Here is a 57,671-nt window from a genome sequence, read left to right as displayed (position 1 = left end):
TTGACGATGTCACCGAGCTTGCAAAAGCCGGCGCGCAGATCCGCCAGTGGATTATCGACACTCCTTTCCAGCCGGAGCTGGAAAATGCCGTCCGCGATGCCTACGCGCAGCTGTCAGCGGACGATGCCCATGCCTCTTTTGCTGTGCGATCTTCCGCAACCGCAGAAGATATGCCAGATGCGTCATTTGCCGGTCAGCAGGAAACCTTCCTCAACGTCCAGGGATTTGATGCCGTGCTGGTTGCCATCAAACACGTATTTGCTTCGCTGTTTAACGACCGCGCGATCTCTTATCGTGTCCACCAGGGTTATGACCATCGTGGCGTAGCGCTCTCTGCGGGTGTGCAGCGGATGGTGCGTTCTGACCTCGCGTCTTCCGGCGTCATGTTCTCCATCGATACCGAATCCGGTTTCGATCAGGTGGTGTTTATCACCTCTGCATGGGGCCTTGGCGAGATGGTCGTGCAGGGGGCCGTTAACCCGGATGAATTCTACGTGCATAAACCGACGCTGGCGGCTAACCGTCCGGCTATCGTTCGTCGCACCATGGGTTCGAAAAAAATCCGCATGATCTACGCGCCGACCCAGGAACACGGTAAGCAGGTAACGATCGAAGATGTGCCGCAGGAACAACGCGACATTTTCTCCCTGACTAACGAAGAAGTGCAGGAACTGGCCAAGCAGGCGGTGCAGATCGAGAAGCACTACGGTCGTCCGATGGATATCGAATGGGCGAAAGACGGTCATACCGGCAAGCTGTTCATTGTGCAGGCGCGCCCGGAAACCGTGCGTTCTCGTGGCCAGGTGATGGAGCGTTATACGCTGCATGCGCAGGGTAAAATTATTGCTGAAGGTCGTGCTATCGGTCACCGCATTGGCGCGGGTTCGGTCAAAGTCATCCAGGACATCAGCGAAATGAACCGTATCGAACCAGGCGACGTACTGGTTACCGACATGACCGACCCGGACTGGGAACCGATCATGAAGAAAGCAGCGGCGATTGTCACCAACCGTGGCGGTCGTACCTGTCACGCGGCAATCATTGCCCGTGAGCTGGGGATCCCAGCCGTGGTGGGCTGTGGCGATGCGACCGAGCGCATGAAAGATGGTGAGAAGGTTACTGTCTCTTGTGCCGAAGGCGACACCGGTTATGTTTACGCTGACATGCTCGATTTTAGCGTGAAGAGTTCCAGCGTGGAGACCATGCCGGATCTGCCGTTGAAGGTGATGATGAACGTCGGTAACCCGGACCGCGCTTTCGACTTCGCCTGCCTGCCAAACGAAGGTGTTGGTCTGGCGCGTCTGGAATTTATCATCAACCGTATGATTGGCGTCCACCCGCGTGCACTGCTGGAGTTTGATGACCAGACGCCTGAGCTGCAAAATGAAATCCGCGCCATGATGAAAGGTTTCGATTCTCCGCGTGAATTCTACGTTGGTCGTCTGACGGAAGGGATCGCGACGCTGGGAGCGGCGTTTTATCCTAAACGCGTCATCGTGCGTATGTCTGACTTTAAGTCCAACGAATATGCCAACCTGGTCGGCGGTGAGCGTTATGAACCGCATGAAGAGAACCCGATGCTGGGCTTCCGTGGGGCGGGCCGTTATGTTGCCGATAGCTTCCGCGACTGCTTCGCGCTGGAATGCGATGCAGTAAAACGTGTCCGTAACGACATGGGCCTGACTAACGTTGAAGTGATGGTACCGTTTGTACGTACCGTTGCCCAGGCGAAAGCGGTGGTGGAAGAGCTGGCACGCCAGGGGCTGAAACGCGGTGAGAACGGACTGAAGATCATCATGATGTGTGAGATCCCGTCTAACGCCTTGCTGGCCGAGCAGTTCCTCGAGTACTTCGACGGCTTCTCCATCGGCTCAAACGACATGACGCAGTTGGCGCTGGGTCTGGATCGTGACTCTGGTGTGGTTTCTGAACTGTTTGATGAGCGTAACGACGCGGTGAAAGCGCTGCTGTCAATGGCGATTCGTGCAGCCAAGAAACAGGGCAAATACGTGGGTATTTGCGGTCAGGGCCCATCTGACCATGAAGACTTTGCGGCCTGGCTGATGGAAGAGGGGATCGACAGCCTGTCGCTGAACCCGGACACTGTCGTACAGACCTGGCTAAGTCTGGCTGAACTGAACAAGTAACATCATGCCTTATCCGGCCTATTCAACGTAGGCCGGATAAGATACGCTAGCGTCGCCATCCGGCACTTTATCCTGCAACACTCTCCACGCTCAAACGCTGAATAATATCCTGACGCAGTTGGTATTTTTGTACTTTACCGGACGCTGTGCGTGGTAATTTCTCCACGATCACAATGTGCTCAGGGTATTTGTACTTTGCCACCCGCTTGCGACTAAAAAAGGCTACCACTGACTCCAGTGACAGCGAATGATGCGGCGGTTTTAGCACCACATAAGCACATGACCTTTCACCTAAGCGTTCGTCCGGCATCGCGACAACGCAGGCATCGTGAATGCGGGGGTGCTGCAATAAAATATCCTCAACTTCGCGGCTGCTGATGTTTTCTCCACCGCGGACAATGATATCTTTTTTCCGTCCGGTGATTTTGATGTACCCCGCATCGTCCATTCGGCATAAGTCGCCGCTGTAATACCAGCCGTCTTGATCCAGCGCACGGGCGGTGAGTTCGGGTTCATCGAGATAGCCCATAAACACATTGGGACCGCGTGAGGCTTCTTCGCCTTCTACACCCGCAGGCAACGTATTGCGTGCTTCATCGACCACTTTAATTTCGACGCCTGCAGCAGCATATCCGTCGGTATCCATCATGCGAGAAAGCGAATCATCGAGATTGACCAGCGCATGCGGGGAACTCTCTGTCGAGCCATAAATGCTTAATAATTTTATGCCGAGCTGCTGGCAGTCACGGGCAATCTTCTGTGGAATGGTTGCGCCCCCACATAAGAAAAAGCGTAGCGATGAGAGATCGCTTGGCCGTTTATCCATGCTACACAACATGTCGTAGACGAAGGGCGTTGCGCCGAGCACACAGGTACAGCGTTGTTGTTCCAGCAGTTCAAGACAGGCGGCTGGGGTGAAAATATCTAACAATACGCTGCGTGCGCCGATTAAAAACGGTGCGGTAACGCCATGCAGAAAACCGGTAGCGTGTCCCAGTGGTGCTGGCATTAAAAACACATCCTGCCAGGTGAGATTAAGACGGGCACAGTAGGCGCGCTCGCTGGCAAGGATGTTGTTGTGGGTCAGCATTACGCCTTTTGGCATTCCCTCGGTACCGGAGGTAAACAACACCGCCGCCAGTTCATCGGCGTGAACATTAATCGTTTGGGTTAATGGCGGAGCTAAAAGCAGTTGGCTGAGCGCTAGCGAGGTCGTTGCCGGAGCCAGTTTATCCACGGCAACGATCTGTTGCAGATGTGGCAACTGGTTTTGTAAGGTCAGGATCAGATCGACCGGTCGGGTCTGTTTAAACAGCGTCGGTGCGAAAAAAATCTTCGCTTTGCACTTATTCAGCACCCATACCAGCTCTGCTTCACGCCACGCTGGCAGCAGCGGTACGGAAACGGCCCCGGTTTTCAGGCAGGCCAGGTAGATAATCGTAAACTCGCACCAGCCCGGTAGCTGGAAGGCAATGCGATCGCCAGGTTGAATACCGCAGGCTAAAAACCAGGTTGCCAGACTGCTGGCCGCGCTGTCGAGTGCGGCATAGGTGTATGAAGCGCCATGGTTATCAACCACCGCGATTTTATCTGGCATGGCTCTGGCAGTTTGGTTCCAGTAATCGCCAAGCGAAGCATCTCCCCATAAACCCTGTTGCCGCCAGACTTCGCGACGTTCGGCGTTAAACGTTAGTGTGATACTCATGAAGTTATTCCCTGGATGATTTCGGCATACATCTGACCGGATGGCCGGCGTGGCCGAACCGGTGTACTACAGGCAAAATCCGTTAGCCGTAGCGAAAATCAATGCCAAATGTTCCGACCGGATATTCCCATTGGTCGAGGATCGTGTCGCCGCACAGTACTCGACACGTTCCGCACTCCAGGCAACCAGCAGAATCAAAATGAATGTTTCCACTCTCGTCCTGCTTATACAGCCCGGCGGGGCAGGCTTTCAGCAGCTTGCGAAATTCATTAAGGTCTGGATGTTCGGCCAGGATGATGTGCGGGTGGCCTTCATCGACATTGAATTTATTGACGCCCAGTTTGACGTCAACGTTAACAGTATTGTCCTGACTCATAGTGCAGTTGCCCCCTTGATACCGTCTTTCAGTAAGTTCATCAGTCCGATTTGTTTGGCATGGGACATAATCATCTTGCGAACCGGTTGATTTGGACGTCCGTCAACGGTGAACATATCGCTCATGATGTCGGCCACCATACGCGGATACTGGGTGAACAGACGTGGGTTTTCCATCAACGCCGGGATCTTGCGAAAATGCTGTAAATCACGCATCACACAGCCTTGTTCAAGCGCGCGTTTGTAGGCCATCAGGCTGCTGGCAGAGAAATCCTGTCGTTCTTTTGCTGCAATGGCTGTTTGGGCAGCGGCTTCTGCGGAAGCGATGGCCAAATCCATACCTCGCACCGTGAAACCCAGGTTCAAACAGAAACCGGCGGCATCACCGACGATCATCACACCGTCATCGACCAGCTTTGGAACCATTGCCAGACCGCCTTCCGGCACCATATGCGCGGAATATTCCAGTAATTCACCACCGGCAATCAATGGTCGAATAGTTGGATGTTGCTTAAAGTCTTCCAGCATTTGTGGAATACTTTTTGTGGCATGGGCAATATCCCCCAGACCACACACCAGCCCCAGAGAGATGGAGTCCTGGTTGGTATACAAAAAACCTCCTCCCATCAATCCATCAGACGGTGAGCCTGCAAACAGCCAGGCCGCGCCCTCATTACCTGAAAGGTTGAAGCGATCTGCAATGACCGCTGGAGGTAAGCCGATCAGCTCTTTTACGCCAACGGCATAGTGATGTGCAGAAGAGGGAGGAACCATCCCCAGGGACCGCCCCAACATAGAGTTGACGCCATCGGCCAGGATGACAATATTGGCTTCCAGTATATCGTCACCGGCCTGGACTCCGGTGACCTTATTACCTTCGCGGATCAGAGCATCGACGCGCACACCGGGGATGAACTGCACGCCAGCTTGTTCCGCTTTTTCCATTAGCCATGGGTCGAGTCTGTTGCGCAAAACGGTATACGAATCCTGCGTTGGTGCGTCAGCTTTTTCACGATGGAAATCGAGAGTGACGGCGCTTTCTTCGGTCAGAAAGGAGATTTTTTCGCGGGTGACTTTACGCTCGAGCGGCGCCTCCTGCGCGAACCCTGGCATGATGCGCTCAAGGCTATGCGCGTAGAGTCTTCCGCCGGTCATATTTTTACTGCCTGCACTGTTTCCGCGCTCAATGACCAGCACGTCCAGTCCGGACTGAGCCATAACGTAGCCTGCAACCGTACCCGCCACGCCAGCACCGACCACAATGGCATCAAATTTTTCATCTGACATGCTTTATGCTCCCTTCCCGCTGTAAGGGCAGCGGGAGATGTGCGTTAAATGGGGGGATTAGCGGCTGAGATGTTCGATAAGGGCCGGAACAACTTTGTAGATGTCGCCTACCAGGCCGTAATCGGCATAATTGAAAATAGGGGCTTTCTTGTCTTTGTTGATAGCAACAATGACTTTCGCGCCGTTACCGCCAACCATATGCTGAATTTGTCCTGAAATGCCCAACGTCAGATAAAGGTCTGACTTCAGTAACACACCAGAAACGCCAATGTAGCGTTCGCGCTCCATCCAGTTTTCGCCTTCGGCGATCGGGCGTGAACAGCCCACTTCTGCCCCCAGTACCGATGCCAACTGGTGCACCATCTCCAGATCGTGTTGCGCAACCAGGCCGCGACCCACGCCAACTACACGTTTGGCTTTACTGAGGTCCACGCTGCTCACGGATTTAGCGCGACGTTCCTGGCACATAATTTCATGAAGCGGTGCGATGTAAGCTACTGGGACAACAGGGCAGTTGTACGAGGCGTTTTCCGCTACAGGTTCAAGCAGGCCAGGGGCAAGAGTGATAATTGCCAGCGCACTTTTGATCTTTTCTTTGCCGAATGCCAGCCCACCATACATTCGGTGCTCTGCGAACACTGTGCCATCCTCAAGAGTCACCGATATTGCGTCGTTCACCATCGCGGCATTGAGTTGGATGCTTAACCGTGCCCCAAGTGATTTCGCGCGCTTTGTGGCTGGCATCAACAGCATTCCGGCGTGTTCTTGCATCAGCGCCGCGATGGTTTCGGCGTAATTTTCTACACGCTGTAAACCGGAGGGGGCTTCGAGCACGATTATCTCATCGGCACCCAGAGGTTTAACCTGATTAGCCTGTTCGCTGCCTTGTACAATAAGATGGACATGCTCACCCCACTTACGCGCGCCGGTCATTAATTCTGCGTAGCGTTCTACGTTATCGCTGAACACCCATACGTTAGCTAATTTACTCATGACAATTTCTCTCCGTTGAGCTTAGTTCAGGGCTTTTTTCACGTGTTCAGCCAGTTCGGCAATGGCTTCAGCCGAGTCATTTTCCAGAATGATGTGCTTACGTTCTGTTTGTGGCGGTACGGTGAGGCTTACCAGTTCCGCTAACGGTGACGCAGGCGTCCAGCCAATATCGCTGGCTTGCCATGGTGTGACGGGCTTTTTACCCGCGCCGAGAATGGCTTTCATTGAGGGAATACGCGGCGTGTTGATATCCGAGGTTACGCAGAGTACGGCGGGGAGCGGCAGGTCAATCACTTCAACCTCGTCTTCCAGCACGCGCTCAACCACAATGCGGTCGCCGTTACGTTGGATGTTGCTGACGGCGTTAATCACCGGGAGTTGCAACAGTTCGCCAACCAGTAAGCCAACCTGTTGGGCATAGATATCCCCCGATCCTTCTCCGAACAGCATCAGGTCGAAATTCATATTTTTGGCCGCGCAGGCCAGCGCCTGAGCGGTGTCGCGGGGCAATGAATGCTCCAATTGCGGATCCTGCACCATGAACAAACTGTCCGGTCCACGTGACAGCACGTCTTTACGCACTTTGGAATTTTGCAGTAGCGATCCGCCCACGGTTAAAGCGACGATTTCATCACCCTCCGCACTCAGTTGCGCCGCGGCCTCAATCGCATTCAGATCAAACTGGCTGATTTTGGCATCGGCCCGGTCAAAGTTAATCGAATGCTGTGGGGTAACAACAATGTCCTGTTCTTCAGGCACCAACTTAAAGCAGGTTATTATTTTCATGGCATCTCCAGTCATCCACAGTAGGGAAAATTAACTGAAAATAGTTTGCGGCAGAGAGGGGACAGTTTTCGACGGGGCAATCTGTTTTCATTCCCAACAATCTTGCAAAAAAAAGTGCTGCGGGAATGCTTGTTTTATAAACGAGAGCTCGGCCTTGTGTACTGAAGAGAAAAAAGAGCAAACAAACCAGGGAAGGATAATTGCGAAATGCATCATGTTTTTTATCGTTTTTACGCTTAATTTGTTTCTGATATGTAAATTGTTAATGTTGAATTAATAACATTTATTCTTTTCGTTTTTTATCAAACGGAAATAAACGTGGAAAACAACGCAATGAGGCAGGAGGTATCATCTTGCAGTCGACGCAAATAATTTTGTTTCGCCAGCAAGGAATAACGTTGTATAACGTTATTATCGTTTTCACTTTTCGATATTCATTATTCACAAAATTACTGCCTTTAGGTGGAGGTTGTCATGTATCAACGCTGCTTTGATAATGCCATTGAGACCCTTTTTGAGCAGGGGAAAACGCCGAGATTTTCCCGATTCGTCATTAGCGATGATCCTAACTGGGAGTCCGGACATCATGTTCATGATAATGAAACTGAGCTTATCTATGTTAAAAAGGGGGTTGCAAGATTAATCATCGACTCTTCGCTATATGTTGCGCATGCCGGGGACATTGTGGTGATTGAGCAAGGGCGATTGCATGCGGTTGCATCTGATAGCAGCGCACCTGCTACCACTTACACCTGCGCACTCTACGGTTTCCGGTTTAACAGTTGGCAGGACAATCAGCTATTGCAGATGCACTCGTGTCCGGTCATTAGCGTCAGCCAGGGTAAAGAGGTTATTAAGAGTATTTTTAATGAGCTGGGGGTGATGCTCCCGCAGAGCAAGAACAACCTGACGTCTTCCGCTTATGACGCATTCGCGTATGCATTAACCGTGTTATATTACGAAAACTTTAAAAATGCTTACCGCTCTGAACAGGGATATATTAAAAAAGATGTCTTAATTAAAGATGTATTGGTCTATTTAAATAACAACTTCCGCGAAAAAATTACTCTCGAACAGTTATCTAAAAAATTCCGCGCCAGCGTGAGCTATATCTGCCATGAATTTACCCGCGAGTATCGTATATCACCCATCAATTATGTTATTCAACGGCGAATGACAGAAGCGAAATTTTCCCTGACCAATACGGAGGCCTCGTTGGCGGAAATTTCGTGGCGGGTAGGGTATGAAAACGTCGATCATTTTGCCAAACTTTTTCAGCGGCATGTGGGGTGTACGCCCAGCGATTATCGTAAGCAGTTTAAAAATAACCTTGCTGAGCAGGAATGCTTGATGCCTGAAGTTTGATTCTCCCGCACCGTCCCGGATAGCGTATCTGCGCTATCCGGTCAGTTATACCGCTTACTTATTCTGATAATCCTTTAGGATTTGGCGACCCGCGACGTAAATCATGATTTCATCGGTACCACCGCCAATGCGCTCACAGCGGACATCGCGCCAGAATCGGGATACGCGTGCTTCATCGGTGTAACCCAGTCCGCCCATGATCTGAATTGCGTCGTCAATCACTTCCATTGCCGTACGTGCACAATACAGTTTTGCCAGTGCCGCACTGGTTCGCAGCGACTGTTCCTGATCGGCCTGCCAGGCGACCTTCAGCACCATATTGCGCATGTTTTCAATTTTGATTGCCATCAGCGCCAGTTTTTCCTGGATCATCTGGTTATGACCGATCGGCTTACCAAATGCGATGCGCTGGTTAGCGTAGCGGGCGGCATCTTCGAAGGCGCATTCGGCAAAACCCGTGCTGCGCGCGGCGTTGATCAGGCGTTCCATTTCGAAGTTGTACATTATGTTGAGGAAGCCCATGCCTTCTTCGCCGACCATATCGCTTTCGTCCACTTCAACGTCATCAAGATAGACTTCGCAGGTGCTTAACATGTGCCAGCCGATTTTATGCAGCGGGTTAACCTTAATGCCCGGTTTCTTAGAATCCACCCACCACAACGTAAAGGCTTTCTTCGGATCTTTCGGCTCCGGGTCGCGAGCCAGTACCAGCATGTACGGATACTCTTTAGCGCCAGTGATAAACGTTTTTTGCCCGTTGAGATACACCTTGCCATTTTTGCGGGTGTAGCTGGTGGTGGCACTATTATTATCGGAGCCTGCTCCCGGCTCGGTTAATGCCAGCGCATACGCCGGATCGCCCGTTTCCATGGTGCTTTCTGCTGTTTTACGCAGCTGCTCGGCGGAGCCAAAACGTCGCATGCTGTGGATGCACTGACCGTTAGTGATCAAAAAAGCGGGCGCGCCACATTTTGACACTTCCATCAGCGCCAGCATCTGGGTGACGTAATCAGCCGGGATGCCGCCAAACTCTTCCGGAACGCCCAGCATCGAAATGCCGTTGTCCGCAAGGGCTCGCATAAATTCCTTCGGATAAGTCGCCGTCTGATCGCAGGTACGGAAATACTCCTCCGGGAAATTACTGGTAATCAGCTCACGAATGCTGGCAAGCAACAGTTCTTGTTCTTCAGTTAATGAAAAGTCCATCAGGGTACTCCTTTTAATTGGCTGCGTCGGGTAATACAAAGCCCATCGAGGCATCGATAAATAATCTTTCGTCCATCAATTTCAGGTCTGGGGAAATAATCGGTGTGAAATCCATTTTGTCCAGGATGTCTTCCTGTAAAGAGACTCCCGGTGCAATTTCGATTAAATGAAGACCATCTGCTTTTAACGTAAATACAGCGCGTTCAGTGATGTAACGCACATCAAGTCCACGTTCGAGGGCAATTTTTCCGCTGAAAGTCACTTCAGGTAATTCATTAACGAATTTTTTCACCCGACCTTCCTGCACGATATTTAACTTACCGTCCGCAACTTCCGTTTTCAGACTTCCGGCAGTTAACGTGCCGCAGAAAATAATTTTTTTGGAAGTGGCGCTAATATCGATAAAACCGCCGGTACCCATGATTTTGCCATTGAATTTGTGTACGCCGACGTTGCCGTGGCGATCCACTTCGGCAAAACTTAAATAGCACACATCCAGCCCGCCACCGTGATAGAAGTCAAACTGGGACGTCATATCCAGAATGGCGCGAGTGTTGACGTTGGCACCGAAAGCAATGCCTTGAGAGGTGATGCCGCCAATCGGACCCGTTTCGACTGTCAGAATAAAATCGTCAGCACAGCCTTCTTCGCGCGCGACGAGACCAATGCCATCGGCAATACCTACGCCAACGTTGCCGACCGCACCTTTGCGCATTTCAAACAGGGCGCGTCGGGCCACCAGTTTACGCTGATTGAGCGGCAGGGACGTTTGTTGGCTGTCATCGAGCACAAAATCGCCAGAGATAAAGCGGTTAACCGGCGCACCACCGTACAGTTGCGTTTGGTCGGGGTCGATGACCACAATATCGACCAGATAGCCGGGAATACGTACCGACTTCGGATGCAAAGTGGCTTTCTTCACCATTTTTTGCACCTGCATCATAACGATGCCGCCGTTATTGTGTACGGCCTGGGCAATCACCAGCGCATCAAGATACATAACTTCATCTTCAAAGGTGGCATAGCCTTCGCTGTCACAGGTGGTGGCGCGAATAAAGGCGATGTTTGGCGCAATGGCTTTGTAATACAGGTACTCTTTGTTATCAATTTCCACCAATTTGATCAGATCTTCGGTGGTCACTTCATTCAGCTTACCGCCCTGTTGGCGAGGGTCAACAAATGTACCGATGCCGATATCACTGAGGATCCCAGGCTGGTGGGCTGCCGATGCACGCAGGGTTTGGGTTAATACGCCCTGAGGATAGTTATAGGCGGCAATTTTATTTTGTTCCGCCAGGTCGGAGATTCGTGGTGATTGTCCCCAGTGTCCGCATAATGCCCATTTGACTAAGCCTTCCTGTGCCAGCGGGCTAATTCCCCGGTCGGCACGGTCACCCAGACCCGTAGGGCTAATCAACGCTAGATTCCGTGGTGACTGAGAATTTTTATATTTTTCAGCCAGCGCGTTAATTAATGTTGTTGCTTCGAGAATACCGCCACCTGCACCTAATACACAAAGAGTTGCTTCATCAGGAATATAATTAACTGCATCTGCTGCGGATAATACGGGTACCCGACCATCTATACGATTTGGTCTTGAAAATTTCATGTGAACTCCAGATTATATGCGTGCGACTACCTGTCGCTATATTCGACAATAATATTGTGAGTTATTTAATAATGTTTAATCATCGGCCAGATATCCGTGGTTAGACGAATATCTGGGGTAGGGCATTACTGATATTAATATGGATATATCTGTAATTAAGCCTGATGCAATATTGTCAATACAGTACGCAGGTCGGTGACCGAAATTTGTCCTGGGGCGGAGGCTTTTTTTACTGCCCCAAAGGTTGCCGCTGAACCGAAAACTTCACCAGACAGACGTGAAATCAACCCTGTTTTAGCCATCGACATGGTGATTATCGGGCGATCGGCATAGCGTTCTTGCATTTCCAGCGTGGCGCTAAGCAGCGTCAGAACATCCGCTTTATTTTGCGGCATCAAGGCAATTTTGGGGATGTCTGCGCCTAGTTCCTGCATTTTACGCAGGCGCTGGACAATCTCTTCTGCAGCTGGTGTCTTATGAAAATCGTGATTGGACATAATCACAAAGACATTTTTCGCGTGCGCATGCTCGACGGTCGCTTTGACCAGTTCGTCTCCGGTAAACAGTTCCAGATCGATCATATCCACCAGACCGCTGTCTACCGCCGCGCGGTTAAGTGCAATATAGTTTTCGACAGACAGTGCCTGTTCACCGCCTTCTTTGGCGCTGCGGAAGGTGAAAAGTAGCGGTTTGTCCGCTATCACATCGCGGATGGCGCGAGCCGCTTCCAGCACGGCATCTGTGGAAGAGACATCGCCGAAATGGTCAACGCGCCATTCCAGAATGTCGAAATCCGCTTCGCGATAGGCCAGCGCTTCGCTTTTTACCGTTGCGATGTCTATACCCATCAGCGACACAATGATCTTCGGCGCACCATCGCCAATAACGAGATTTCTTACGGTTACGGTTTTCATTGATTACCCTTTAACTATTCTACAAATGCTTGCCCGTCAGGCGGCAAAACCCATAACCTGTTTCACATACTCCAGCGGGAAATCTTTCCCGGTCCAGAGCTTGAACTGTTCAGCCCCTTGCCATAACAACATGCCGTAACCATCAATTGTTTTGCAACCAGCACTTTGTGCCTGCTGCAATAATTTGGTCATATGCGGGTTGTAGACGCATTCGGTTACCAGCAGTTCCGGACGTAGCAGGGAAGCGTCGGTCACGAGAGATTCATTTTCCAGCGGCTTCATGCCGACTTTTGTTCCGTTGGTTAAAATATCCGCGCTGGCAAGTGCGTCAGCAAAAGCCTGACGATCGGCGAGATCGATAACAGTGACCACGCAGTCGGTGTTTTCATTGACGCGTTTGGCAAACTCCTGCGCTTTGGCAAAAAACTCATCCTGGCGGTTAAAGAGTTTAATTTCTTTGATGCCTTCAATCGCTGCCTGTGCACCAATGGCTGTCGACGCACCGCCTGCGCCCAACAGTACCATGGTTTTACCTTTGATATCGAAACCACTTTCCTTAATTGCACGAATATGACCCGTGCCATCGGTATTGTAACCACGCAGGTAACCATCATCATTGACGATAGTATTAATTGCACCGACCAGTTTGGCGGCAGGTGTTAATTCATCAACATATTCACATGCTAGCTGCTTGTTGGGCATTGAGACCCCGGTACCACGCATCTTTAAGGCCTTCAGCCCGGCAATTGCATTAGCAAACGTTGAGTTATCGACTTCAAATGCCATATAAGTGAATGGCAATCCCGCTTTTTCTAATGCCTTATTTTGCATTTCAGGCGACAGACTGTGTCTGATAGGGTAGGCCATCAATCCAATTAGTTCATATTTAGCAGTTACGTCCATTTGATACTCCTTCTAAACAATTTATTGAAAATAACGTTCGCCCAACCGCACATCATTTTTGGGGATATCAAATACGCGGTAGTAACGAATAAAGACGATGATGGCGGTGATGAAAGCCAGCAGAGCAAATGCAAAGTCCAGCAAAATGATGTACTGCAGACCAATGTTAGAGAGGTATCCGGTGATTAATGGGATAATAAAGTTGGCTACGCCACCCATCATCATATAAATACTGGTGACTTTGGCTTTGCTCTTGGGAAAGAATTCAGACATCACCGAGACACCGAGCTGTAAAATACCGCCAGCGGCAGAGAATCCAATGAGAAATGAACCGACGTTACACACCAGCGGAGAGGGATATAAGTAGATGACGGCTGCGGTGATGGTTGCCAGCCCGGCGTTAAACACATTTGCCCAAATAGGCCGAACCCATTTTTTTAACAGAGCGGCAAAAATAAATACGCAGACTAATGATCCCATACTGTAGTAAGAGATTGTCTTCAGTGCGTCAGATTCTGCCATGCCGGCAAAGGCCATCGCATATTTGGGCATCCAGACTACGATGACGTAAAAAGTCGAAAAGGCAGCAACACCAAACATGACGGATGCCACACCTTCCAGCCAGACCAACGGTTTACTGTTCATCTGTGGCAGATCTTTCGCGATGCCAGCATCCACCATCTGGCCAGGGAAGCGACTTCTTAGCAGCATCAAGGTAATGACGACAAACAACGCACCCGGGATAATGACCGCATAACCGTACCAGATATGGTTGAGCAGCATGGTGCTGACGACGATGGGGTAGATCATCTGCCCAAACGAGACCATAGCTTTCACCAGGATAACGGCTGAGCCAGAGGCTTTAGGGAAGCATTCCATTAACGCCGGGTACCCGCCGGTATCCAGTGCCGAGTTTGCCACGCCAACGCAAACGGCCAGAATAAAGGCAATCATCAGATTAGGGCTGGCGGGAATACCGAAGAAGAACAGTATATAAAGAATAGCGCCTAACAGAATGATAGCCCGACGACCAAATTTATCTGAGAGCACGCCAAAGAATAAGATACTCACCAGTCGTCCCAGACCAATGCCTGAAATTAAATAGGCAATTCCTGCATTGTCGGTGGAAAACTTTTCTGCAAGAGAGGTCATATTTTGCGCCAGTGTAATGACGCTAATGCCGTGTAGGAAATAACTTAAATAAATACAGATTATCGCCAAAAGAAATGGCGTATTAAAGGTCTTGCTTTGAGACATTTTCACAACTCCTTGCGGATTTTAAAATTGTTCTGTGCTCGTCGATATTGTTTAAATTGCGGCGACCTTGTAATTAATATACTGGGCGGCAGCCACAGAACCTACATAGCATGGCGTTTAAGTTACCAGGTATATTGCATAACACACTGTGAAATCGAACTCTGCCGGCCGGTGTTTTGCTGATGTTTTAAAACTGAAGTCAATTATTTTGCAGAAGAGGGGAACAATATTGCATCCACGCTTATTTTACGGCTTGTATCATCTTTAGCTGATGTTTTGACGTGATGTGGCTGCGATAACCAATAAACAACGCCAGCAGGAATCCAACAGCGGCTATGCCAGTATCAAACCACATGATGTGAGCAATACTGGTTTCAGAGAGTTTTGCTGTTATCAATGGAATGGTGAAGGTCGCAATGCTGCCCGCGCTGTAGTAAATACCGGTCGCTTTGCCCTTCGCATGCGGAAAGCGTGCGGCCATCAGCGTTAAACCGATTTGCACAACGCCCCCTGCGGAAGAAAAACCGATGACAAACGCAAAGATAATGACAACGATAGGTGTCGGATGCAGACAAATCATCAGCAGTGCGGCAAATGAGATAAACGTATACAGCATCAGCATCGATGTCGCGCGTTCTGCTTTTCGCGCCAGCGGGGCGGTGATCAGCACGCACAGTAGAGAGCCGCAGGTATAAATGCTTAACAGTTTGATAGATAACGTATAGGGCATTCCGGCGACAAACTGTCCGTATTGCGCCAGCCACTGGCTTACCAGGTAAAATGTCGCCATTGCGATGTAGCCGTACAGGGTGTAACTGGCAAGGTCGAGCAGGGAGCAACGATGTTCAGGTTGTCCGGTTTCCCGTTCAGCCGGTTGAGCCCGGATGACGGTATGAGGCCCGGGATGTGGCGGAAACCGACAGCGAAATAAAAACACACCGTTGAGTATCATTACGGCTGCCGCCAGCAGGAAGGACCAGCCAAACCAGATTTCGGCCCATACCAGCAGACTGATAATCATTGGCAGCAGGAACTGACCGCTGGAGACGAAGGCTTTTATCAAAATATTGGCCGTGCTGGGTGAACGGGGGAATGCCTCCATCAGGCTGGGATAGGTTCCGGCATCGAGAAAACTGTTTGCCATTCCCGCTAAAAAACCAAAAGCATAGGCAAGAAAAATACTGTGAGTATTTATGATGCCAATAAAGAAAATCAGGTAGCAGGTCATACCAAGGATAATAAATGGTCTGCGACCATAGCGATCGGAAAGCATCCCTGCCACTAATAAAACGCTTAAGCGGCCGATACCGAGTGAGGAAATAACAATCGAGACGCCCGCGGTATTGGTTTGCCACTGTTGTTCCAGTGAAGACATATTGAGGCTCATCAGAATGACCCCCATGCCGTGCACCAGGTAATTTAGGTACAGCCCTATCGCAGTGGAGAAATAGGTGTTTTTCATAATGTGTTACTCAGCGAAGAGGCTAAATAGATATGGCGTTGCGATCTCTTAACACATACGCTCGAGATCGTGAGCATAGAGTTCAACAGCTGCCGACTGATAGATTTTCCAGTCGAGAAAACCATCGTGGTGATAAACCGCCTGAAAAGCGTTCAGATCGGGGAAAAAACGCATGGTGTTATTACCAATGCGGTTATTTATTTTGTCGATAATTGCATTAATTCTTAACTTCCTCTTGGCTTTCATTTCTGAACAAATGCGGACAATGTCGTCTGGAATTTCTCTTTCACCCTTTTCCCATTGTTGCCAGGCGACAACATTGTCATCGTGCGCGATATACCTGGCGCTTTCTTCCACCGTCATAGCAAAAATATGGCGGATCGCCTGTAGCTCTAATGCGTTCATTATTTGGTCGCTTCATAAAAGACGGTGGAATAGTAATAACATTGCTGTGGATATTTCGGCTTGAAGAGAGTCACAGTATTTTGTGCAATATTATTTGGTCCTTGACGCGGAAGATAATGTGTTGGTGCGTTAAGGTTGGTGGAGTGGCGCGCGAAGGACAAAAAAAAGCCCATCGTGGGAGATGGGCAAAGACTACACACAGCAATTCGTTGTTTCACTCAGGGGATTTCCATGCTTATAAATCAATGTGTTGATCTAAAGCCATGGGCTAATAGTAGGCATACTGATTTTTTACGTCGATCAGATTCATCTCAATAGTTTAAAAACTGTAAAGAATTTGCGACACAAATGAGTATTGAAAGAGGGACGAAGTTGGTTCTAATCCCGTAAGAGGGAGATTGATTAGTATTGTTAAACAATCAGGCGGCGTTGCCGCCTGATGTTGGATTACTTATTGCGTTCGATTTCAGCAATTTCTTCGAGGATTTCATCCGGATTGGTACCTGGCGCAGGGGCTTCGTTTACCCAGGCGGAGAACAGACGCCAGGAAACGGCCAGTACTACTGGACCGATAAACAGACCAATCATGCCGAAGGCAATCAATCCGCCGATGACTCCGGAGAGAATCAGGAGCAGTGGCAAATCGGCACCCATGCGAATCAGCATCGGTCGAATCACGTTATCCAGTGTTCCGACCACGCCGCTCCACACCAGCAGCACGGTGCCCCAGGTTGAATCCCCCGTCCAGTATAGCCAGATAATGGCCGGAATCAGTACCGGTAGCGGCCCCAGTTGCACCAGACATGACAGGATCATCAATACCGCCAGCAGTGTGGCATACGGCACACCGGTTACCGCCAGACCAATACCCCCGAGCACTGCCTGTACCAGAGCGGTGACCACAACGCCTAATGCGACGGCGCGAATGGCTTGTGCTGCCAGCAGAATGGCAGCATCTCCACGTTTTGAGGCAAGACGGCAGGCGAAGTGACGAATACCTAATGCGACTTGTTCACCGCGCCAGTACAACAGGGCACTGAACAGCAGCATCAGGCCACAGTGCATCATAAAGCGGCCGATATGCGCGGCCTGACCGACGAACCAGGTGGTGGTGGTGCCGATATAAGGACGAACCTTGGCCATAATCGCCGAACCGCCCATATCCAGTAAGCTGTGCCATGCGCCATACATTTTGGCACCCACCAGTGGAATGCTGTTCAACCATGCCAGATCCGGTAGTGTCATATCACCTGCGGTTACGGCATGGATCAGCGGCCCACTGCCATCGACGATGCTGTTAACCAGCAGCGCGATGGGGATGATGAACAACAGCACCAGCAACAGCGTCATCACCAGTACGGCAAGTGAACGGCGTCCCCAGAGCAATTTTTGTAAGCGTAGCAGGATAGGCCAGGTTGCAATGACAATCGTGCCTGCCCAGGCAAAACCGAGGATAAAGGGCTGAACAATCCAGAGACAGGCCACAATCAGGATGGCTAAAAACAGCACCGATAGCAGCACTTGTGCAATATCCCTGGGCTGACGGAAATTTACCATAAATACTTTTCACCTTTGTCTTTGCGCCAGAACGTTGACGCGACGTGAATACTTAAATGACACCCTGTAATGATGAGCAATTTCAGCGGTTTTGAACAGGCGGATTCTGCCTGTAAATCTGCTGAGCGTATTAGAAAAAAATGTGATACAACAAACAAAGCAACACGCAAACGATTAAATTCACAACACAGACCGCAGGAAAGGGTCACTATAATGATTCCACAAATTTCTCAGGCACCAGGTGTCGTTCAACTGGTGCTCAACTTTTTGCAGGCGCTGGAGCAGCAAGGATTTACGGGCGATACGGCAACGAGCTATGCCGATCGTCTGACAATGTCGACGGATAATAGTATTTATCAGCTGCTACCTGATGCTGTCGTTTTCCCTCGTTCAACCGCAGATGTGGCGCTAATCGCCCGTCTGGCGGCAGAACCGCTTTTCTCGTCGTTGATTTTTACCCCGCGCGGCGGCGGCACCGGGACCAACGGTCAGGCGCTGAACCAGGGCATTATTGTTGATATGTCCCGCTATATGAGCCGCATTATTGAAATCAACCCGCAAGAAGGTTGGGTGCGGGTAGAAGCTGGGGTGATAAAAGATCAGCTCAACCAGTTTCTGAAGCCTTACGGCTATTTCTTTGCCCCGGAATTATCCACCAGTAACCGGGCAACGCTCGGCGGGATGATCAACACCGATGCGTCCGGGCAAGGATCGTTGGTTTACGGTAAAACTTCCGATCATGTGTTGGGCATCCGTGCGGTGCTGATGGGCGGTGATATTCTTGATACTCAGCCAATGCCGATCGAGCTTGCCGAAATGCTGGGGAAAAGCAATACCACCATTGGCCGCATCTATAAGACCGTTTATGAACGTTGTCGCGATAACCGACAGCTGATCATGGATAAATTCCCGAAACTTAATCGCTTCCTGACCGGGTACGATCTACGGCACGTCTTTAACGATGAGATGACCGAATTTGATTTAACCCGCATTCTCACCGGCTCTGAAGGTACGCTCGCGTTTATCACCGAAGCCCGTCTGGATATCACCCCGCTACCAAAAGTTAGACAGCTGGTTAACGTCAAGTACGACTCTTTCGACTCGGCGTTGCGTAATGCCCCGGTGATGGTGGAAGCACGCGCATTGTCGGTAGAAACTGTTGACTCCAAAGTACTCAATCTGGCGCGGGAAGATATCGTCTGGCACTCGGTAAGTGAATTGATTACCGATGTACCTGATAAAGAGATGCTGGGTCTGAACATTGTAGAGTTTGCCGGTGACGACGAAGTATTGATTAATTCGCAGGTCAGCGCACTGTGTGAACGTCTGGATGGCTTAATCGCTCGTCAGGAAGCGGGTGTCATTGGCTGGCAGCTGTGTACCGAACTGGCGGGAGTCGAACGAATTTACGCCATGCGCAAAAAGGCAGTCGGTCTGCTGGGCAATGCAAAAGGTTCCGCGAAGCCAATTCCGTTTGCCGAGGATACCTGCGTTCCGCCGGAGCATCTGGCGGACTATATTGCCGAGTTCCGCGCGCTACTCGACAGCCACGCTCTGAGTTACGGCATGTTTGGTCATGTAGACGCAGGCGTGCTGCATGTCAGACCGGCGTTGGATATGTGTGACCCGCAGCAGGAAGTGCTGATGAAACGCATTTCTGATGATGTTGTGGCGCTGACGGCGAAATATGGCGGTTTGCTGTGGGGCGAGCATGGGAAAGGTTTTCGTGCAGAATATAGCCCGGCGTTCTTCGGCGAGGAGCTGTATCGCGAACTGCGCAAAGTGAAATCGGTGTTTGATCCGCAAAACCGGCTGAATCCTGGGAAAATCTGTCCACCGGAAGACGTAGATGCGCCGATGATGAAAGTGGACGCGGTGAAACGCGGAACGTATGACCGTCAGATCCCTCTGGCCGTACGCCAGGAGTGGCGCGGGGCAATGGAGTGTAACGGCAACGGGTTATGCTTTAACTTCGATGCGAAAAGCCCTATGTGTCCGTCGATGAAAATCAGCCTCAACCGTATTCATTCGCCAAAAGGGCGAGCCACGTTAGTGCGTGAATGGCTGCGTTTGTTAGCGGATCGCGGGATTGACCCAATACAGCTGGAAAAAGAGCTACCGGAAAAACGCGCCAGTTTACGTTCGCTGATTGCCCGTACCCGCAACAGCTGGCATGCGCGCAAGGGTGAATACGATTTCTCACACGAAGTAAAAGAGGCGATGTCAGGTTGCCTGGCGTGTAAAGCCTGTTCCACCCAGTGTCCAATTAAAATTGATGTACCGGAGTTCCGTTCGCGCTTCCTCCAGCTGTACCACACGCGTTATCTGCGCCCGTTGCGCGATCACATGGTGGCGACCGTTGAGAGCTATGCGCCGTTAATGGCACGAGCGCCCAAAACGTTTAACTTCTTCATCAACCAGCCGCTGGTGCGAAACCTGGCTAAAAAGCACATTGGAATGGTTGATTTACCTCTGTTGTCTGCACCGTCGCTGCAACGCCAACTGGTGGGGCATCGCTCCGCCAATATGACGTTGGAACAGCTCGAATTACTCAGCCTTGAGCAAAAAGCCCGTACGGTGCTGGTGGTGCAGGACCCTTTCACCAGCTATTACGATGCGCAGGTGGTTGCTGACTTTATACGTCTGGTAGAGAAGCTGGGCATGCAGCCGGTACTGCTGCCGTTTTCGCCAAACGGCAAGGCGCAGCACATTAAAGGCTTCTTAAACCGTTTTGCCAAAACGGCGAAAAAGACATCCGAGTTTCTTAACCGGGTAGCGAAGCTGAATATTCCGATGGTGGGTGTTGATCCGGCGCTGGTGCTTTGTTATCGCGATGAATACAAGATGGTGCTGGGTGAACAACGGGGGGATTTCCATGTGTTGCTAGCCAACGAATGGTTATCGAAAGCTGTGGAAGCACAGCAGCCAGTCGCTGTTGGCGGTGAACCGTGGTATTTCTTTGGCCACTGTACCGAAGTGACGGCCTTGCCGGGCGCACCTGCACAGTGGGCGGCTATTTTTGCTCGCTTTGGCGCAAAGCTGGAGAACGTCAGCGTGGGATGCTGTGGTATGGCTGGCACCTACGGCCACGAGGTAAAGAATCACCAAAACTCATTGGGGATCTATGAGTTATCATGGCACCAGGCAATGCAACGATTGCCACGTAACCGTTGTCTGGCTACCGGGTACTCCTGTCGCAGCCAGGTAAAACGCGTTGAAGGTACGGGCGTTCGCCACCCATTACAGGCACTGCTGGAGATTATAGGATGATCTGGAAACGTGAAGTCACACTCGAGGCGCTCAATGCCATGGGTGAAGGAAATATGGTTGGGTTGCTCGATATTCGTTTTGTGCACATTGGTGACGATACGCTGGAAGCTACAATGCCGGTGGACCATCGCACCAAACAACCCTTTGGGTTGCTGCACGGCGGCGCATCCGTGGTGCTGGCGGAAAGTATTGGTTCGGTAGCGGGATACCTGTGTACTCAGGGTGAGCAGAAAGTGGTGGGCCTGGAGATCAACGCCAACCATATCCGTTCTGCGCGGGAAGGGCACGTCAGGGGCGTATGTCGCGCGTTACATACCGGCTCTCGTCACCAGGTTTGGCAAATAGAGATCTTCGATGAGCAGGGACGATTGTGCTGTATGTCGCGTCTGACGACCGCAATTTTGTGATGCATATTGCTTTTGGTCATTATCTGCACAGGGAATGGTGTTATACTGTGCAGGTTTTGAACACAAGCGAGGATGATATGTCTACCCAATTAGACCCTGCCCAACTGGCAATAGAATTTTTACGTCGTGATAAAACCGATCTTTCACCGGCTCAGTACCTGAAAAGGCTAAAACAGCTTGAGCTGGAGTTTGCAGATCTGTTGGCGCTCTCTTCAACTGAACTGAAAGAAGAGATCTATTTTGCCTGGCGCATGGGCGTTCATTGATTCCGGTATGCTTATCGTAACGAAACCCCGACACATGTTCGGGGTTATTTTGGCCTTAAATCTTCATTACCACTTCATCTCACCGCTGTTAACCTTCGCACTTAGTTCCAGCGAGCTTGCGTCTGCCAGACCTGGCCATGCTGCCGTCATGGTTTTAATCACATAATCCGATCCTTTCTTCGCCCCTAACACCTGCTCAAACGACTGCAAATAGTCCTGGGTGAAGCGAATAGCTTTATCGCCGGTTGGGCGTTCGCCAATGTAATGACCCGGGACCACTTGAGTGGGCTGTAAGCTCTGCATTTCGCTCAGTACGTTACGCCATGCACTACGCTGTTCTTCAGACTGTGTATCCGCCGTCCAGACATGAATACCTGAAGCCACGCCTGTGCCGCCAATAATGGCCCGATTCGCCGGGATCCAGATATACGCTGCATAATCGTTGGAGTGACGCAGTTCCAGCGGTTCACCATCAACCGTGAACTGCGTTTGCGTCGTTGCCTGCGGAACGGTGAGCGATGTTGGCGCGCCGTCCTTCATTTGCGGGCCCCAGAATTGCAGTTTGGCCTCTTTGGTGGCGCGGATATGGTCTACCACCTGCGGTGTTGCCAGAACTTTTACCTGTGGGAAAGCGTTGACGATGGGTTGCAGACCGAAATAGAAATCCGGATCGCCGGAAGTGATCACGATAGCCTTCAGCGTTTTACCGCTGGCGCGAATCATCTGCACCAGCTGTTCGCCATCTTTGGTGCTGAACTGGGCGTCAAACAAAATCGCCTCTTTGGGGCCAGACACCAGCGTCGAAGAGACCGGGAAAATACCCTTCTCCTGTGGATTATAGACGTCCAGCTGTAGCGGTGCGGCGAAAGCTGAAGACGCAAACAGAGGTAACAGCAGGGCCAGAGATTTAACTTTCATACCAGGTAACCTTATGCAGGGAATTGACTTTTGATAGTTCCCGTATTTTAAGCATATTCGTATCTGTTAGAATTCCCTCATTAGGACATGCTGAGTTTCATAAAACGATCGGATGGGATGCAATGGACAGAGTGATGGCGGCAACGGTATTTAACCATATCTGTGATTTGGGCAGTCTGAGCGCCGCTGCACGTGCATTGGGGCTTTCCCGTCCGATGGTCAGTCGTTACCTCGACGAGATGGAAAAATGGGCAGGCGCAAGGCTTATCCATCGCTCATCGCGTCGCTTAACGATCACGCCTGCGGGTGAAGAGGCATTACTGAAAACGCGTTCTCTGGCGCAACTTTCGCTGGATATTGGTGCCGCCAGTGGCGCGCAAATTCCCTCGGGCACGCTACGTGTGGCCTGCGCCCATTTTACCGCCATGCATATTCTTGCTCCGGTTCTGCCGGCGTTTATGGAGCAATATCCGCAATTACGTATTGAGGTGGAGATCAATAATCAACCGGTAAGCCTTGTGGGGGAACGCATCGATGTGGCGATCCGCATAACGGATAATCCCGAGCCAGGAACCATCGCCCGTCGGTTGGGCGACTGTAAATCGGTACTTTGCGCGTCCGCAGATTATCTGCATCAACATGGCACGCCTGAGACAGTCGACGATCTCACTCGGCACAATTGCCTGTACTACAGCGGTTTTGCCGGACAATCCTGGCACTTTTTGGATGCCCAGGGGCAGTCTGTCTCCGTTGCAATCAAAGGGAATTTGAGTGCAGGGATCTCTTCGCTGCTCTGCGAGTCGGCGGTGGCAGGAATGGGGATCGCGTTGGTGCCAGAACTGGAAGCGCAGGAAGGGCTGGCGCAGGGAGCGTTAATTCGATTACTGCCAGAACTTCAACCTAAATGCTTACCAATTTATGGCTTATACCTTTCTCGGGAGCATCAGCCTGCGGGGCTACGTTTGCTGCTGGATGCGCTTAGTGGGGCGGCGCAATGCTAAAAAGGTAGCTAAACGTGCTCACAAAATAGTCAAACCGCAAGTTGTGTTAAAAAAAACTTAACGGTGTATGAGATTATTCTTATCGCCCCTTCAAGAGCTAAGCCATCGTGAGTGCCGGAGATAAGCGCCGGATGGGGCCGGAACCCTTAAGCCTGCCAGCAAGCAGACTTAAGGGTTTTTTGTCATTAGCATATTATTTGAATAGTTGTTTTCCCTGTTTTTATCCCTACCTATCCCTTAAATAGACATTATCTATACATCTTTTAATCTTTGACCTGCCTGAACGATTAGATTTCTATAATACATTATTAATCAATGCATTGAACAAATAATTCCATTCCTGTAAACCCTCGCTGCAGGGTCTATGCTTAGTAAAAGTAGTCAAAAAGGGCGGTTAACCCGAATGCCCCTGCTGTTGAGGGGTTGAAGTGATAATCATTATCACTAACATGTTGTTATAGCTTAAAAGCTAGTGACTCGAGGTAACCCTATGGAATTGCATTCAGGAACATTTAACCCGGACGATTTTGCCTGGCGTGGACTGACGTTAACACCTGCGGCTGCGGCGCATATCCGTGAACTGGTGGCAAAGCAACCCGACATGTTGGGCGTACGCCTGGGCGTGAAGCAAACGGGATGCGCGGGATTCGGCTACGTGCTGGATACCGTGCGCGAGGCCCAAAAAGACGATCTCCTGTTTGAAAGGGATGGCGCCAGACTGTATGTGCCTTTACAGGCGATGCCGTTCATCGACGGCACAGAAGTCGATTTCGTTCGCGAAGGATTAAATCAGTTATTTAAATTTCATAACCCGAAAGCCCAGAACGAATGCGGCTGTGGCGAAAGTTTTGGGGTATAGGCGGTACTATGTCTCGTAATACTGAAGCAACTGACGATGTCAACACCTGGGCTGGCGGGCACCTTAATTACAAAGAGGGCTTCTTCACCCAACTGCAAACCGATGAGCTGGCGAAAGGGATCAACGAAGAGGTCGTGCGCGCGATTTCGGCAAAACGTAATGAACCCGACTGGATGCTGGAATTCCGCCTGAATGCCTTTCGGGCATGGCTGACCATGGAAGAGCCGCACTGGCTAAAAGCGCACTACGACAAGCTGAATTATCAGGAGTACAGCTATTATTCCGCACCGTCCTGCGGTAACTGCGATGAAACCTGCGCATCTGAGCCGGGAGCCGTGCAGCAAACGGGGGCGAATGCGTTTTTAAGCAAAGAGGTTGAGGATGCCTTTGAACAGCTTGGCGTACCGGTCCGTGAAGGCAAAGAGGTGGCGGTTGATGCTATTTTTGACTCGGTATCGGTGGCGACCACCTATCGCGACAAACTGGCGGAACAGGGCATTATTTTCTGTTCGTTCGGTGAGGCGATTCACGATCATCCTGAGCTGGTAAAACAATATCTGGGCACCGTGGTTCCAGGTAATGACAACTTCTTTGCCGCGCTGAATGCAGCGGTGGCATCTGACGGCACGTTTATTTATGTACCGAAAGGTGTGCGTTGCCCCATGGAACTGTCGACCTATTTCCGTATCAATGCGGAAAAAACCGGGCAGTTTGAACGCACTATTCTGGTCGCGGATGAGGGCAGCTACGTCAGCTATATCGAAGGCTGTTCGGCTCCGGTGCGCGACAGCTACCAGCTGCATGCCGCGGTGGTAGAAGTCATCATCCACAAAGATGCCGAAGTGAAATACTCGACGGTGCAAAACTGGTTCCCCGGGGATGGCAACACCGGCGGCATTTTGAACTTCGTCACCAAGCGCGCTTTGTGCGAAGGTGAAAACAGCAAAATGTCGTGGACGCAGTCGGAAACCGGCTCGGCCATTACCTGGAAATACCCAAGCTGCATTTTGCGTGGCGACAACTCTATCGGCGAATTCTACTCCGTGGCCCTGACAAGTGGTCATCAGCAGGCCGATACAGGCACCAAGATGATCCACATCGGTAAAAACACCAAATCGACCATTATCTCGAAAGGGATCTCCGCCGGACACAGCCAGAACAGCTATCGCGGTTTAGTGAAAATCATGCCGACCGCCACCAACGCCCGCAACTATACCCAATGTGACTCGATGCTGATCGGGGCGGATTGCGGAGCGCACACATTCCCATATGTGGAGTGTCGTAACAACAGCGCCCAGCTCGAGCACGAAGCCACGACGTCGCGCATTGGCGAAGATCAGCTGTTTTACTGCCTGCAGCGCGGTATCAGCGAAGAGGATGCCATTTCGATGATCGTGAATGGTTTCTGTAAAGACGTGTTCTCTGAACTGCCGCTGGAATTTGCCGTGGAAGCGCAAAAACTTCTCGCTATAAGTCTTGAACACAGCGTCGGTTAAAATTTAAGGAAAGCACATGTTAAGCATCAAAGATTTACAGGTCAGTGTGGAAGATAAGGCGATCCTGCGTGGGCTGAGTCTTGAAATTCGCCCCGGAGAAGTGCACGCCATTATGGGGCCAAATGGTTCCGGGAAAAGTACGCTTTCCGCCACCCTGGCCGGACGTGATGACTATGAAGTCACCGGCGGGACGGTAGAATTCAACGGTAAGGATTTACTGGAACTGTCACCGGAAGACCGGGCCGGTGAAGGGATCTTCATGGCATTCCAGTATCCGGTGGAAATCCCCGGCGTCAGTAATCAGTTTTTCCTGCAAACGGCACTGAATGCGGTACGCACCTACCGTGGCGAAGAGTCGCTGGACAGGTTTGACTTCCAGGATCTGATGGAAGAAAAAATTGCGTTGCTGAAGATGCCGGAAGATTTGCTCACGCGTTCGGTCAACGTTGGTTTCTCCGGCGGTGAGAAAAAGCGTAATGACATTTTGCAAATGGCGGTGCTGGAGCCTCAGTTGTGCATTCTGGATGAGTCGGACTCCGGGCTGGATATCGATGCGCTGAAAATCGTCGCCGACGGCGTGAACTCGCTACGCGACGGGCAACGCTCATTCATTATCGTCACCCATTATCAACGCATCCTGGACTATATCAAACCCGATTATGTTCACGTTCTCTACCAGGGGCGAATAGTGAAGTCCGGTGATTTTACGCTGGTCAAACAACTTGAGGAGCAAGGTTATGGCTGGCTTAGCGAACAGCAGTAACGTGCTGCAACAGTGGCACCATCTGTTTGAAACGCAAGGTAAGACGCGCTCGCAACATGCCCAGCAGCATCTGCAGCAGATGCTGCGTCTGGGGCTGCCAACGCGTAAGCATGAGGACTGGAAATACACGCCGCTGGAGGGGTTAACCAATAGCCAGTTTGTCAGTCATGTCGCTGAGATAACGTCAGCCCAGTGTGAAGCGTTAGCGCCGGCAATTGATGCCATACGACTGGTATTTGTCGACGGGCAATTTTGCGAGGCACTTAGCGACAGCGCGGATGGCAGCTGTTTTGATATTACCATTGACGATGCGCGCCAGATGCTGCCAGCGGCTATCCAACCGGAAGTGTTTCTGCACCTGACCGAAAGCCTGTCGCGTAGCGTCACTCACATTCAGGTGAAGCGTAACCAGCGCCCAGCGAAACCGCTGCTGCTACTGCACATTACCCAGGGGCTGGCGGGCGATGAGGTGAACACGGCGCACTATCGCCACCATCTGGAGCTGGCGGAAGGCGCAGAAGCCACCGTTATTGAACACTATGTCAGCCTCAGCGAGCTTCGCCATTTCACTGGCGCACGTTTAACCATGAATGTCGCGGCGAATGCGCACTTGCGCCACATCAAACTGGCGTTTGAGAACCCACAGAGCCACCATTTCGCGCACAATGACATTCAATTGGGGGCGGATGCCACGGCCGCCAGCCACAGTTTTTTACTCGGTGATGCGGTGCTGCGTCATAACACCAGCACCCAGCTTAACGGCGAAAACACCACGCTTCGGCTCAACAGCCTGGCAATGCCGGTGAAAAATGAAGTCTGCGACACCCGCACCTGGCTTGAGCATAACAAAGGATATTGCAACAGCCGCCAGCTGCATAAAACGATCGTCAGCGATAAGGGGCGGGCGGTATTCAATGGCCTGATCAACGTCGCTCAGCACGCTATTAAAACTGATGGCCAGATGACCAACAATAATTTGCTGCTCGGTAAACTGGCGGAAGTGGATACCAAGCCGCAGCTTGAAATCTATGCCGACGACGTGAAATGCAGTCACGGGGCGACGGTAGGGCGGATCGACGACGAGCAGATGTTCTATTTGCGTTCGCGCGGGATCGGCCAGCAAGATGCCCAACAAATGATTCTCTATGCGTTTGCCGCTGAGCTAACGGAAGCCCTGGGCGAGGAAACGCTGAAACAACAGGTACTGGCACGGATCGCCCAACGCTTGCCGGGAGGCGTAGCATGACATTTCCCATTGAAAAAGTGCGGGCCGATTTTCCGGTTCTGACGCGTGAAGTGAATGGTTTACCGTTGGCGTATCTGGATAGCGCGGCCAGCGCGCAAAAGCCGAACCAGGTGATTGATGCCGAAGCCGAGTTCTACCGTCACGGCTATGCGGCGGTCCACCGCGGTATCCATACGCTGAGCGCTCAGGCTACGGAAAAAATGGAGAATGTGCGCAAGCTCGTTTCGCTGTTTATTAACGCCCGCTCCGCCGAAGAGCTGGTGTTTGTTCGCGGTACGACGGAGGGCATCAATCTGGTGGCGAACAGCTGGGGCAGCAGCAATGTGCGGGCGGGCGATAACATTATCATCAGCGAAATGGAGCACCATGCCAATATTGTGCCCTGGCAGATGCTGTGTGTCCGCGTAGGTGCAGAACTGCGCGTTATCCCGCTCAATGACGATGGTACGTTGCAGCTGGAAACGCTGCCGACGCTGTTTGACGATCGCACGAAGCTGTTGGCGATTACCCACGTATCTAACGTGCTGGGCACGGAAAACCCGTTGGGTGAGATGATCGCGCTGGCGCATCAATACGGCGCGAAAGTGCTGGTGGATGGCGCGCAGGCGGTGATGCATCATCAAGTGGATGTGCAGGCGCTGGATTGCGATTTTTATGTTTTCTCCGGGCATAAACTTTACGGTCCAACCGGTATTGGCGTTCTGTATGCCAGAGAGTCGCTGCTGCAGGAGATGCCGCCGTGGGAAGGCGGTGGTTCAATGATTGCGACGGTGAGTTTGAGTCAGGGAACGACGTGGGCCAAAGCGCCCTGGCGGTTTGAAGCCGGAACGCCAAACACCGGGGGCATTATCGGACTCGGCGCGGCTATTGAATATGTTTCAGCGCTGGGGCTGACTGAAATCAGCGAATATGAACAGTTCATGATGCGCTATGCGTTGGAACAGCTGGCGGATGTGCCAGATTTAACAATCTACGGACCGGATAACCGTCTGGGTGTGATTGCATTCAACCTCGGCAAGCATCACGCCTATGACGTCGGGAGTTTTCTCGATAACTATGGCATCGCCGTGCGGACGGGGCATCACTGCGCAATGCCGCTGATGGCCTTTTATAACGTTCCCGCGATGTGCCGGGCGTCGATTGCAATGTATAACACCCATGAAGAAGTGGAGCGCCTGGTAACGGGCCTCAAGCGTATTCACCATTTACTGGGCTAACAGGGAGGCGTTATGGCTGCGCTACCGGATAAAGAAAAGTTGTTGCGTAATTTTCTGCGTTGCGCTAATTGGGAAGAGAAATACCTGTACATTATTGAACTGGGTCAGCGTTTGCCGGAACTAAACGATTACTTACGCTGCCCGGAAAATAGCATTCAGGGATGCCAAAGCCAGGTATGGATTGTTATGCGTCAGAATGGCGAAGGGATTATTGAATTACAGGGCGACAGTGATGCGGCAATTGTGAAAGGGCTTATTGCCGTGGTATTCATTTTGTATGATCGCATGACGGCTCAGGATATTGTGAATTTTGATGTGCGCCCGTGGTTTGAAAAAATGGCGCTCGCACAGCATCTCACACCGTCTCGTTCACAAGGGCTGGAGGCGATGATTCGGGCTATTCGCGCCAAAGCCGCAACTCTTAGCTAAACTGATAAAACACGTCAACTTTCAGACCGACTTGAAAGCGTTCGTGTAAGGCAACGCAGTGACTCGTAGGCCGGATCGGGCGCTCGCCGCCGTCCGGCAAGAACGCCAGGGGGGTGAGTGAGTATGAAACGCGCGTCTGTTATTACGTTAATGCTAATCGGCGCCTACAGCGCTATTCAGGCCGCATGGGCGGTCGATTATCCTTTGCCCCAGGCGAACAGCCGCCTTGTTGGGCAAAACCAAACCTACACCGTGCAGGAAGGCGATAAAAACCTACAGGCGATAGCCCGTAAGTTTGATACCGCTGCAATGCTGATCCTTGAAGCCAACAATACTATTGCCCCCGTACCTAAACCCGGAACGCTGATCACTATTCCCTCACAATTACTGCTACCGGATGCACCACGCGAAGGCATTATTGTGAATCTGGCGGAACTGCGTCTGTATTACTTCCCGCCGGGAGAGAATATTGTTCAGGTATTCCCGATTGGTATCGGTTTGCAGGGGCTGGAAACGCCGGTAATGGAAACCCGGGTTGGGCAGAAAATCCCGAATCCAACCTGGACCCCTACACCAGGCATCCGTAAACGCTCTCTGGAGCGTGGCATCACATTACCGCCTGTTGTACCTGCCGGACCAAATAACCCGTTAGGACGCTTTGCACTGCGTCTGGCGCATGGAAACGGTGAATATCTGATCCATGGCACCAGCGCACCGGACAGCGTGGGCCTGCGAGTGAGTTCTGGGTGTATTCGCATGAACGCGCCGGATATCAAAGCGTTGTTTGCTCAGGTCCGCACAGGCACGCCGGTCAGGGTGATTAATGAGCCGATAAAATATTCGATAGAGCCAAACGGCATGAGGTATGTCGAAGTGCATCGACCGCTGTCGCCTGAAGAGGAACAAAACGTCCAGACCATGCCGTATGTGTTACCAGCCGGCTTTACCCAGTTTAAAGACAATAAAGCGGTGGATAACAGTCTGGTGGAAAGGGCGTTGTATCGTCGTGCAGGTTATCCGGTCACCGTCACTGCCGGGCAAGCATCGGTCGCGAGCAATGGGCCGGAAGTGAAGTCTGCGCAAAATGGTGTGCCGGGAGAAGATGCTGAGGTGCGCGCTACGCAATAACAGGGAAGGAGAATTCAGAGCAAAAAAAATGGCGCACAATGTGCGCCATTTTTATTACACAGATACTATTACTTGCGGTATTTAGTAGCTGCGTTGTCCAGACGCTGGTTAGCGCGAGCTGCGTCATCTTTAGCAGCCTGAACGTCGGAACGCATTGCGTTCACGTCGTTGCTCAGCTGGTCAACTTTAGCGTTCAGAGTCTGAACGTCAGAAGACAGCTGATCGATTTTAGCGTTGCTGGAGCAACCTGCCAGCAGAGTAGAACCCAGGATTACCGCGCCCAGTACCAGTTTAGTACGATTCATTATTAATACCCTCTAGATTGAGTTAATCTCCATGTAGCGTTACAAGTATTACACAAAGTTTTTTATGTTGAGAATATTTTTTTGATGGGAATGCACTTATTTTTGATCGTTCGCTCAAAGAAGCATCGAATTGTGCAAAAACGGCTAAAAAACCGAGTGAAAACAGAAAGCTTCCATCGGATTCATCTTAGATAATCACGGATTAGATAGTGAAATCCGATTTGATTTTTTATTAATTGTGGCTATCGATTAAATAAAAAAAGCGCCACCAGGGCGCTTTTTTAAGCAAATTAATTCGCGATGGAATTATTACAGCACGTGAACGGATGCAGTGTTGGTGGTGCCGCTCGGAACCAGTGCACCAGAAACCATAACCACAACGTCACCTTTCTGAGCCAGACCGCTTTCCAGAGCGACTTCTTTACCCAGGCGATAGAAATCATCGGTAGAGCTGATTTCTTTAACCACCTGTGCAACAACGCCTTTGCTCAGCACCAGCTGACGCGCGGTAGTTTCGTTGGTGGTCAGCGCCAGGATGGTAGCATCCGGGAAGTATTTACGTACTGCACGAGCAGATTTACCACCCTGGGTTGCGACGACGATCAGCGGCGCGTCCAGTTTTTCAGCAGTTTCAACCGCGCCACGGCACACGGCTTCGGTGATGCGCAGTTTGCGGCTGTCATTGTTGAAGTCCAGACGGCTGGTCATCACACGGTCAGTACGCTCACAGATGGTCGCCATGATGGTAACGGCTTCCAGCGGGTATTTACCTTTTGCTGACTCGCCAGACAGCATTACTGCGTCGGTACCGTCGAGGATGGCGTTCGCTACGTCACCGGCTTCTGCACGGGTCGGACGCGGGTTTTTGATCATGGAGTCCAGCATCTGGGTCGCAGTGATAACGACTTTACGTGCACGGATACATTTTTCGATGATCATCTTCTGCGCGAAGATAACTTCTTCAACCGGGATCTCAACGCCCATATCACCACGTGCAACCATGATGCCGTCAGACGCTTCGAGGATTTCGTCGAAGTTGTTCAGGCCTTCCTGGTTTTCGATTTTGGAGATGATCTGGATGTTTTCGCCGCCGTGCGCTTTCAGGTGCTCACGGATTTCAACGACGTCAGAACGTTTACGGATAAAGGACGCTGCAACGAAGTCAACGCCTTGCTCGCAACCGAAGATCAGGTCTTGTTTGTCTTTTTCAGCCAGTGCTGGCAGTGCGATGGAAACGCCCGGCAGGTTAACACCTTTGTTTTCGCCCAGGTCGCCGTTGTTCAGCACTTTACAGATAACTTTGTTACCTTCGATGGCGGTAACTTCCATGCCGATCAGACCATCGTCAACCAAAACGGTGTTGCCGACGGACAGATCTTTCGTGAAGCCTTCATAAGTAACAGCAACGATTTCGTTGTTGCCTACGACAGATTTGTCGGTGGTGAAGGTGAAGGTCTGGCCCGCTTTCAGGGAAACGTCGTTACCGCCTTCCAGTTTGATGGTACGGATTTCCGGACCTTTGGTGTCGAGCAGGATTGCTGCTTTCTTGCCGGTTTTGCTCATGACGTTGCGCAAATTCTTGATGCGCTGACCGTGTTCTGCGTAATCACCGTGAGAGAAGTTCAGACGCATGACGTTCATGCCCGCGTCCAGCATTTTGGTTAACATCTCTTCGGATTCGGTTTTCGGACCGATGGTGCAAACAATTTTCGTCTTTTTCATGACAGTCTTAGTCTTTAAGTTGAGAAGGATATGGAAATCTGGCTCCCGCCGCGCACGGACGGGAAGCTAAACCTGAGTTACGAAAGTTGTGATGCCTCGCTCTAAGGATAGGTGACATCGAAAGAGCGTGCAGAGGAATGTGTGCTTGTGTTTCAGCCCAACGGGATGGTGAGTTTTGTAGTCGTTGAGTTTTACAGGTCAATGTGCTGAAACCATTCAAGAGACAATTGGCGCGCATTATACGCTGAAAATTATCAAAAAGGAAAATGGAAACAGCGTTTCAAAACACTTCTGTGCAGTTTTACAAAGAATCAGCATTAAATTGTTTCGGGTTGGTTAACAAAACACCGCCCAACTTCAGACGGTGTTGCGCAACAAGAAAAAAATAACGTGTTGCAAACTCAGCATTCAGCCTTAGTCGAGCAGCTTTCGCCCCTCAAGATCGATATGGATGTCCTGCTTATGCGCTTTCCGATACCACAGAACCGCCAGACCGATTACAGACCAGATAACCCCGAGCGTCAGCGCGTGAATGTTCATATTCATACAGACATATCCAATGACGACCATCCCCAGCGCAGGAGAAATCACATGTGGGACAAAACGACGATGCTCTTTCATCTTTACGTTGTAGAGCACGAAGACACTCAAGTTCACCATAAAGAATGCGAAAAGCGCGCCGAAGTTGACAAGGGTGGATATGGATTCAATTTTCCCGGAAAACAAGTAACTAAGGAATAGTGTCACAGCCCCGGTGAACAGAATTGCATAGTCAGGTGTTTTTCTTTTACTGTGCACATGCGCCAGAAATGTGGGTAACATTTTATCTCGCCCCATAGAGAACAGGACGCGCGATACGGCGGTTTGCGCCGTAATGATATTCCCGACTGCGCAAACGAACGCTACGATGATAGAAAATGCAACTTTAAGCCAGATGCCGCCAACATCGCCTGCAATCGTGAAAAAGGCCTCGTTAGTTTCTGTACCTTCCGCAAAACTGTCGATTTTACCCGTAGCGAATGCGGCAAAGGTCACCACAATAATAAACAGCACGGTGGCCAGGATAAGGGCGAGAAGGGTTGCCTTACTGACTGCTTTCCCGCCGCCTTCGCTTTCTTCACTTAGGGTACTAATGGCATCAAATCCGAGGAAGTTGAGCGCCGCAACAGAGATCGCGGTAGCAATTAAGCCAGGCGTAAACCACTGAGAATCAAAAAAAGGTTTGAAAGAAAATGACACATGGCTGCTATCAAGCATCAGCAGTCGCAAAATCAGCACCACAAAAATGGCCAGAATACCGAGTTGAATAAAGACCAGCAGTTTGTCGAATTTAGCTGTTTGTTGTATTCCCAAATAATTTATGCCCGTTCCGATAGCCACATAAATTAACGGCCATACCCAAATCGGTATTTGCGGAAGTATTGCATGAACAGCAACACCGCCCAGGACGGCAACCAGCGTAGGGAATAACAGATAATCCAGCAACAAAATCCATCCGGTGAGAAAACCCACAGCGGGGTTGATGCACACGCCTGCATAGGTATAAGCCGACCCGGAGGATGAGATGTGCTTTGATAATGTTGAATAGCTGTGGGCGGTAAAAAACATCGCGATAGCGCCAATAATATACACGAGCGCGACCATGCCATGAGATAAATTATATACGACGCCATAGAGAGAAACCGGCGCGATCGGCACCATAAATACCAGCCCGTACAGCACCAAATCTGTGAGAGATAACTTTTTTATTTTACTCATAGTAAACACCTCAATTCGTGTTAATCAAGGCCTCGTAAAAACTCACGGACAGCAGTGAGGCAAGGCTCGGTATTTTCTTCATGTGGGTTATGGCTGCTGTCAGGAATCGTGACACCCCGACAGTGGGTTATATGGGTAATAAGCGGTTGAACGACCTGTGATGTCGCCTGATCATACTCACCATGAAGGACTAATCCTGGGCATCGAATCTTATGCAATGAACGGGTGATGTCCCACTGCGCCAGCAAGCCATTCACCGCAAGTTCATTGGCGCCCCATAGCACATGGTAGGCGGTGGGATCGGCGGCAAATTGCGCATCAGAACGCTGAATATGCAGCGGTTCTTGCGCCAGGGAGTAAACATGTTTTTTGTAGTAGGCAATAAGTTGTTCAGGCGGATGCTGATAGATTTTTGCCTGCATAATGGCATCGTCTGGCATTGCATCAGCGCCAGCCGTGAGTTCTTTCAACAATCGCAGTACTTCGCTTTGCCAAAGTGGGATGCTGGCGGGAGCGCTGGCATATATCACACCACTCAACCCTTCCGGTTGCGTGCAGGCGTGCTCTGCTGCCAGCATACCTCCCCAGGAATGTCCGAGTAATGAATATCGCTGACCAATATTCAGATGGCTGATTAATTGGCGAAGTTGCTGAAGATAACGTTCTATTGTCCAGAATGAGGCATCCGCCAGCGGAAAATGCGTCGAACGACCACAACCATATTGATCGTAAAATATCACCATGCGTCCATCATCAGACAGCTCATGATAATTTAATAGATAATCAAAACCGCCTGATGGACCGCCGTGTAAGATAATTAATGGCATTAATTGAGATGCCGGGTCGCCATAAATACGATAGCTGGTTAATATGCTATCGCAAAACATTTCACCATATTTGTAGTGACTTTGCATATTTTTTAACCGATACAGAGGGGAAAGGGCAGGTGATTCAATAATCACCTGCAGATTGGCGTTTATTTTTTAATTGCTTGCAGAACGTTACACCAGAATGATTTGTAATGTTCCCATTGCATAAATTGCGGACTTCCCCAGTGCGGTGCGCAATCACTGGCAAAACAGCCGACTTTACCTTTATTGTACTCACCGAGAACTAATAGTGGGTCGTCATTTATTTTGACCAACGTGATGCTGTTTACCTTGGAACGCAATTTGTTATAACCGAGCAAGGGGGGCCACTGTGTCAGGTCTTGCGTAATGACATGCTGTTCCTCCGTGTTGATTGGGCAGCATCCTTCCGGAATTTCAACGCGATCATCATGCTCCAGCATTTCGACAGGCAAAACTTCGGCCAGCAGGGTGTTTTTATAATTTGCTTTCGCTTCAATGCCGGTGAAGGAAAGGTATCCGCCAATCATTAACAGACCGCCGCCATTTGAGACATATTCTTTAATCAGCGCTAACGCATTCGGGATGATATTCATCTGATAAAAAGTTTTGTTTTGCAACAAAAAGGTATTGCTGCCTATATCGCTAATCACGATAGCATCGTATATATCAAGTTCCTCTACCGTCTGCGGGAAGCGGGTTTGTACAATATGCGCTGGCATGTAGTCGATAGTAATATTTTGCTGGCGCAGACAGGATAAGAGATAGTCAGCGCCTTCTTCGTATTTACTGGATGTGAAGCTGTCATATCCCTTAGAATGAATCATATGAATATGCCATGACTCACCGATAAATAAAATTTTCATACTGAGATCCTATTATTTGATATTAATAATATCATGCGATTGAGTGCGCATCCGGTGTAGTACCAGCTCATGCTGCGGCATGCTCGATGCGCCTTCTTGTTCAACTGCCAGTGAAGCAAAGGCAGAGGCATACTGAATGGCTGATACAAGGTCTGATTTACGGGCAAGTGAGGCGGCCAGTGCGCCATTAAATGCATCACCCGCGCCCGCAGCATCTTTGACGACGGCACTCCAGGCTGGGATAAACAAAGTACGGTGGCGTTCGCACAGTAATGATCCTTGTGCGCCGAGAGTGATGATGACCTTCTCAACGCCTGATTGCAGAATGATATTCCCTGCTTTTTGAGCATCATCAATATTTAATATTGTAATACCCGATAAAAATGATGCTTCTGTTTCGTTAGGTGTTAAAATATCTATTGAAGGTAATAAACGGCTAACATTTTTGGTATAAGGTGCCGGATTCAAAATAATTGTCTTGTTTGCTAATTTACCCAAGCGAACAAATTCTTCAATAGCATCGATATTAGTCTCCAGCTGCATTAGCAAAACGTTAGCTTCAGATATATGCCCCTGCTGTTCATTAATTTCGTGCCTGGTTAGCATCATATTGGCACCAGGATAGATAGCAATGATATTATCACCATCCTGCTCTGAAACATAAATTAATGCACTTCCGGTGGGGGCATCATCAGTCTGATAAGCACAATATGAATTTATACCAGATTGGATAATATGATTGAGGGCAAAAGAGCTAAACTGATCTTTACCTACTTTAAAAATAAAGTGGACGTCGGTGCCAGCATTATTTGCGGCCAATGCCTGATTAGCACCTTTACCTCCTGGATAAAAACCGAACTGGCTTGCGAGGATTGATTCACCGCTTTGCGGAAGCCAGGGGACGGTAGCCGATACATCAATATTAAATGAACCTAATATACAAACTTTTCCCGACATTTTCGTGCCTTCTCTATGTAATCGAAAATCTTTGTTTGCCGGAGTTGAAATTGTGCCGGAGATATCAATTTTATTTTCTGTTATCAACTTGCTTAATGCCTGGCGGTTAACAATACCACCACCGTAACAACGCAAAAGCATTCCTGTTTTCTGAAAATAACAAAGATCTGAACGTATAGTCTCCTGGCTAACATTAAAAAGAACGGCGAGTTTGCTCACGCTGACACTATGATCTTTGATGAGTAAGTTAAGAATAGATGTACGCCTTTCTTCTTTAAACATTAAAGCCTCCGTGTATTTTGCTGAATTGTATTTATAGTAATGTTGCCATGTGGTGAAATGAATCACAGATCATGCTGTAAACCGGAAGCAAAACCAAATTATTGAGAATAATAAAAAGTGGATTACACGTTCTTTATTTTTATATGTTTACAATTAACGCAAGATATCTTGTGAGCACAGTCATGTATTAGTTTTGCAATTTCCTATGTCTCATTTAAAAGATGCTGGCTTGCTCGATTCAGTTATAAATTGAGATGGGTTGAGATAAAAAAAACAGTGAACAAAAATGTCAGGAGTTTTTCCATCATCGTGGCTGGGATAGGAAGGGTATCTGTTCAGTGTTCGCGACATATATATCTAAATGTTATATCAAATACTTTTTAATTCATTTTAAAAGACAATTCCGCTGATTACACTCGTTTGGACATCCATACTGCTAAACAGCCAAAAGCGATAGCAGAAGAACAATAAGCAGCAGCGGATACCCAAACGACATGATTGTCCTGAAAAATATTTCGAAAGTGTTTACGCCAGGAAGGCTTGCCATCACCGCTGTCGATAACGTCAACCTGACGGTTGAACAGGGACAGATTTACGGCATTATTGGTTACAGCGGGGCAGGTAAAAGCACCTTAATTCGTTTGCTCAATGGGCTGGAAAAACCGACCTCCGGCAGCGTGATGATTAACGGCCACGATATCTCTGCCGCCCGTGGGGAATCGTTACGCCAGGCACGACTGAAAATCAGCATGGTGTTTCAACACTTCAATTTGCTGTGGTCACGGACCGTTAGCGAAAATATTGCTTTCTCTATGCAAATCGCTGGCGCGTCCAAAGCGTCAATCAAACAGCGGGTTGCTGAACTGATTACGCTGGTTGGGCTGAGCGGTCGTGAAAATGCGTATCCGTCCCAGCTCAGCGGCGGGCAAAAACAGCGTGTAGGAATTGCCCGCGCGCTGGCGAACAATCCGGATGTCCTGCTGTGTGACGAAGCCACCTCGGCGCTGGATCCGCAAACTACCGATCAGATCCTCGATTTACTCCTCGATATTAACCGTCGCTTCAAATTGACCATTGTGCTGATCACTCATGAAATGCATGTAGTACGCAAAATCTGCGATCGCGTGGCGGTAATGGAAAATGGCAAAGTTGTTGAGGAAGGCGACGTACTCAGCGTCTTTACCCATCCACAGCAGCCGATCACCCGACAGTTCGTTCGTCAGGTGAGTCAGTACACCGAGGAAGACGAGTTTAATCCGCAGTTGGCAAGTGAGCTTGGCGGCGTAGTTATCAAGCTTACGTTTACCGGGCAACGCACGCACCGGCCTGTGGTTGGCGAGTTGACCCTGCGCTATGGCCTGCCATTCAATATCTTGCACGGCAAAATGACGCAAACCGCACACGGTGTGTTTGGTCAACTTTGGGTGCACGTGGTGGCCTCTGAGGAACAATTGAACAATATTTTGGCCGACCTGCGCCAGAGCGACATTGAAGGCGAGGTGATTCAACATGGCTGAAGAACTGTTTCCCCATCTGAAGTGGGAGCAACTGTTAGCGGCAACCCAGGAAACGCTGTATATGACAGCTCTTTCGGGTGCTGCGACCTTTATTCTGGGCATCGCGCTTGGTCTGGCATTGTTCCTGACCGCGCGCGGCGGATTGTTCCCCAACCGAGCGGTATATAACGCTATTTCGCTGGTGGTGAATATCTTTCGTTCAATCCCATTCATCATTTTGATCGTGCTGCTGATCCCGTTTACCAAAGCGATGGTAGGCACCATTCTCGGCGCCAATGCCGCGTTGCCTGCGCTGATCGTCGGTGCTGCGCCGTTTTATGCACGTCTGGTCGAAATCGCTCTGCGTGAAGTGGATAAAGGCGTTATTGAAGCGACCCGTTCGATGGGCGCACGGCTGAGCACGCTTATTTTTCGGGTTTTACTGCCGGAATCCTCTCCTGCTCTGGTGTCCGGGATCACCGTGACGCTAATTGCGCTGGTTAGCTACAGCGCGATGGCAGGGGTAATTGGTGCCGGTGGTTTAGGGAATTTGGCCTATCTGGAAGGATTCCAGCGCAACCACAGCGACGTCACGCTGGTGGCGACGGTGACGATTTTGCTCATTGTCTTCATCATCCAGCTTTGCGGCGATGTGATCACCTCTCTGTTAGATAAACGCTAATAAAATACGGAAACCATTATCATGAAAAAATCACTGACGTTACTCGCCGCAGCAACCTTAAGCGCTCTGAGCTTTGCCTCCTGGGCAGACACTCTGACCGTTGGTGCATCTAACGTGCCGCACGCGGAGATCCTTGAACAGGCCAAACCGATTCTGGCGAAACAGGGGATCGATCTGGAGATTAAACCGTTCCAGGATTACATTCTGCCGAACACCGCGCTGGCTGGTCGTGAGATTGACGCTAACTACTTCCAGCATATTCCGTACCTGAACAGTGTGATTAAAGATCATGCGGGCGATAAAACGTATGACTTCGTCAGCGCCGGAGCAATTCACATTGAGCCAATTGGTATCTATTCGAAAAAAGTGAAATCGCTTAAAGATCTACCGGAAGGCGGCAAAGTCATCATGCGCGACGCGGTATCTGAGGAAGGCCGTATTCTGTCGATTTTCGAAAAAGAGGGTGTTATTAAGCTGAAGCCGGGCGTGGATAAAGTAACCGCGCGCATTAGCGATATCGTCGAAAACCCGAAAAAGCTGAAGTTCCTGCCAAACGTGGAAGCCGCGCTGTTACCGCAGATGTATAACAACGACGAAGGCGATGCGGTGGTGATTAACGCCAACTACGCCATCGACGCCGGGCTGGATCCGGTGAAAGATCCGATTGCCGTCGAAAGCGGTGAAAACAACCCGTATGCCAACATCATTACCGTGCATCGCGGCGACGAGAAGAAGAAGGATATCGTCGCGTTGGTCGATGTCCTGCACTCCAAAGAAATCCAGGACTGGATCCGTACCAAATATAAAGGCGCGGTGATCCCGGTAAACAACTAATCCGCTTTTTGCCGAGTGGCGTATGAACGGTAACGCATCGATGCCGTCAACGTCCGGTGTGTTAACCATTTCAGAAACCTATAGTCATACAGGATGGACCGGAACGTTGACGTCAATCGATCCGGTTAACCATATGGCTGGATTGTTGTTCAAACATATGGCACATTGAAATAAAAGTTAAAAAGGGACTCCACCGGAGTCCCTGTTTTTAAACAATAAACTCTATTAGCATAAAAGCCATCGCTAATACTAACTCAGCAAGCCATAGGGCTGCTTCTATTTTAAACCCGGTAGTCAAATGACCTGGAAGGTTTCTAATATAATTATAAGATTCAATACTCATATCATGATTGATTACTCTATTATATGGGAATATAAGGCTCCCCATAATAAAATCTATTTTTGCGAAATATGCCGCAGGAGTGCCAATCAAACTCGCCCCTCTTGCCAGTCGTGCTGTTTGAGGAAGCAAACCAAATTTATTCTCATATGCTTTTGCAATTATCTTGTAATTATAACCATTAATAACATAAGATATAAAGATTATTGCTAGCATTAAAAACATAAAACTTATTCCTATCAAACCTTGTAAATTAGCGTAATTTTCTATCAAATAACTTTTCATATATAAGGATTCCTGATTCTTCCATAAATGTCTCGGGCGAGTAGGTAAGCTTTTCTGGACTATTAATTATAATTTCTCCCACATACTCTCCTGCTTTTTCTCCATATTTTTCAGCACCTTTACCTGCTAAGATTCCAGCACCAGTGCCGATCGCTAAACATAATGCAGCACCAGCGCCTGCAAATTCTGCGCTAGCAAAACCCATTGCCCACATGCAAACAGCTCTGGAAGCTGTGCCAGCAGCACCACTGGCAAACATACTTGCAGTTTGTTTACCACCAAACTTACTATATTCAGAGATAGCGGCTTTTCTACATTCACTTTCACGGCCTTTTGCGCAAGCATCGTATACATTTGTAGTGTAACTAGCAAAATCGAGGCCGACACCAACATAACCTACGGTTTTCATTATTTTAAATAACCTTGCGGATTTTTCTATATAACTTGCATACCCTTCAATATCATTTATACCAGTTTGATCCCATTTATGTATAATTGATTTTGTTGATAGTCCTAGTGCCTGTTTTATATTATCATATTGTTTTAGATCTAATTGCTCTTTTGATAATCTATTCATAATAGCATCAAGCTCTTTAAACAACCGCTTTCGCTGACCAAAAAATTCCTCACCAGAAATACGACCAGCATTTTCGCTATAAGTTCTTTGGTATAGACCCTGAATTTGATTTAATTTTTTATTAATTTCTTCATAATAGTTTCCTCCCGCGTCCTTTATATAACCCAAAATGTCGCCACTTGTTCCTAGCGCATCACTGTATAAATTTGATGCGAATATATCTACCGGGGTTCTGTTTTCAAATAGAATTTTAGCCTCTTCATTTGTTAATGGTGCTAAAGCCAGATCAATTTTATCTCTGGCAACTTTAATATGATTTATTTTATCGGTATCAATTTTTTCAGGATCAGCAACAATCAATATTGAACCTGGTTTTTTTCTTCTTTCTGGATTTAGTTGGCGGTATAACTCTCTTACTCCCGATGGTGGATTGACTATTAACTCACACTCATATTTCTTAGGTGATGTTTGATCTGGCACGACACAAAAACCGGGTTCAACCGATTGTCTTGCTTCAGAGGGGCGCTGATGCCGTACAGGTGGTGTCTCCGGTTTTGAATTACTGGTATTATTTACTGATTGAAAACTGGACAAAAGATATTCATCATATCTGTATGTTAAATTAAAACGTGGTGTAAACCTGCAATGACATTTGCATGAACCTCTACTGTGTGCGGAGCCTGCAAGGAGACATATTATTTCTGTTTCATAACCTGATAAATCTTTCCCCATCCTTGTGTAAGTATCAAATAAATGCCTGGAAATCCTTGTTCGAAAACCTGTGCTAAAATTTGAAGTTAAGAATTTATTTTCCTTATCTCCAGTAATGATTCTTTTCCGTCCAGGTATTATACCTCCTGCAGAACCAATAAAATCATCGCGTTCATATATTTCATTGAAATTTCTAAGTGAATTATATGAACGTCTTTGTAAACCTGATTCTTCCTGCATTTTCCTCAGTCTCTCTGAGGCTGGTGTTATTTTTCGACCTTCATAATCGATGTCATCATCAAAGGCATTCTTGAAGGTATTTCTAATTAAATTTCTACCTACCTCTATATGTGAACCATTTGGTACGCCGCCTTCAATTTTGTATCGTTGACCATCAAGGCCGCATATGTATTCATCTCCTTCGCATGCTATGTTAATTCCTCTGATACGAGGGAGATCAGTATTTTCCAAAATATAACCACCGCAACTTGTTCTATCTCCAGGAGATAATAAAAAGCCTTGCTTATCTTCATCCCAGAAGTTCATAGATTAAGTCCCTATTTTAAATATCCAGACTAATTGGTGTATGATATCAAACTATTTCACATTTAATTAATGTGACTATGTTCTCAAATTACACAAAAAAAACCTAAATTCCGCATGTGAAATTTAGGTTTTAAATATTCAAGGGTTTATCTATTTATCGGATAAATGAATTATAAAATTCGGCTTTTATCAATAATTAACTCTATTTCACCAACTCTGCCATTTGATACTGAATCGCCTAATGAATCATTATCAGCAACCAAACCGTAAGCGAAGACAGCATGTGATTTGTTCCTTACTTTATTAGTTTGTGCCAGAAAACCTCTTTTGACCCAACTTTGCCGTCATTGAGTAACTTCTGTTGGAGTTATCTCTATAGCCAATGACTTTGAACGTCATAGGCCGGATAAATCGCGTTAGCGTTGTCATCCGGCGCTAAAGTTATATACGCTCAATTCTCGCTGGCAACCCCTGACGCACCGACGCACCCGACACCCAGTCAAGCCAGGTATTGGCAACCTGCCGGGTAGGATCCGCAAAGCCCAAATCATTGAGATTAATCCCTGACTTTATCTGTGCATCAAATGCCATTGGCTTGCCGTCGAGCGTATGCTGAGCTGCGCCCATCTCTTTATGCCCGTAACCGTGTTCAATGGCGATCACGCCCGGCATGACGCCATGCAGCAGACTTATCTGCGCTTGCGCCTGACCGCCAGGGGTGGTGATACGCACGATATCGCCGTGTGCTAAACCATACCGCTGACCATCCTGCGGATTGAGCGCCACCAGATTAACCGGTTTCAGATGATGAAGGCGCGGGATAACCGCCGTGGCGCTGGACATGGTATTGGATTTAAAGGAAATCAGTTTCAACGGCCACTCTTGTTCCGGGAACAACTCCTCGACCGCACGTCCATCAGACAGACGTGAAGGATACCAGGCCGGGCAGCCGCTGTAGCGCTCGCCGGTAATTGCATGGCGGTGCGCGGCAACGTTCGCATTCCAGATTTGGAGCGGTTTTTCCCAGGCATTGCCGACGCGGTTATCAACTCGTCCGCTGATGTCCGGCGCAAAGCGCCCGCCGCGGGAGTAGATAAACGCAACTCGGCTGATTTCATCGGGTTTCAACGTTTGGGTCATCACAGGCATGATCCGCTTTACTCCGGTTAGCGCTATGTCTTCCGGCTGTGCCTCTGCAACCGGGGCTTTGCCCATAAACGCAATATTGGCGGCGAGGCGCAGGTAGTAATCTTCCGCACGATTCAACGGATAGTGATTACCTTGCGGATCGGTAATCGCATTGTCGCCGAATCCAGGTAGCCCAATGCGCTTTGCCACTGCGATACAGAAAGATTCCATCGAGGCCGGTTGACCGTCAGCCGTGAGGCTGGTCGCAGGTCTGACGACAGGCCAACGCGCGGTGGTGGCTTTGCTGGCCACGCCTGCCCACGGAGCGCTAAATCCCCAGCTTTCGAAGTTGTGGGTATCCGGCACGATGTAATCTGCCAGCGCCGTGGTTTCGTTCATAAAGGCGTCAATGGCGATAAACAGCGGCAAACGCGCAGGATCTTTAAGCTTTTCTTCCGCCACGCCACGTAATCCCGCAATGCCGTAAAACGGGTTGGTCATGTTTGAGATCCAGGCTTTCAGCGGATAAGGGTAACCTTCAAGCGCCGAGACGAGGAGTTCGGTAAGCTGACCTGCGACAAACGGGTACCACGGGGCCTTAGCCGGGAAGGGGGATTGTCCGGCAGCTACCTTATTGCGGTACTCTTCGGAAGACTCATAAGCGGTTTTACTGCGCGCGATGCTTAACCCTTTCGGTTTTACCTTCCCGGCGAAGCTGTCCATGTTGTAGCGCGGACCGTCGGTGGCACCATTGAATTTGCCGCCACCAACAAACACACCACCTTCAAGACTGAGGTTGCCAATCAGCGCATTGAGCATCATTACCGACCAGGCGTTATAAAATCCATTGCCTGCCATCATTCCGCCGTGCGTAATTACTGCCGCTTTACGTCCGTGGCGGGTGAATGCGTCGGCCAGAGCGCCAATGTCTGCTTCTGACACCCCACACTGCTGGCTGTACTGCGTTAGCGACAGTTTCTCTGCGGACTCTCGCAGACACTGGAAGCTACTTTTTACCGTTACCGTCTGCCCGTCAGCCAGCGTCACCTCGCGGGTAACAAACAGCTGCGCACGCGGGCAACTGTTGGCGGCGACAATCTCACCGGCCTCGTTGACGACCACCGGCTCCTGGGCGGCGTTTGTGCTCAGATGGGCGAGGGTCAGGTGTTGTCCGGCAAGCGTTGGAATTTCATCGGTAATCACAAGATGAGTTGCGTTAGTCCAGCTTTTTTCTCCTGCCTGCTGCATGGCCTGTACGCCGGGAATGGCGAGATAATCAGCGTTATAGCGTTGTTTATCGATAATCCAGCTTATCATCCCCATCGCCAGCGCGGAGTCGCTTCCCGGTCGTACGGGCTGCCAGTGGCCGCGATCGTCAGCCAGCACAGTGGTTAATGGCAGGGCGGGCGCTACCACAACATAGCGGAAGTCGTCACGTAAACGGGCGCTGGCCAACTGGCGGGCCTGGCGCTTAAACGGGTTGCCGGATTGCGCCGGAGAGGTGCCCATAAACAGCGCGAATTCGACGTTATCCCAGTCGGGTTTCACGTGGGTATTTTTATCCAAATCGCCCATTAACGCGCCGGAACCTGCCCGATAGGCCAGACCGCAGTAAGCGCCATGAGCACCGAAATTTTTACTGCCGAAACTGTTCAGTGCGAAGCGACGTAAAAAGGTATCACGTCCTTCATCGCTGGTATTAGTGACCAGCAGTTGATTGGATTTTGGGCCAAAGCCGGGATGTTTCGCATCAAGCGGTGTAGCGGGATCGTGGATGGCTCTCAGACCATCAACGTGGCCTTCACCAAACAGATCTCCGCCTTCCACCACCTCTTTGATCAGCTGTTCGAAGCTGATGCGCTGCCATTTTCCCTCACCGCGCTTACCGACTCGCTTCATGGGCTCCAGAATACGTAACGGGCTGTACAGACCTTCGAGTAAAGTTGCACCACGGGCGCAGGCGGTGGAACGTGCGTCAAGACCTGACTCCCCGGCCAACTGTTCCATTGCCGTGGTAAAGGGGACGGAGGCGTCTATATGGTGCTCGTGCGACAACGGATGATAAGGGTTGCCCGCAATGCGCAGCACCTTGCCTTGCTCAGTGTCAACGCGAACCCGCACGCCACACTGCGTCCAGCAACCAAAACACTGTGTCATGGAGATCACCTGCTGCGGGTTTTGCTGCCAGTGCGGCCGGGCGTTGGCTTCAGGGATGAGCGCGTTTGCAAAGATGCGGTCACGGGTAATTTTGCCCGAGGTTCCGTCCAGCAAACCGTCTATCGCGCGCTTTGCCACATCCCGATAACTCAGGCCAAAAGTCACCATGCCACCTACGGCAAGGCCCACTTTAAGCCACTGACGACGGGTTAAATTAGCCATGTTGCATTCTCCTTGCGATCGCGTTCAGGGCTTCACGAACAATAATAATCAGTGCTATCCACAGGCCGAAGGTACCCACAATGGCCAGCCAGCCATCGGTGCCGCCGGGCAGGGTGTAGGGATTAAACTGCGCGTTAAATTTCGGTACGGTCTGCACCTGGATGAGTAACGTCCAGCGCATTAGCCAGCACAGCGCCATGGCGCTAAAGGCGAGTAATATGCGCAGCGGTAGCGACAAGGGGTAACGTACAACCAATCCGCAAAGAACAAGTGAAACAAGCCATAACGCAACCCAACCGATAGCGTAGTGTTGTGCTGAAGAAGCAACATCCAGCCATTGGCGGATAGCCGAACCGGAAAGCGTATTACCGCTCACCCAGATCAACACCACGATAGCCAGTGCGATCAACGTGACCATTTGCCCCCACGCTAGCTTACGCGGCAGTACGTCCTTGCTATTTGTCGTGGCAATAAGCAGGGCAAGAAACGTTTGCAGCGCGCTGAGGAACATCGCAATCGGAAAGGCGTAACTGAACCAGATGGGACGCGCCTGCACCACCGACACTTCACGGCCGGTGTAAACCAGCAATCCGATGGCGGACAGCGCGCTACCAAGTGCTAACCATTTTGTGACGTTGTAACTTTTTAGCGTTAGACGTTTAACGTGCTGCGCCAGAAACCACAGACCTAAAAAACCGGTAAACAGCGGTAAGAACAGTGCGCCCCACGGCATCCAGGACCAGGGCGTCGGATACGCATAGAAATGCCAGACGCGGGCGGTTTGGTGTAGATCAGCGATCAGCGCCAGCGGTGCGGTAATCGCGCAGGTCAGGGCGATTAACAGCGTCAGATTCTCCAGATCTGCCGTTTCTTTTTTGCGCCAGTGGAGAACGCAGGCGAACAGTGCGGCGCAGGCGGCAATGCCGATGAAAAAGAAATATTGTACGGCCCAGGGTAACCAACTTACGTCCTGGGGATGGGCCAGAACCTCGTCGATAATTAGTGAAAGGTTCATTTAAACCTCCTGCCAGAGAGCGGGTTGAGCACGTCCAATCAATGGGGTGACAAACGCCTCATCCAGTCCCAGATAGAACACGTGAGGAGAAGTACCGCTTTCCGGCTTCAGGACTTTGATGGTGTCATGGTGTTCATGCAGCATTTGTGAAATGCGGCTGTGTGGATCTTTAATATCGCCAATGATGCGCGCGCCGCCGACGCAGGATTCTACACAGGCCGGGAGCAACCCCGCTTCGAGGCGGTGAACACAGAAGGTACATTTATCGGCGGTTTGCGTTTCATGGTTGATGAATCGCGCATCATAAGGGCAGGCCTGCACGCAATAGGCGCAGCCAACGCAGCGTGTGTTGTCGACTACCACGATGCCGTCTTCGCGTTGGAAAGTGGCCTGTACCGGGCAAATGGGCACGCAAGGGGGATTATCACAATGGTTGCATAGTCGCGGCAGCAGGACGTTGGTGACGCTTTGCTGACCTTCAATCTGTACTTGATACTGGTTGACGAGGGTACGAAATTCGCCCTGTGGCGTCTGGTTTTCAATGGCGCAACTGACGGTACAGGCCTGGCAGCCAATACAGCGTCGCAGGTCAACCAGCATGGCGTAGCGATGCTGAAGTGAGCCTTCATGGCGTTCAGGCGAAAAGGGAAATTTCGCCTGAGCCAGCGGAACCAGTGATGCGCCAGCGGTCAGGACGCCCAGTTGCTGGAGAAACTGCCGTTTACTGCTGTCCATATTTTCTCCCGTCACGATGCAACAACGAAACATTGGTCACGCCGTTGATTTGCGTGTGATGAATAAAGAATCTCAATGATTTACAGTGTAAAAATCGTGACGGGGTATACTCTATTGTGGTTAACCACATACCCGGCTTGTTGTTGATCTAAAACAACATAATTGACAGGGACAATTGAGTGGGACGCAACGTAGTAAGATGTCTGACAGTGCTGGCGTCGCTGTGGATGCTAAGCGGCGCGGTCAGGGCGCAGACATGGAACATTGGCGTTTTGGCGATGCGCGGGGAGGTTTCTACACGTAATCACTGGCAGCCGCTGGAAACATTGTTGAATCAGCAAATCCCCGGCGAACAGTTTCATATTCAACCGCTGGATCTGCACCAGATGCAGGAGGCGGTGAATCGTGGAACGGTGCAGTTTGTTGTTACTAATCCGGCGCAGTTTGTTCAGCTAAACAGCCGTTCTGCGCTGCGCTGGCTGGCTTCGCTACGCTCCACCCGTGGTGGGAAAGCCACCAGTAACGTGATCGGCAGCGCGATCCTCGTCAGACGCGACAGCGGGATAACCTCCCCACACGATCTGATCGGCAAAACGGTTGGCGCCATTGATGCTCAGGCTTTTGGCGGCTATTTGCTGGGATATAAAGCGCTCAGTGATGCCGGTCTGCGCCCTGAACGCGATTTACGTCTGACGTTTACCGGATTTCCCGCCGATGCCTTACTCTATTTATTACGTGAAAAAGCCGTGCAGGCGGTGATCGTGCCGGTGTGTCTGCTGGAAAAAATGGATGAAGAAGGCCTCATTCGTAAAACCGATTTTATGACCGTGTTGAACCATCCGACCTCAATTCCCTGTCTGACCAGTACACCGCTCTATCCTGACTGGTCATTTGCCGCACTACCTGCAGTGAGTGACGAGCTGGCCGATCGCGTCACGCGGGTGTTGTTCAATGCACCGCAAAACGCGACATTTCGCTGGGGAGCGCCCGCCTCGACCCGCGAGGTGGAAGCGTTGTTGCGCGATGTCCGCCAGCATCCGCAGCAGCGTCAGCTGTGGCTGGATGTCAAAAGCTGGTTTATTCAACACCGACTGGCAATGGGGGGCGTGGCCATCGTGTTGCTGTTGCTGACGCTCAATTACATCTGGGTAATGCTGTTGGTTCGCCGACGCGGCAGGCAGCTAGAGCGGAACAACGTGTTGTTGCACAAACAGGAACAGGCGCTGGAGACTGCCCGACAAATGAGCGTGCTGGGGGAGATGACCTCCGGTTTTGCCCATGAGCTCAATCAGCCGTTGTCGGCTATCCGCCATTATGCCCAAGGCTGTCTGATTCGCCTGCGCGGTCAGGATGAGCAGCATCCGTTGCTGCCCGTGCTTGAGCACATCGACACCCAGGCACAAAGGGGGGCCGATACGCTGCGCAATCTCCGGCAGTGGGTCAGCCAGGCACAGGGCAATCCGGTACTTCCCGATGACTGGCAAGCCATCAACGTTCACGATGCTATCCATCACGTCTGGCAATTACTACGCATGCCCCAGCAATTCCCGGCGGTAACGCTGCACACACAGGTCAGCAAGGCGTTAACATTGACGCTGCCAAGCGTTCTTCTTGAGCAGGTGCTGGCCAATCTGGTACTCAATGCCGCCCAGGCAGGGGCTACCACAGTTTGGTTTAGCGCCCTGCATAAGGATGGTGGTGTGAGTATTCAGGTGCAGGATAATGCCGGAGGCATTGACGAGACGCAGTTGTATCAGGCGTTTCAGCCGTTTATGACCACTCGCAAAGAAGGCATGGGACTAGGACTGGTCATTTGTCAGCGACTGGTGCGCTACGCAAACGGAGATATTGAGATCAACAATCAGCAGGCCCCGGACGGAAAAGCGGGGGCGAGAGTGACATTATATTTTAAACCAAATCGGGAAGGAGGCCGTAGTGGCGATAATTCATCTGCTGGATGACGACATTGCCGTCACCCAGGCCTGTGCGTTTTTATTGGAAAGTCTGGGATATGAAGTGTCTTGCTGGGAGCAAGGTGAGAAATTCCTCGCTGAGGCAAATCTGCACCAGGTGGGTGTACTGCTGCTGGATATGCGTATGCCGGTACTGGATGGGCACGCTGTGCATGAAATCATGCGTCAGAAAGCAAGCACGCTGGCGGTGGTCTTTCTCACCGGGCATGGCGATGTGCCGATGGCGGTTGAGCAAATGAAACGTGGCGCGGTCGATTTTTTGCAAAAACCGGTGTCAGCCGTGCCGCTTCAGGCAGCATTAGAACATGCCTTGCAGGTCTCGGCAGCGGCGTTCTCGCGACAAGAGATCATCTGCTGCTATCAACAGCTTACGCCAAAAGAACGGGAACTGGCGCATCTGGTAGCAAAAGGATTAATGAATCGGGACATTGCTGATGCCATGAATATTGCCGTGCGTACGGTTGAAGTGCACCGGGCGCGGGTGATGGAAAAAATGCAGGCGGGAAGTCTTGCTGAGCTTGTAAATCGACTTCAGAGAGTTCAGTAGAATGATGACATTTCTTTGATTTTCATTGAATTTTGTCTAAATACTCAGAGTGATATATGCTGTTGGTTTGAGTTAATGACGAGCGGGCAAAAATGGGAAATCAGACGAAAGACGACGAGTTGTACCGTGAAATGTGCAGAGTAGTCGGTAAAGTAGTGCTGGAAATGCGCGATCTGGGACAAGAGCCTAAGCATATCGTCATTGCGGGAGTACTGAGAACCACCCTTGCGAACCAGCGTGTGAAGCGCAGTGAGTTAGAAAAACAGGCTATTGAGACCGTAATTAAAGCATTGGCCGGATAATCCGCAAAAAGAGGGCGGTAGTTTCTCTCGCCGTCCTCTTATTCTCATTACGTTAATCTATCAATAATTATAATTTAGCGTTGCAATTAATGTTATCAAACTCGCTATATATTTAATTGTATATCGGATGATATATAAAAATATATATGAGAGTGGAGTCACAAATATTTGCAATACATATGAAGTGCTATTTCAATTTATCTTAATGATAATAAATCTCACTCCGCATTAATTATATCCCTTCCGTTTTTTAATTGATGACGATCAAGACTATGCATGCTGAATAACCACATTATTTCTGTGCCTAACCCTAAAGGATTAGATTCATTCAGTTTAACCACCGTCATTTATGCGATCAGGTTAGGGCAAAAATTTACGTGTTGTTGGCAACATTAACCGCCCGATATGGCTTGACCTGCGCTGGTTTAAATTAGCCTGAAGGTGTTGCTACCACAGCATTTGCGAAGAGGATGCGAAATAAATGAACCAGGTTGATCGTCCATTTTTAGATTGTGGTTTAACGCGACTAGAATTTCTGCGGATATCAGGAAAAGGACTGGCGGGATTAACGATTGCTCCCGCGCTGTTATCCCTTTTTGGTTGTAAGCAGGAAGATGTCGATAGTGGGACTGTTGGGCTTATCAATACGCCTAAAGGGGTTTTGGTGACCCAGCGAGCTCGCTGTACGGGCTGTCACCGCTGCGAAATTTCCTGTACCAATTATAACGATGGCGCGGTGGGTACCTTCTTTTCCCGGATAAAAATCCATCGCAATTTCTTCTTTGGCGATGATGGTGTCGGGTCCGGTGGTGGGCTGTATGGCGATTTAAACTATACCGCTGATACCTGCCGGCAATGCAAAGATCCGCAGTGTATGAAGGTCTGCCCGATAGGTGCAATTACCTGGAAGCAGGAAGACGGTTGTATTGCGGTGGACCACAAACGCTGTATTGGCTGTAGCGCGTGTACCACAGCCTGCCCGTGGATGATGGCGACCGTAAATACCGAAACGAAAAAGTCCTCAAAATGTGTGTTATGCGGGGAATGCGCCAATGCTTGTCCGACTGGGGCATTAAAAATTATCGAGTGGAAAGATATTACTGTTTGATAGATAGCAGGCATACCTGATTCGCGCCATTAATTGCCAAAAATACCGCAGTTTTGGATAAAAAAGCTGCCTGAAGAATGGCGGGTATATCTATTAAACCTTCTTGCAAAGGAAAACATGATGGCTAATGGTTGGACAGGTACTATTTTACGGGTCAATCTCACCACGGGTAATATCACCCTTGAAGATTCCAGTAAATTTAAAAAATTTGTCGGTGGGATGGGCTTTGGTTATAAAATTATGTACGACGAAGTCCCGCCAGGCACCATGCCTTTTGATGAAGGGAATAAGTTGGTTTTTGCCACCGGACCATTAACGGGCTCTGGCGCTCCCTGTAGCTCCCGCGTCAATATCACCTCCTTATCGACATTTACCAAAGGCAATTTAGTCGTGGATGCTCATATGGGCGGTTTCTTTGCTGCACAAATGAAATTCGCCGGTTACGACGCCATTATTATTGAAGGCAAGTCCGAATCGCCGGTCTGGATCAACATTAAAGACGATAAGGTTAGCATCGAAAAAGCCGATTTCCTGTGGGGTAAGGGGACGCGCGCCACAACTGAAGAAATTTGTCGCATCACCAGCCCGGAAACCTGCGTCGCCGCGATTGGCCAGGCGGGGGAAAATCTGGTGCCGCTCTCCTGCATGATCAACAGTCGCAACCACAGCGGCGGAGCTGGTACTGGCGCAGTAATGGGCTCGAAAAACCTGAAGGCTATTGCGGTAGAAGGGACCAAAGGCGTCAATATTGCCGATCGCAAAGAGATGAAGCGGCTCAATGACTACATGATGACCGAGCTCATCGGCGCTAACAACAACCACGTTGTGCCAAGCACCCCGCAGGCCTGGGCAGAATACTCTTCGCCAAACTCGCGCTGGACGGCGCGTAAAGGGCTGTTCTGGGGCGCAGCAGAAGGCGGACCAATCGAAACCGGGGAAATTCCGCCGGGCAACCAAAATACGGTAGGTTTCCGTACCTATAAATCGGTGTTCGATCTGGGGCCAGCCGCAGAGAAATACACGGTCAAAATGAGCGGCTGTCATTCATGCCCTATTCGTTGTATGTCACAGCTCAATGTCCCGCGGGTGAAAGATTTTGGCGTGCCGAGTACCGGCGGCAACACTTGTGTGGCGAACTTTGTACACACCACCATTTTCCCCAATGGCCCGAAAGATTTTGACGATAAAGACGATGGGCGTGTGGTGGGAAACCTGATTGGTCTGAACCTGTTTGACGATTACGGTATCTGGTGTAACTACGGCCAGTTGCACCGTGATTTTACTTATTGCTATTCGAAAGGCGTCTTTAAGCGCGTACTGCCGGCTGAAGAGTATGCGGAAATCCGCTGGGATCAGTTGGAAGCGGGTGATCCTAATTTTATTAAAGACTTCTACTATCGGTTGGCGCATCGCGTGGGGGAACTCAGTCACCTTGCGGACGGCTCGTATGCCATTGCTGAACGCTGGGATTTGGGCGAAGAGTACTGGGGTTATGCCAAAAATAAACTGTGGTCGCCGTTCGGTTTTCCTGTTCACCATGCGAACGAGGCTTCAGCGCAGGTGGGGGCGATCACCAACTGTATGTTTAACCGTGACTGCATGGCGCACACCCATATCAACTTCATCGGCTCCGGTTTGCCGTTGAAATTGCAGCGCGAAGTGGCGGGCGAGCTGTTTGGTTCACAGGATGCCTACGATGAAACCAAAAACTACACCCCGATCAATGCTGCCAAGATCAAATATGCCAAATGGACGCTGCTGAAAGTCTGTCTGCATAACGCGGTTACGTTGTGTAACTGGGTTTGGCCGATGACGGTTTCACCACTCAAGAGCCGTAACTATCGCGGAGACTTGGATCTGGAGGCGAAGTTCTTCCAGGCAGTCACCGGTGATGAAACCACGCAGGCGAGTCTGGACCTGGCCGCTGAACGCATCTTTACCCTGCATCGCGCTTATACGGTCAAACTGATGCAAACCAAGGATATGCGCAATGAGCACGATCTCATCTGCTCCTGGGTATTCGATAAAGATCCGAAGATCCCGGTCTTCACTGAAGGAACCGATAAGATGGACAGGGAGGATATGCGTCAGTCATTGACGATGTTCTATCAGGAAATGGGCTGGGATCCAGAGCTGGGTTGCCCAACGCGTGAAACCCTGAACCGACTCGGACTTGAAGACGTGGCAGCTGATTTGGCGGCGCAAGATCTGTTGCCAGCGTAAGGAACGTGAGATGACTAACGTGAGCAACGTTCTGGCACCCGTAGAGGCGCTTCCTGACGAGGTTGATAGTCAAAAGAGACACTGGCTGCAGGCGTTTCACCCGTCGGTAGAGCTGGTGACTGCGCCGCAGGTTCAGGATCCTGCCAGCCCGGAGTCGATTGTGGCAGATTTTATCCGCCAGCATTCGGCATCGGGGCAATTGGTGGGGCGCAGCGTGTTTCTGCAGCCACCTTATTCCGTCCCTGAAACCGATCTATCCGTGCTGCTGGATGTGCTGTGTCAGGACGCAATTAACGCGGATATCACCCGTGTGCAGGGCGCGGAAGATGTCTATTTCTACTCAACGCAAACCATGACGGCAAACTACGCCGACATGTGCGTGCAGGTGGTGGAAAACGACATCTGCCGTGCGATTGCCGAGGCGGTACGCTTCGACGGCCGCACGTATCCTCGCCCCTATAAGGTCGCCATGTTGACGCAACCGCCGTATAGCTTTGAATCTCAGCAGATTACAGCGGCGCTAACGGCTATGGAAACGCATCCCGATTACGCAGATATACGTACTGTGGAATCGTCAAATGCGGAACCTTATCTGTTTAGCGAACGTTTTATGAGTTATGGCAAAGCGTACGGCCTGTGTGAATGGCTTGAGGTTGAGCAGTATCAGAACCCCTGAATTATTCAGGTTGATGTCATGGAACGTGTGGACGACCACTGTCACAGTTTAGAGGATAACCCGATGTCCTTCACCCGACGAAAATTTGTCATTGGCATGGGGACGGTGATTTTTTTCACCGGCCCAGGTCAAAATCTGTTAGCGAGTACCAGGAGCCCTAAAGCCGTTCGTTACGTCATGATTCACGACGAATCACTGTGTAACGGATGTAATATCTGCGCGCGGGCCTGCAGGAAAACCAACCATGTTCCTGCCCAGGGCAGCCGTTTGTCGATAGCGCATATTCCAGTCTCGGACAACGACAACGAAACGCTGTATCACTACTTCCGTCAATCCTGCCAGCATTGTGATGATGCGCCTTGTATTGAGGTGTGTCCGACCGGTGCCTCCTGGCGGGATGAGAACGGTATTGTGCGAGTAGATACGTCTTCCTGTATCGGCTGCAGTTACTGTATTGGTGCGTGTCCTTATCAGGTTCGTTATCTCAACCCGCATACCAAAGTGGCGGATAAATGCGACTTTTGCGCTGAATCACGCCTGGCGAAAGGTTTTCCACCGATCTGTGTTAACGCTTGCCCGGAACATGCGCTGATTTTTGGCCGTGAAGATAGCCCGGAAATTCAGACCTGGTTGCGAGAAAACAAGTATTACGAATATCAACTTGCAGGCGCCGGGAAACCCCATCTGTATCGTCGGTTCGGTCAACATTTGATTAAAAAGGAAAATGTATGAACGCGTCGCAAAATGCCGAACAGTTTCACGCCCAGCTTGCGCAGTATGTTCCCCTGTTTTCACCGGACTACTGGCCCGTGTGGTTAGTCGTTGCCGGGTTAATGCTGGTGGGAATGTGGCTGGTGCTGGCGCTTCACGCCATGCTGCGCTTTCGGGCGGTACATAAAACGTCGGCAGGGCACGGTGAGAAGGTCTATTTATATTCGAAGGCTGTTCGTTTGTGGCACTGGTCGAATGCGCTGCTGTTTTTGCTACTTCTGGTCAGTGGCCTGGTCAATCACTTCTCTGCCGTCAGCGCACCGGTAATGAAAAGCCTGCTTACCGTTCATGAGGTTTGCGGCTTTTTGCTACTTGCCTGCTGGGTTGGTTTTGTGCTGATCAACCTGATTGGCGGCAACGGACATCACTATATTATTCAACGTCAGGGCTGGATCGCTCGCGCGCAAAGACAAACACGTTTTTACCTGTTTGGCATTATGCAGGGCGAGTCACACCCATTCCCGGCATCACCGCGTTCTAAATTCAATCCGCTACAGCAGGCGGCCTACGTTGGCGTGATGTATGGGTTGCTGCCACTACTGCTGATTTCTGGGTTGTTATCGCTTTACCCGACGGTCGTCGGAGATCTGTTTCCTGGTGTGCGTTACTGGCTGCTTCAGGCGCACTTTGCGCTGGCAATTGTCAGTCTGTTTTTCATTTTTGGGCATCTTTATCTTTGCACTACGGGCCGCACGCCGGGCGAAACCTTCAAGTGTATGGTGGATGGCTACCACCGGCATTAAGCGATGATGATTACACGAAGTGACTTACGGGCCTGGCGTGTTGGGCCCGTCATGTATCGCTGGTTTCTACGCGCGTTTCCCGCAGGAGGAAGCTATGCCGATGTTCATCGCGCGCTCCAGCGGGAAGGGTATACCGATTGGGCAAATAGCCTGGTGGAATACGGCTGGTCGAAATGGAGGGAAGAGGCGAGTTTTGCTCAGCAGGATATTGACGCAATGGGGAATATTTCCTGTGAGCAAGCCGCGGAGGAAACCAGTCGTCCGTTGGCGAGTGCGGAAGATTATGCCCGATTTAGCAGTGCGGGTGACAACGTGAAAATTGCCAGCGCCGGGTATGCCGCACAGATCGCCAGTGCCGGTTACAGCGCACGGATTGGCAGTGTAGGCTATAACACGCATATCGGCAGTTCAGGCGATCGTGGGCGAATAGCGATTGCGGGAAATTCGGCGCGTATCAGCAGTGTGGGCGACGGAACGCGTATCGCCAGTACTGGCATGCGCGTACGCATCAGTTCGCTTGGCGACCGAAACCGGGTTGCCAGTAGCGGTGATTTAACCCAGGTAGCCTGTTTTGGCGCAGAGGCAAAAATCGCTAACTGCGCGGACAATATCCACATTATTGCCAGCGGAGAGAACGCTGTTGTTGCCAGTACCGGTACTGTAGATTCGATAACGCTCGGTCCCGGCGGATGTGCGGCGCTGGCTTATCACGATGGCGAGAGAATGCGCTTTGCGCTTGCCGTTGAAGGGGAAAAAAACATTCGGGCGGGCGTGAAATATCGGCTCAACGAAGACCATCAGTTTGTGGAATGTTGAGCCGAGAGGTTATTTTAGTGCGAAGCGGCGCTGGGTGATTTTCTCCAGGCTAAAGCACAGCAGGTAATAGACCAG

At 50.2% G+C, this 57,671-nt stretch carries 52 protein-coding genes, 1 other RNA gene and 1 pseudogene (2 of these 54 only partly in view); 26 read left to right on the top strand and 28 right to left on the bottom strand.

Annotated features, from left to right (window positions below):
* Positions 1-2,147: the 3' portion of a phosphoenolpyruvate synthase gene (gene ppsA, locus GUC46_RS13170; protein ID WP_003836625.1), read on the top strand. 232 nt of this gene lie to the left of the window's left edge; the window shows 2,147 of its 2,379 coding nt (coding positions 233-2,379); its start codon lies beyond the left edge, outside the window; the stop codon is at positions 2,145-2,147.
* Positions 2,148-2,214: 67 nt separating this feature from the next.
* On the opposite strand, the gene fadK is transcribed toward ppsA, so the two are convergent.
* From fadK to GUC46_RS13145, 5 genes are all read right to left on the bottom strand, one after another.
* Positions 2,215-3,852 carry a medium-chain fatty-acid--CoA ligase gene (gene fadK, locus GUC46_RS13165; RefSeq protein WP_130714719.1) on the bottom strand — a complete coding sequence of 546 codons (1,638 nt, stop codon included), beginning with the start codon at positions 3,850-3,852 and terminating at the stop codon, positions 2,215-2,217.
* A gap of 82 nt (positions 3,853-3,934) precedes the next feature.
* Positions 3,935-4,228, bottom strand: coding sequence for a 4Fe-4S ferredoxin (locus GUC46_RS13160; protein ID WP_003836621.1), 294 nt, complete (start codon positions 4,226-4,228; stop codon positions 3,935-3,937).
* Positions 4,225-5,514 carry an FAD-dependent oxidoreductase gene (locus tag GUC46_RS13155; protein ID WP_130714718.1) on the bottom strand — a complete coding sequence of 430 codons (1,290 nt, stop codon included), beginning with the start codon at positions 5,512-5,514 and terminating at the stop codon, positions 4,225-4,227. Before GUC46_RS13155 ends, GUC46_RS13160 begins: the two co-directional genes overlap by 4 nt.
* Before the next feature lie 57 nt (positions 5,515-5,571).
* A complete protein-coding gene (locus GUC46_RS13150) occupies positions 5,572-6,507 on the bottom strand; it encodes an electron transfer flavoprotein subunit alpha (protein ID WP_049003049.1) in 936 nt (311 codons plus the stop codon).
* A gap of 21 nt (positions 6,508-6,528) precedes the next feature.
* Entirely contained in the window at positions 6,529-7,293 is a 765-nt protein-coding gene (locus GUC46_RS13145; RefSeq protein WP_130714716.1) for an electron transfer flavoprotein, read from the bottom strand.
* A gap of 474 nt (positions 7,294-7,767) precedes the next feature.
* Between GUC46_RS13145 and GUC46_RS13140 the strand changes: the two genes are divergently transcribed.
* Positions 7,768-8,658 (top strand): AraC family transcriptional regulator, encoded by an 891-nt coding sequence (locus GUC46_RS13140; RefSeq protein ID WP_003836612.1) that lies wholly within the window; start codon positions 7,768-7,770, stop codon positions 8,656-8,658.
* 54 nt (positions 8,659-8,712) lie between these two features.
* On the opposite strand, the gene GUC46_RS13135 is transcribed toward GUC46_RS13140, so the two are convergent.
* The 9 genes from GUC46_RS13135 to ydiK all read right to left on the bottom strand — a co-directional run bounded on the left by GUC46_RS13135 (position 8,713) and on the right by ydiK (position 17,971).
* Positions 8,713-9,864, bottom strand: a complete 1,152-nt coding sequence (locus tag GUC46_RS13135) for an acyl-CoA dehydrogenase (protein ID WP_130714715.1) — start codon at positions 9,862-9,864, stop codon at positions 8,713-8,715.
* A gap of 13 nt (positions 9,865-9,877) precedes the next feature.
* Positions 9,878-11,473 carry an acyl CoA:acetate/3-ketoacid CoA transferase gene (locus GUC46_RS13130; protein WP_160180274.1) on the bottom strand — a complete coding sequence of 532 codons (1,596 nt, stop codon included), beginning with the start codon at positions 11,471-11,473 and terminating at the stop codon, positions 9,878-9,880.
* Between the two features lie 155 nt (positions 11,474-11,628).
* Complete coding sequence (aroD, locus tag GUC46_RS13125; protein ID WP_130714713.1) at positions 11,629-12,387, bottom strand: type I 3-dehydroquinate dehydratase; 759 nt, start codon at positions 12,385-12,387, stop codon at positions 11,629-11,631.
* Between the two features lie 36 nt (positions 12,388-12,423).
* Positions 12,424-13,290 (bottom strand): quinate/shikimate dehydrogenase, encoded by an 867-nt coding sequence (ydiB, locus tag GUC46_RS13120; RefSeq protein ID WP_003836604.1) that lies wholly within the window; start codon positions 13,288-13,290, stop codon positions 12,424-12,426.
* Positions 13,291-13,311: 21 nt separating this feature from the next.
* Positions 13,312-14,547 (bottom strand): MFS transporter, encoded by a 1,236-nt coding sequence (locus tag GUC46_RS13115; protein ID WP_003836601.1) that lies wholly within the window; start codon positions 14,545-14,547, stop codon positions 13,312-13,314.
* 241 nt (positions 14,548-14,788) lie between these two features.
* A complete protein-coding gene (locus tag GUC46_RS13110; RefSeq protein ID WP_130714712.1) occupies positions 14,789-16,009 on the bottom strand; it encodes an MFS transporter in 1,221 nt (406 codons plus the stop codon).
* Between the two features lie 48 nt (positions 16,010-16,057).
* Positions 16,058-16,414 carry a YdiL family protein gene (locus GUC46_RS13105; RefSeq protein ID WP_016150137.1) on the bottom strand — a complete coding sequence of 119 codons (357 nt, stop codon included), beginning with the start codon at positions 16,412-16,414 and terminating at the stop codon, positions 16,058-16,060.
* A gap of 157 nt (positions 16,415-16,571) precedes the next feature.
* An RNA gene (gene rprA / locus GUC46_RS13100) (antisense sRNA RprA) lies at positions 16,572-16,679 on the bottom strand.
* 182 nt (positions 16,680-16,861) lie between these two features.
* Entirely contained in the window at positions 16,862-17,971 is a 1,110-nt protein-coding gene (gene ydiK / locus GUC46_RS13095) for an AI-2E family transporter YdiK (RefSeq protein ID WP_003030544.1), read from the bottom strand.
* A 213-nt stretch (positions 17,972-18,184) separates the two neighbouring features.
* Here ydiK and GUC46_RS13090 point away from each other — a divergent pair, with 213 nt between their 5' ends.
* The 3 genes from GUC46_RS13090 to GUC46_RS13080 all read left to right on the top strand — a co-directional run bounded on the left by GUC46_RS13090 (position 18,185) and on the right by GUC46_RS13080 (position 21,914).
* The gene (locus tag GUC46_RS13090) at positions 18,185-21,241 is read left to right on the top strand and encodes an FAD-binding and (Fe-S)-binding domain-containing protein (protein WP_003836595.1); all 3,057 of its coding nucleotides are present in this window, start codon (positions 18,185-18,187) and stop codon (positions 21,239-21,241) included.
* Positions 21,238-21,648 (top strand): 1,4-dihydroxy-2-naphthoyl-CoA hydrolase, encoded by a 411-nt coding sequence (gene menI / locus GUC46_RS13085; protein WP_130714710.1) that lies wholly within the window; start codon positions 21,238-21,240, stop codon positions 21,646-21,648. The genes GUC46_RS13090 and menI overlap by 4 nt, the downstream gene beginning before the upstream one ends.
* Before the next feature lie 77 nt (positions 21,649-21,725).
* Entirely contained in the window at positions 21,726-21,914 is a 189-nt protein-coding gene (locus GUC46_RS13080) for a YdiH family protein (RefSeq protein ID WP_003030540.1), read from the top strand.
* A 66-nt stretch (positions 21,915-21,980) separates the two neighbouring features.
* On the opposite strand, the gene GUC46_RS13075 is transcribed toward GUC46_RS13080, so the two are convergent.
* A complete protein-coding gene (locus GUC46_RS13075; RefSeq protein WP_130714709.1) occupies positions 21,981-22,832 on the bottom strand; it encodes a Vmh family MBL fold metallo-hydrolase in 852 nt (283 codons plus the stop codon).
* Between the two features lie 122 nt (positions 22,833-22,954).
* On the opposite strand from GUC46_RS13075, the gene GUC46_RS13070 reads away from it, so the two are divergent.
* The 8 genes from GUC46_RS13070 to GUC46_RS13035 all read left to right on the top strand — a co-directional run bounded on the left by GUC46_RS13070 (position 22,955) and on the right by GUC46_RS13035 (position 30,971).
* Entirely contained in the window at positions 22,955-23,833 is an 879-nt protein-coding gene (locus GUC46_RS13070) for a LysR family transcriptional regulator (RefSeq protein ID WP_008323864.1), read from the top strand.
* Between the two features lie 490 nt (positions 23,834-24,323).
* On the top strand, positions 24,324-24,692 hold the full coding sequence (gene sufA / locus GUC46_RS13065; RefSeq protein WP_048997930.1) for a Fe-S cluster assembly scaffold SufA: 369 nt from the start codon (positions 24,324-24,326) through the stop codon (positions 24,690-24,692).
* Between the two features lie 8 nt (positions 24,693-24,700).
* Entirely contained in the window at positions 24,701-26,188 is a 1,488-nt protein-coding gene (gene sufB, locus GUC46_RS13060) for a Fe-S cluster assembly protein SufB (RefSeq protein WP_003836585.1), read from the top strand.
* Between the two features lie 16 nt (positions 26,189-26,204).
* A complete protein-coding gene (gene sufC, locus GUC46_RS13055; protein ID WP_003029383.1) occupies positions 26,205-26,951 on the top strand; it encodes a Fe-S cluster assembly ATPase SufC in 747 nt (248 codons plus the stop codon).
* Positions 26,926-28,197: a Fe-S cluster assembly protein SufD gene (sufD, locus tag GUC46_RS13050; RefSeq protein ID WP_160180272.1), complete on the top strand. Its 1,272-nt coding sequence runs from the start codon at positions 26,926-26,928 to the stop codon at positions 28,195-28,197. The genes sufC and sufD overlap by 26 nt, the downstream gene beginning before the upstream one ends.
* Positions 28,194-29,414 (top strand): cysteine desulfurase SufS, encoded by a 1,221-nt coding sequence (gene sufS / locus GUC46_RS13045; protein WP_160180270.1) that lies wholly within the window; start codon positions 28,194-28,196, stop codon positions 29,412-29,414. The genes sufD and sufS overlap by 4 nt, the downstream gene beginning before the upstream one ends.
* A 12-nt stretch (positions 29,415-29,426) precedes the next feature.
* Positions 29,427-29,843, top strand: a complete 417-nt coding sequence (gene sufE / locus GUC46_RS13040) for a cysteine desulfuration protein SufE (protein ID WP_160180268.1) — start codon at positions 29,427-29,429, stop codon at positions 29,841-29,843.
* A gap of 123 nt (positions 29,844-29,966) precedes the next feature.
* A complete protein-coding gene (locus tag GUC46_RS13035) occupies positions 29,967-30,971 on the top strand; it encodes a L,D-transpeptidase family protein (RefSeq protein WP_003029376.1) in 1,005 nt (334 codons plus the stop codon).
* A 68-nt stretch (positions 30,972-31,039) separates the two neighbouring features.
* Here the strand turns inward: GUC46_RS13035 and lpp are convergent, their stop codons facing one another.
* The 7 genes from lpp to GUC46_RS13005 all read right to left on the bottom strand — a co-directional run bounded on the left by lpp (position 31,040) and on the right by GUC46_RS13005 (position 37,709).
* Complete coding sequence (gene lpp, locus GUC46_RS13030) at positions 31,040-31,276, bottom strand: murein lipoprotein Lpp (protein WP_003029373.1); 237 nt, start codon at positions 31,274-31,276, stop codon at positions 31,040-31,042.
* Between the two features lie 309 nt (positions 31,277-31,585).
* Complete coding sequence (gene pykF, locus GUC46_RS13025; RefSeq protein WP_003029366.1) at positions 31,586-32,998, bottom strand: pyruvate kinase PykF; 1,413 nt, start codon at positions 32,996-32,998, stop codon at positions 31,586-31,588.
* Between the two features lie 7 nt (positions 32,999-33,005).
* Entirely contained in the window at positions 33,006-33,200 is a 195-nt protein-coding gene (locus GUC46_RS24185) for a hypothetical protein (protein WP_242637968.1), read from the bottom strand.
* Positions 33,201-33,412: 212 nt separating this feature from the next.
* On the bottom strand, positions 33,413-34,756 hold the full coding sequence (locus GUC46_RS13020; protein ID WP_160180266.1) for an APC family permease: 1,344 nt from the start codon (positions 34,754-34,756) through the stop codon (positions 33,413-33,415).
* A 20-nt stretch (positions 34,757-34,776) separates the two neighbouring features.
* Positions 34,777-35,670, bottom strand: a complete 894-nt coding sequence (locus tag GUC46_RS13015) for a proline iminopeptidase-family hydrolase (protein ID WP_049002408.1) — start codon at positions 35,668-35,670, stop codon at positions 34,777-34,779.
* Between the two features lie 62 nt (positions 35,671-35,732).
* On the bottom strand, positions 35,733-36,470 hold the full coding sequence (locus tag GUC46_RS13010; RefSeq protein WP_049002409.1) for a glutamine amidotransferase: 738 nt from the start codon (positions 36,468-36,470) through the stop codon (positions 35,733-35,735).
* 12 nt (positions 36,471-36,482) lie between these two features.
* Entirely contained in the window at positions 36,483-37,709 is a 1,227-nt protein-coding gene (locus tag GUC46_RS13005) for a PfkB family carbohydrate kinase (protein ID WP_003843484.1), read from the bottom strand.
* A gap of 494 nt (positions 37,710-38,203) precedes the next feature.
* On the opposite strand from GUC46_RS13005, the gene GUC46_RS13000 reads away from it, so the two are divergent.
* The 4 genes and pseudogenes from GUC46_RS13000 to GUC46_RS12985 form a co-directional block, all read left to right on the top strand.
* Positions 38,204-39,226, top strand: a complete 1,023-nt coding sequence (locus tag GUC46_RS13000; protein WP_046670595.1) for a methionine ABC transporter ATP-binding protein — start codon at positions 38,204-38,206, stop codon at positions 39,224-39,226.
* A complete protein-coding gene (locus GUC46_RS12995) occupies positions 39,219-39,887 on the top strand; it encodes a methionine ABC transporter permease (protein WP_160180264.1) in 669 nt (222 codons plus the stop codon). Before GUC46_RS13000 ends, GUC46_RS12995 begins: the two co-directional genes overlap by 8 nt.
* A gap of 21 nt (positions 39,888-39,908) precedes the next feature.
* Positions 39,909-40,721, top strand: coding sequence for a MetQ/NlpA family ABC transporter substrate-binding protein (locus GUC46_RS12990; RefSeq protein ID WP_003029358.1), 813 nt, complete (start codon positions 39,909-39,911; stop codon positions 40,719-40,721).
* Between the two features lie 16 nt (positions 40,722-40,737).
* Positions 40,738-40,887, top strand: a pseudogene (locus tag GUC46_RS12985) (penicillin binding protein PBP4B); the annotation flags it as partial.
* Between the two features lie 42 nt (positions 40,888-40,929).
* On the opposite strand, the gene GUC46_RS12980 reads toward GUC46_RS12985, so the two are convergent.
* The 5 genes from GUC46_RS12980 to ttrB form a co-directional block, all read right to left on the bottom strand.
* Positions 40,930-41,346, bottom strand: a complete 417-nt coding sequence (locus GUC46_RS12980; RefSeq protein WP_003836560.1) for a hypothetical protein — start codon at positions 41,344-41,346, stop codon at positions 40,930-40,932.
* Positions 41,315-43,180, bottom strand: a complete 1,866-nt coding sequence (locus tag GUC46_RS24075) for a hypothetical protein (protein ID WP_226807785.1) — start codon at positions 43,178-43,180, stop codon at positions 41,315-41,317. The genes GUC46_RS12980 and GUC46_RS24075 overlap by 32 nt, the downstream gene beginning before the upstream one ends.
* A gap of 441 nt (positions 43,181-43,621) precedes the next feature.
* Complete coding sequence (ttrA, locus tag GUC46_RS12970) at positions 43,622-46,687, bottom strand: tetrathionate reductase subunit TtrA (protein WP_160180262.1); 3,066 nt, start codon at positions 46,685-46,687, stop codon at positions 43,622-43,624.
* The gene (gene ttrC / locus GUC46_RS12965; protein WP_160180260.1) at positions 46,680-47,702 is read right to left on the bottom strand and encodes a tetrathionate reductase subunit TtrC; all 1,023 of its coding nucleotides are present in this window, start codon (positions 47,700-47,702) and stop codon (positions 46,680-46,682) included. The genes ttrA and ttrC overlap by 8 nt, the downstream gene beginning before the upstream one ends.
* The gene (gene ttrB, locus GUC46_RS12960) at positions 47,703-48,437 is read right to left on the bottom strand and encodes a tetrathionate reductase subunit TtrB (RefSeq protein WP_226807787.1); all 735 of its coding nucleotides are present in this window, start codon (positions 48,435-48,437) and stop codon (positions 47,703-47,705) included.
* A gap of 227 nt (positions 48,438-48,664) precedes the next feature.
* On the opposite strand from ttrB, the gene ttrS reads away from it, so the two are divergent.
* The 9 genes from ttrS to ydhT all read left to right on the top strand — a co-directional run bounded on the left by ttrS (position 48,665) and on the right by ydhT (position 57,596).
* A complete protein-coding gene (gene ttrS, locus GUC46_RS12955) occupies positions 48,665-50,398 on the top strand; it encodes a tetrathionate respiration histidine kinase TtrS (protein WP_085954020.1) in 1,734 nt (577 codons plus the stop codon).
* Positions 50,373-50,957, top strand: a complete 585-nt coding sequence (ttrR, locus tag GUC46_RS12950) for a tetrathionate respiration response regulator TtrR (RefSeq protein ID WP_130714703.1) — start codon at positions 50,373-50,375, stop codon at positions 50,955-50,957. Before ttrS ends, ttrR begins: the two co-directional genes overlap by 26 nt.
* 92 nt (positions 50,958-51,049) lie before the next feature.
* The gene (fumD, locus tag GUC46_RS12945; RefSeq protein ID WP_003029345.1) at positions 51,050-51,259 is read left to right on the top strand and encodes a fumarate hydratase FumD; all 210 of its coding nucleotides are present in this window, start codon (positions 51,050-51,052) and stop codon (positions 51,257-51,259) included.
* A 481-nt stretch (positions 51,260-51,740) separates the two neighbouring features.
* Entirely contained in the window at positions 51,741-52,367 is a 627-nt protein-coding gene (locus GUC46_RS12940) for a ferredoxin-like protein (protein ID WP_003029338.1), read from the top strand.
* 120 nt (positions 52,368-52,487) lie between these two features.
* Positions 52,488-54,590, top strand: a complete 2,103-nt coding sequence (locus tag GUC46_RS12935; RefSeq protein WP_087878766.1) for an aldehyde ferredoxin oxidoreductase — start codon at positions 52,488-52,490, stop codon at positions 54,588-54,590.
* Positions 54,591-54,600: 10 nt separating this feature from the next.
* The gene (locus GUC46_RS12930; protein ID WP_130714702.1) at positions 54,601-55,266 is read left to right on the top strand and encodes a YdhW family putative oxidoreductase system protein; all 666 of its coding nucleotides are present in this window, start codon (positions 54,601-54,603) and stop codon (positions 55,264-55,266) included.
* Between the two features lie 63 nt (positions 55,267-55,329).
* Positions 55,330-55,998: a 4Fe-4S dicluster domain-containing protein gene (locus tag GUC46_RS12925; RefSeq protein ID WP_003029332.1), complete on the top strand. Its 669-nt coding sequence runs from the start codon at positions 55,330-55,332 to the stop codon at positions 55,996-55,998.
* Entirely contained in the window at positions 55,995-56,780 is a 786-nt protein-coding gene (gene phsC, locus GUC46_RS12920; protein ID WP_057101579.1) for a thiosulfate reductase cytochrome B subunit, read from the top strand. The genes GUC46_RS12925 and phsC overlap by 4 nt, the downstream gene beginning before the upstream one ends.
* A 3-nt stretch (positions 56,781-56,783) precedes the next feature.
* The gene (gene ydhT, locus GUC46_RS12915) at positions 56,784-57,596 is read left to right on the top strand and encodes a protein YdhT (protein ID WP_003836540.1); all 813 of its coding nucleotides are present in this window, start codon (positions 56,784-56,786) and stop codon (positions 57,594-57,596) included.
* A gap of 9 nt (positions 57,597-57,605) precedes the next feature.
* On the opposite strand, the gene GUC46_RS12910 is transcribed toward ydhT, so the two are convergent.
* Positions 57,606-57,671 carry the 3' portion of an amino acid ABC transporter permease gene (locus tag GUC46_RS12910; RefSeq protein ID WP_119174180.1) on the bottom strand. Its footprint extends 612 nt past the window's final position, so the window shows 66 of its 678 coding nt (coding positions 613-678); its start codon lies off the right edge, out of view; the stop codon is at positions 57,606-57,608.

It is taken from the genome of Citrobacter sp. LUTT5, assembly GCF_009905315.1.
GTDB classification, from domain to species: Bacteria; Pseudomonadota; Gammaproteobacteria; order Enterobacterales; family Enterobacteriaceae; genus Citrobacter; species Citrobacter freundii.
Note: the sequence above shows the minus strand (reverse complement) of the source record. Positions and strands in the feature narration are given on the sequence as shown.

Excerpts from the sequence above, each read along its gene's own strand:
- ttrA (WP_160180262.1), bottom strand. The coding sequence starts at position 46,687 with ATGGCTAATTTAACCCGTCGTCAGTGGCTTAAAGTGGGCCTTGCCGTA.
- GUC46_RS12935 (WP_087878766.1), top strand. The coding sequence starts at position 52,488 with ATGGCTAATGGTTGGACAGGTACTATTTTACGGGTCAATCTCACCACG.
- ydiK (WP_003030544.1), bottom strand. The coding sequence starts at position 17,971 with ATGGTAAATTTCCGTCAGCCCAGGGATATTGCACAAGTGCTGCTATCG.
- ttrS (WP_085954020.1), top strand. The coding sequence starts at position 48,665 with ATGCTAAGCGGCGCGGTCAGGGCGCAGACATGGAACATTGGCGTTTTG.
- sufC (WP_003029383.1), top strand. The coding sequence starts at position 26,205 with ATGTTAAGCATCAAAGATTTACAGGTCAGTGTGGAAGATAAGGCGATC.
- ttrC (WP_160180260.1), bottom strand. The coding sequence starts at position 47,702 with ATGAACCTTTCACTAATTATCGACGAGGTTCTGGCCCATCCCCAGGAC.
- fadK (WP_130714719.1), bottom strand. The coding sequence starts at position 3,852 with ATGAGTATCACACTAACGTTTAACGCCGAACGTCGCGAAGTCTGGCGG.
- aroD (WP_130714713.1), bottom strand. The coding sequence starts at position 12,387 with ATGAAAACCGTAACCGTAAGAAATCTCGTTATTGGCGATGGTGCGCCG.
- GUC46_RS12980 (WP_003836560.1), bottom strand. The coding sequence starts at position 41,346 with ATGAAAAGTTATTTGATAGAAAATTACGCTAATTTACAAGGTTTGATA.
- GUC46_RS13020 (WP_160180266.1), bottom strand. The coding sequence starts at position 34,756 with ATGAGTAAAATAAAAAAGTTATCTCTCACAGATTTGGTGCTGTACGGG.
- pykF (WP_003029366.1), bottom strand. The coding sequence starts at position 32,998 with ATGAAAAAGACGAAAATTGTTTGCACCATCGGTCCGAAAACCGAATCC.
- GUC46_RS13010 (WP_049002409.1), bottom strand. The coding sequence starts at position 36,470 with ATGAAAATTTTATTTATCGGTGAGTCATGGCATATTCATATGATTCAT.
- GUC46_RS13000 (WP_046670595.1), top strand. The coding sequence starts at position 38,204 with ATGATTGTCCTGAAAAATATTTCGAAAGTGTTTACGCCAGGAAGGCTT.
- sufS (WP_160180270.1), top strand. The coding sequence starts at position 28,194 with ATGACATTTCCCATTGAAAAAGTGCGGGCCGATTTTCCGGTTCTGACG.
- lpp (WP_003029373.1), bottom strand. The coding sequence starts at position 31,276 with ATGAATCGTACTAAACTGGTACTGGGCGCGGTAATCCTGGGTTCTACT.
- GUC46_RS13130 (WP_160180274.1), bottom strand. The coding sequence starts at position 11,473 with ATGAAATTTTCAAGACCAAATCGTATAGATGGTCGGGTACCCGTATTA.
- sufE (WP_160180268.1), top strand. The coding sequence starts at position 29,427 with ATGGCTGCGCTACCGGATAAAGAAAAGTTGTTGCGTAATTTTCTGCGT.
- GUC46_RS13015 (WP_049002408.1), bottom strand. The coding sequence starts at position 35,670 with ATGCAAAGTCACTACAAATATGGTGAAATGTTTTGCGATAGCATATTA.
- GUC46_RS12940 (WP_003029338.1), top strand. The coding sequence starts at position 51,741 with ATGAACCAGGTTGATCGTCCATTTTTAGATTGTGGTTTAACGCGACTA.
- GUC46_RS24075 (WP_226807785.1), bottom strand. The coding sequence starts at position 43,180 with ATGAACTTCTGGGATGAAGATAAGCAAGGCTTTTTATTATCTCCTGGA.
- phsC (WP_057101579.1), top strand. The coding sequence starts at position 55,995 with ATGAACGCGTCGCAAAATGCCGAACAGTTTCACGCCCAGCTTGCGCAG.
- ydiB (WP_003836604.1), bottom strand. The coding sequence starts at position 13,290 with ATGGACGTAACTGCTAAATATGAACTAATTGGATTGATGGCCTACCCT.
- ttrB (WP_226807787.1), bottom strand. The coding sequence starts at position 48,437 with ATGGACAGCAGTAAACGGCAGTTTCTCCAGCAACTGGGCGTCCTGACC.
- GUC46_RS13035 (WP_003029376.1), top strand. The coding sequence starts at position 29,967 with ATGAAACGCGCGTCTGTTATTACGTTAATGCTAATCGGCGCCTACAGC.
- sufA (WP_048997930.1), top strand. The coding sequence starts at position 24,324 with ATGGAATTGCATTCAGGAACATTTAACCCGGACGATTTTGCCTGGCGT.
- GUC46_RS12925 (WP_003029332.1), top strand. The coding sequence starts at position 55,330 with ATGTCCTTCACCCGACGAAAATTTGTCATTGGCATGGGGACGGTGATT.
- GUC46_RS13090 (WP_003836595.1), top strand. The coding sequence starts at position 18,185 with ATGATTCCACAAATTTCTCAGGCACCAGGTGTCGTTCAACTGGTGCTC.
- GUC46_RS13110 (WP_130714712.1), bottom strand. The coding sequence starts at position 16,009 with ATGAAAAACACCTATTTCTCCACTGCGATAGGGCTGTACCTAAATTAC.
- ydhT (WP_003836540.1), top strand. The coding sequence starts at position 56,784 with ATGATGATTACACGAAGTGACTTACGGGCCTGGCGTGTTGGGCCCGTC.
- menI (WP_130714710.1), top strand. The coding sequence starts at position 21,238 with ATGATCTGGAAACGTGAAGTCACACTCGAGGCGCTCAATGCCATGGGT.
- GUC46_RS13155 (WP_130714718.1), bottom strand. The coding sequence starts at position 5,514 with ATGTCAGATGAAAAATTTGATGCCATTGTGGTCGGTGCTGGCGTGGCG.
- GUC46_RS13080 (WP_003030540.1), top strand. The coding sequence starts at position 21,726 with ATGTCTACCCAATTAGACCCTGCCCAACTGGCAATAGAATTTTTACGT.
- GUC46_RS12990 (WP_003029358.1), top strand. The coding sequence starts at position 39,909 with ATGAAAAAATCACTGACGTTACTCGCCGCAGCAACCTTAAGCGCTCTG.
- GUC46_RS12995 (WP_160180264.1), top strand. The coding sequence starts at position 39,219 with ATGGCTGAAGAACTGTTTCCCCATCTGAAGTGGGAGCAACTGTTAGCG.
- GUC46_RS13115 (WP_003836601.1), bottom strand. The coding sequence starts at position 14,547 with ATGTCTCAAAGCAAGACCTTTAATACGCCATTTCTTTTGGCGATAATC.
- GUC46_RS13105 (WP_016150137.1), bottom strand. The coding sequence starts at position 16,414 with ATGAACGCATTAGAGCTACAGGCGATCCGCCATATTTTTGCTATGACG.
- GUC46_RS12930 (WP_130714702.1), top strand. The coding sequence starts at position 54,601 with ATGACTAACGTGAGCAACGTTCTGGCACCCGTAGAGGCGCTTCCTGAC.
- GUC46_RS13005 (WP_003843484.1), bottom strand. The coding sequence starts at position 37,709 with ATGTTTAAAGAAGAAAGGCGTACATCTATTCTTAACTTACTCATCAAA.
- GUC46_RS13075 (WP_130714709.1), bottom strand. The coding sequence starts at position 22,832 with ATGAAAGTTAAATCTCTGGCCCTGCTGTTACCTCTGTTTGCGTCTTCA.
- GUC46_RS13070 (WP_008323864.1), top strand. The coding sequence starts at position 22,955 with ATGGACAGAGTGATGGCGGCAACGGTATTTAACCATATCTGTGATTTG.
- sufD (WP_160180272.1), top strand. The coding sequence starts at position 26,926 with ATGGCTGGCTTAGCGAACAGCAGTAACGTGCTGCAACAGTGGCACCAT.
- GUC46_RS13140 (WP_003836612.1), top strand. The coding sequence starts at position 7,768 with ATGTATCAACGCTGCTTTGATAATGCCATTGAGACCCTTTTTGAGCAG.
- GUC46_RS13150 (WP_049003049.1), bottom strand. The coding sequence starts at position 6,507 with ATGAGTAAATTAGCTAACGTATGGGTGTTCAGCGATAACGTAGAACGC.
- fumD (WP_003029345.1), top strand. The coding sequence starts at position 51,050 with ATGGGAAATCAGACGAAAGACGACGAGTTGTACCGTGAAATGTGCAGA.
- GUC46_RS13135 (WP_130714715.1), bottom strand. The coding sequence starts at position 9,864 with ATGGACTTTTCATTAACTGAAGAACAAGAACTGTTGCTTGCCAGCATT.
- sufB (WP_003836585.1), top strand. The coding sequence starts at position 24,701 with ATGTCTCGTAATACTGAAGCAACTGACGATGTCAACACCTGGGCTGGC.
- GUC46_RS13145 (WP_130714716.1), bottom strand. The coding sequence starts at position 7,293 with ATGAAAATAATAACCTGCTTTAAGTTGGTGCCTGAAGAACAGGACATT.
- GUC46_RS13160 (WP_003836621.1), bottom strand. The coding sequence starts at position 4,228 with ATGAGTCAGGACAATACTGTTAACGTTGACGTCAAACTGGGCGTCAAT.